Consider the following 49,927-nt stretch of genomic DNA (forward strand, 5'->3'; position numbering starts at 1 on the left):
TCGGAGACCTTGAATCAGCCCACCGCAGCCGTGGCAAGCCCCTTTATGGGTCCCAGCCCTAAGTTCGACCGGCTGCGCGATCTGCTTCAACGACCCGGCAGCGCCCTGGAACTGCGCGCCGACCCGGAAGCGCTGGCGCCGGAATGCCTGCTGGTCTTCAAGGTAAAGGGCGTCATCAGCGATTTCGCCAGAGCGGTGAACAGCATTCCAGGACTTGAACTCGTCGATGAGCAGGAACTGGAGGGTGAGGACGGCGAAACCCCGGTTGCCTACCTCATGGTTCCCGATCAGCGCGCACTTCAGAACATCCTGTCGCTCTGGCAACGCTGGCTCGGCGGTCAAGACCTGGGCGCAGGGAACGCACCCTGGCGTAACCTCTTCGGCTTGTTGACGGAAATTCGCCGCTGGGGGCCAGAGGATCGGGTCGACAAGGAGGATCGCGCCTTTCTTCTCCAGGAACTTCAGGATGCGGGAGCAGACGGAACCAGAATCCATCTTGAGGTTGAACTTGTGTACCGCCAGAGGCCGGGTGGGGCCGAGGAGATTGAAGGCCGTTTCCGGGAGTCACTGGCGGCCCGGAATATCCGGATCGTCGATGCCCCGGACCCGATCCGGGACATCGCCTACCATGCACTTCTGGTCGAGGCCCCGGCATCGGAGGTAAGAGCCCTTCTGGAACAGAGAGACGGCAGTCTCGTGCATGCTCTTGAGGTGATGCACATCCGGCCCCAGAGCTTGGGGGCGGCGATCCGGACGGAAGACATTGAAGCCGAGATCATAGCCGAGAGCCCACCGCCAGACCGCTCTCCGATTCTTGCCCTGATGGACGGAGCCACCGTGTCCGCCCATCCGCTTCTGAACGGCCGCACGCGCGTCGAGGATGTGCATGACCTGGACTCGACGGACAGAACGCCTGTTGAACGCCGGGAACACGGCACCGCCATGGCGTCCCTCATCATCCACGGCGATCTGAACTCTCCCGGGACGGCACCGCTTCCACGTCAGATCTGTACCGTGCCGGTCATGCAGTGGAATGGCGCCGAAGAAGAACTGCCGGCAGGCCGGTTGATCGTCGATCTGGTCTATCGTGCTGTCCTGCATCTCCGCAGCCTTACCGACGCCGACATCCTGATCGTGAACTTTTCTCTGGGGAACCTGCGCCGCCCTTTCCATGGCCGCGTGTCGCCCTGGGCGAGGCTGCTGGACTGGCTGGCCTGGGAACATGGCATCCTGTTCGTCGTGTCGGCGGGGAACGATGGCCGCTTCATTCCGGTCACCGGTTACACCACCGGCAATGCCCTGGAGGACGACACGACCGCTGAACGGCCCAAGGCGGTGCTGCGCGGAATCGATGCGGCCAAGGCGGACCGCCGGATCATCAGCCCGGCCGAGACTATCAACGGCATCACCGTCGGAGCGCTGAACCGTGATGCCGTTCCGGCAACAACTCCGAACACAGCGCGGCGGGCATTCCATCCATATGCAAGTCTGACCATGGCCAATCCCTCAAGCCGCCTGGGTCCGGGATTCGCCAATGCCGTAAAGCCAGACATCCTGGCCCCAGGGGGGCGGGAGCATCTGCGGGTCTCGACACCCGACGGAAGGATCGGGGCAGAGCCGATCAGGATGACCCGCGCCTTCGGCCTGAAAGTGGCGGCCCCTCCCAGGCTTGGCACCGATCTGAATGCCACCGGTGCCTCGGGCAACACCAGTGGCGCTACTGCCCTGGCATCCCGCACCGCCCACCGGATCCATGATGCGCTGGAGGAAGCCTATGGCGAGCGGTTCATGATGCTGCCTCGACGGCAGCGGGCGCTGATTCTGAAGGCGCTGCTCGTGCATCCCGCCCGCTGGAACCAAGCCGTGGAAGCGTTCATCAGAGAGGTGGTCGGTCCCGCCGACGGACGCCAGTACGTCAGGCGGAAGGACAACATCCGCCGCTATCTCGGCTATGGTGCTGTCGACGAAGATACCGCGGTTGCCTGCGCCGCCGACCGGGCGACATTCTGGGCGACCGGAACGATTGGCGCCGAACAGTCCATGAAGGTTGAGGTTCCGATCCCCGCCTGCATCGGCGGCGAAGCCAGGCCGCATTCACTTTCGGCAACAGTCGCGTGGTTCGCCCCGATCAGGCCGGGGAGCCAAAGGTATCGGGCGGTGCGGCTGAAGCTGTTGGAGCCCGAAGGGCGCACCGGGCTCCGGGTCGAGGCACGCAATCAAGCGCAACCCGACCAGAACCAGAGTCATCGGGGAACGGTAATCTCCCGCGTCTGGTCCGGTGACGAGGCCCCTGTCGTGACCGCGAACATGACCTGCCCCATCATCATCCAGCGGGAGCCGGACATGGCCGGGTTCGAGGACGAGGAAATTCCTTTCGGGCTTGCGGTCACTCTGGAGATGCAGGGCGTTGTTGAGATCTACGAGCAGGTCCGCCAGCGGCTAGGCCTGCGCCTTCCCGTCGGAACCTAGTCGAGCAACCCCATGCCCCAGCCCGCCAAACCCGTCGGTCGCCTGTCGCTGCACCTGTCCCACCACGGCACGCTGGGGCAGGGGGTGGACATCGCGCTCGCCCGCAACCTCTCCGTCCTGGACACCAGCGGTCCCTGCCTGTGGACGGCGTCGGACGAGACCTGCCAGATCGAGCGGTTGCGTCTGGACGCGGCGGGGGCCGGGAAGGGCGGCGGGGCCGGGGATCATACGGTCTTCCCGCTGACGGACTTCTTCGAGCTGCCGGCCGGCCCGGAGGGCGAGGCGGACATCGAGGGGATCAGCTATGCCGCGCCGTGGCTCTGGGTCACCGGCTCCATGAGCCTTGCCCGCAAGAAGCCGAAGGTCGGGGAGAAGGATGCCGAGGCGGCGCTGGAGCGGCTGACCGAGGTGAAGACCGACCCCAACCGCTGGCTGCTGGGCCGCATCCCCTGCCTGCCCGCGGCGGACGGCGGCTTCGAGCTGCGCCGCGAGGTGGTGCTGGCCGACGGCACGCACCTTGCCGCCGGCTGCCTGAAGATGACGGACCACGGCGGCAATCCGCTGACCAAGGCGCTGAAGGGCGACGAGCATCTGGCCCGCTTCCTGGAGATCCCCGCCAAGGAGAACGGTTTCGACGTGGAGGGCATCGCCGCGGCGACCGGGAGCGGCGGCGAGCGGGTGTTCCTGGGGCTGCGCGGGCCCGTGCTGCGCGGCTGGGCCGTGGTGCTGGAACTGCGGCTGGTGCCGGGCAAGGCGGGGCGGCTGAAGCTGGCCCCGATCGGGGAGCTGGAGGGCGACGAGGAAGCGCCAGACGCCGACGATCTCTACCGCAAGCATTTCCTGGACCTGGACGGCCTGGGCATCCGCGACATGAAGGTGGACGGCGACGACCTGCTGCTGCTGGCCGGCCCGACCATGGACCTGGACGGGCCGGTCGATCTGTGGCGCTGGCCCGGCGCCCTGCGGGCCCGGCAGGCCGACGTGATCCCGCGCCGGGAGCTGGTGCATGTGCTGCGCCTGCCGAACGGCCAGGGCTTCGACCATGCGGAAGGCGTGGCCCTGCTGCCCGGACCCGGCGGCGGCCGCCGCCTGCTGGTCGCCTATGACAATCCGGGCCGGGACCGGATGCACCCGGACGAGGCGTCGGTCGATCTCGACCTGTTCGATCTGCCCTGAGGATCGGCGGCCGGCCGGGCACGGCAGGACTTCTACCGCCGCCGGCCGTTTGCTAGACCTTGGAAGACCGTGACAGAGAGGGGCACCCGATGCCAGGACCGACCGATTCCCGTCCCGATGCCGCCTCCGTCCTGGAGGACCTGATCCGGCTGGCCCGGACGGCCGGGGCCGATGCCGCGGACGCCCTGCTGGTGGACAGCGCCGCGCTCTCCCTCAGCATGCGGCTGGGCCGGCCGGAGAGCCTGGAGCGGTCGGAGTCCGGCGACATCGGACTGCGCGTCTTCGTCGGCCGGCGGATGGCCGTCGTCTCCTCCACCGACCGCAGCCCGGCGATGCTGCGGGAACTGGCGGAGCGGGCCGTCGCCATGGCGCGGACGGTGCCGGAGGACCCCTTCTGCGGTCTGGCCGACCCCGATGCCGTGGCGCGCGACTGGCCCGACCTGGATCTCTGCGACGCCTACGAGCCGAGCGCGGAGGAGCTGATCGACGCCGCCCGCCGCGTGGAGGAGGCTGCCCTGGCGGTCGAGGGCGTCAGCAACTCCGACGGGGCGGACGGGAGCTGGTCGCGCTCCGCCGTGGCGCTGGCGGCCTCCAACGGCTTCTTCGGCGGCTATTCCGTCAGCCGCCGCTCGCTCTCCGTCTCCGTGCTGGCCGGCAGCGGCACCGGCATGGAGCGCGACTACGACTACCATTCGACCGTCTATGGCGCCGATCTGCGGGCGCCGGAGGAGATCGGCCGCCGCGCCGGGGAGCGCGCCGTGGCCCGGCTGAACCCGCGCAAGGTCCGCAGCCGGCAGGTGCCGGTGGTCTACGACCCGCGCGTCGCCGGCGGGCTGCTGGGGCATCTGGCCGGCGCCATCTCCGGCAGCGCCATCGCCCGTGGCACCAGCTTCCTGAAGGACCGGCTGAACCAGCCGGTCTTCGCCCCCGGCATCGAGGTGGTGGACGATCCCGGCGTGCGCCGCGGCCTGCGCTCCAAGCCGTTCGACGCGGAGGGGCTGCGGCCGCAGCGCCGCGCCATCATCGCGGACGGCGTGCTGACGACCTGGATCATGGATCTGCGCTCGTCCCGGCAGCTCGGCCTCGCCAGCACCGGCCACGCCTCGCGCGGGACCGGCGGGCCGCCCTCCCCCTCCCCGACCAACCTGTTCCTCAGCCCCGGCACGCTGAGCCCGGAGGTGCTGATGGCGGACATCGAGGAGGGGTTCTACATCACCTCCCTGATGGGTCAGGGGGTGAACGGGGTGACGGGCGACTATTCGCGCGGCGCCAGCGGCTTCTGGATCGAGGGGGGCCGCATCGCCTACCCGGTCAGCGAGGTGACCGTGGCCGGGAACCTGAAGGAGATGTTCCGCAACCTGACCCCGGCCAGCGACCTGGAGCTGCGCCACGGGATCGACGCGCCGACCGTGCGGATCGAGGGGATGACGGTGGCCGGCACCTGAGGCCGGCAACGGTCATGCCGTGACGTGGCGGAGGCAACGCGGCGGGTCAGTCGCCATCGGATCAGTCGCCGTCGCGGGCGGCCCGTTCGCGGGTATAGGTCATGAAACTGGTGTCGCTGCCGACCGGGCGGCGGTCCACCACCGTCTCCTCCCGGGGGCCCGCCTTGCTCCGGGCGGGGCCGCAGCCCTTCGCCGGGTCCAGGGCCTGTCCGGTCAGATCGCCCAGGGTGGAGCCCACGGCCGCCCCCAGCACCGCGGCCCCGACCTGTTGGTCGTCGTTGCCGGCATCCGCGGCCAGCAGGCCGACGGCGATGCCAGCGACCGTGCCCAGGCCCAGGCCGATCTTGGCGCCCGTGCTGCGCTGGCGCGGGCAGTCGGGCAGCACCGGCAGCGGCTCCGGCAACGGTTCACCCGGCGGGTCGAGGCGGCGGAAGGTGTTGACGCTGCCCGCAGGCACGGCAGGGCCGCTGCCTGCCACGGCGGGCTTTCCGGCAGCGGCGTCCGGGCCGGTCCCGCCGGCAGGCGCCGGGCCGGCGAGCAACAGGACCAGGGCGGCACAGAGGGTCCCCCGGGCCGCCGCGGCTGTCATCGGAAATTCCAGAACTCGACCGGCGCCCGCACGGAGGGCAGGCCGCCCGGCTGGGTCGGGGCCAGCGAGCGGACCCAGGCCTGATTGTACCAGAGCCCGCCGTTCAGCCGGTACGGATAGTAGGGCCGCTGAAGACCTTCCTCATAGGGCACCCAGTTGCTGCCCAGCAGGTCGTTGGTGCGGGTGGTGGAACTGCCGAAGCGCAGGGGCGAGCCGTAGGCGTGGAAGGTGACGGCGGCGTCACGGTCATCCGTCGCGCCCGTATCGCGCGGATCGGCCGCCACGCCCATCCGCCCGCTCTCGAACAGCGGCGGCGGCAGGCTGCCCGGCAGGGCGGCGCCGACCCGCTCACCCGGGAGGGGGGCGCGCCGGATCGGCTCGAAGCCGCGGACGGCGCCGGGCTCGTCGGCCAGCGCCGGGGCGGCGATGGCGGACAGAACCAGGAGGGCGAGAAGGGAACGCAGGCGGGCCATGGCCTCGGTCTCCAGCGGGATTCCGTACTCTTCGAAGATCGGCCCGCGCGGCCCCGCCGTCAAGGGCGGTGCGGCCGCGCGGGCCGGCTGTCGCTGCGGGGCAGGCGTCAGTTGACGATCTCCCAGGTGCCGTCGGGCTGGCGGCAGGCGGTGCCGGTCACCTCCTCCAGGCGGCTGCCGATGAAGGCGCGGCTCGTATATTCGCGGCAGTAGCGCCCGGACGTCCGCTCGTAGGCCTCCTCCGGCACGATCTCGTACCGGATGCCATCGTCCGGATTGTGCCAGGCGATGGCGCTGCCGCCGGGTGCGCGCTCCATCGCCTGGACGAAGCACCCCCGGTCCGCCGGCGCGTCCAGCGCGCCGCCCAGGGCCGCCCCCAGAAGGATGCCCCCGATGGTCGCCGCCACCTGACCGTCGCCGTCGCCGATCCGGGACCCGGCGAGTCCGCCGCCCACCGCTCCCAGCAGGGCGCCGAGATTGGCATCCACCAGACCACGGTCGCAACGGCCGCGCTCGACCCCGACGGGAAGCGCATAGAACTGCCCGTAGACCGGTGCCACCGGATAGGGGTGGACGACCACCCTGCCGTCATGGCGCCGGTGATGGTGCTTCCAGCCGCCGTGGCGGTGGTCATCGCGGTGCCAACGGTCGCGGTGGTCGTGACGCCAGGGGTCGCCCCGCCGGTGGTCGTGGTGCCAGCGGTCGTCGTGCCCGTGACCGTGATGCCCGTGACCGTCGTGGCGCCAGTCGCCGCGGTGCCGGTCGCCACGGTAGTCGTGGTCCCATCGGCGATCGTCGTGGCGCCCGTCGTGGCGATCATCGTGCCGGCCATCCGGATGCCCGTGGTGCTGCGGGTGGCCGGGTCCCCTGTCGCGGTGGTCGTGGGCGGGCGCCCAGGACGGCGGATCGGCCAGCGCCGGCCCCGCGCACAGGCTCCCCAGCAGGAGGACGGCCAGGACGGTCGGGCGAAGGCGGGCGGTCATCGGTGAGCCTCAATGGTGACGGGCTGTCTCCAGACTGAGGCTGCGGGCCGATCGCGGCCGGAGTTTGTCAGGTCGGGGGCGTTTCCGCGCAGTCTCCCCCGGGCCAAGTCGCGGATGGCTTGCCGGTTGCGCCGAAGGGGTGGTCGGGCGTAAATCCTGCGCCCATCCCGTAGCACCCGCACCGTCCCATGCTGGAAACCCTTTACCGTGGCCTGACCCATCTGGCCGGGCCCGCCGTGCGGCGGCTGCTCGACCGGCGTGCCGCCCGCGGCAAGGAGGACCCGGCCCGCCGGGCCGAGCGGCTGGGCGAGCCCACCCTGCCCCGGCCGGCCGGGCGGCTGGTCTGGCTGCACGCCGCCAGCGTCGGCGAGTCCCTGGCGATCCTGCCCCTGGTGGAGCGGCTGCTGGCCGCCGATACCGGGGCGCACGCGCTGGTCACCACCGGCACCGTCACCTCCGCCGCGCTGATGGCGAAGCGGCTGCCCCGGCGCGCCATGCACCAGTACGTGCCGGTGGACCTGCCCGGCGCCTGCCGCCAGTTCCTGGATCACTGGCGGCCCGATCTGGTGCTCTGGGTGGAGTCGGAGTTCTGGCCCAACCTGCTGGGCGAGGTGCGCCGCCGCCGGCTGCCCTGCGCCCTGGTCAACGCCCGGCTGAGCGAGGCCAGCTTCCGCGGCTGGCGCCGCTTCCCCGGGGCGGCGCGCCGGCTGCTGTCCGGCTTCCGGCTGGCGCTGGCGCAGACGGACGCCGAGGCGGCGCGGCTGCGCGCGCTGGGCATCGCCGATGTGCGCGCCGTCGGCAACCTGAAATACTCGGCCGAGCCCCTGCCGGCGGATGCGGGCGCGCTGGCGGCCCTGCGCGAGGCCGTGGGAGAACGGCCGGTCTGGGTCTTCGCCAGCAGCCATGCCGGGGAGGAGGAGGTCGCGGCCGAGGCGCACGCCCGGCTGGCCGGCATCCTGCCGGACCTGCTGACGCTGCTGGTGCCGCGCCACCCCGAGCGGGGACCGGAGATCGCGGCCCGGCTGGCCGGGCGCGGCCTTGCGGTGGCACGGCGCGCGGCGCAGCAGTCGATCACTCCGCAGATCCAGGTCTATGTCGCGGACACGCTGGGCGAGCTGGGCCTGTTCTTCCGGCTGGCGCCGGTGGCGGCGGTCGGGGGCTCCTTCGTCGGGATCGGCGGGCACAACCCGATCGAGCCGGCGCTGCTGGGCTCGGCCGTGCTGTACGGCCCCTGCATGACCAACTTCGCCGCCATCGCCGAGGAGCTGGAGGCGGAGGGTGGCGCCCTGCGGGTGGCCGACGCGGCCGCCCTGGCGCGGGAGGTCGGCCGCCTGCTGGCCGACGGGACCGCCCGCAACGCCAGGACGGCAGCGGCCGCAGCGGTGGCGGAGCGCAACCGGCGCGCCGTGGACCGGGTGCTGGCGGCGCTGGCGCCGCTGCTGGAAGAGGCCGGCTTCGCCCGGACGGCGGCATGAGGGCACCCGCCTTCTGGTACGCCCCGCCGGGCACGGCCGGGTCCATGCTGACCGCGGCCCTGCTGGCCCCGGCGTCCCTGGTCTGGACGGCGGCGACCCGCTGGCGCCTGTCCGGCGCCCGTCCCTGGCGCGCCCCGCTGCCGGTGGTCTGCGTCGGCAACCTGGTCGCCGGCGGCGCCGGTAAGACGCCCGTCGTCCTGGACCTGCTGGCCCGGCTGCGCCGCGACGGGCTGGACGCGCATGCCCTGAGCCGCGGCCATGGCGGGCGCCTGCCCGGCCCGCTGCGGGTCGATCCCGCCCGCCACACGGCGGCGGAGGTGGGGGACGAGCCGCTGCTGCTGGCCGCGTCCGCCCCGGCCTGGATCGCGCGGGACCGTGCGGCCGGGGCCCGCGCCGCGGCGGCGGCCGGGGCCGGCGCGCTGGTGCTGGATGACGGCTTCCAGAATCCCGGCCTCGCCAAGGACCTGTCGCTGCTGGTGGTGGACGGGGAGGCCGGGGTCGGCAACGGCCGCGTCATCCCCGCCGGCCCCTTGCGCGAGCCGGTGGCCGACGGGCTGGCGCGGGCGCAGGCGCTGCTCCTGCTGGGGGAGGACCGCCGCGGCATCGCCGACCTCTGCCGCGGCCGGCTGCCGGTGCTGCGCGGACGGCTGGTGCCCGAACCGCAGGCGGCCGCCGCCCTGGCCGGGCGGCGGGTGCTGGCCTTCGCCGGGATCGGCCGGCCGGAGAAGTTCTTCCGCACGCTGGAGGCGCTGGGGGCGGACATCGCGGCCCGCCTCCCCTTCCCCGACCATCATCCCTTCACCCCGGCGGAGCTGCGCGCCCTGCTGGACCGGGCGGCGGCGCTGGACGCCCTGGCCGTGACGACGGAGAAGGACATGGTGCGTCTCCCGGCGGCGCTGCGCGGCCGGGTCCGCGCCCTGCCCGTCGCCGTCACCTGGGAGGAGCCGGACGCGCTGGACCGGCTGCTCGCGCCCCTGTTGCCCGGAAAGGAAGACCATGGCCAAGCGCAGTGACGCCAGACGCCGCTGGGACCGGCTGGTCGGCTACCGGCTGGAGGCCGTCGGCCTCGCCCTGCTGTTCGGGCTGCTGCGGCTGCTGTCGCTGGACGCGGCCTCGGCCCTGGGCGGCCGGCTGGCCGGCAGGCTGGGACCGAAGCTGGGCGCCTCCCGCCGGATGCGGCGGGCCATCGCCCGCAGCTTCCCCGACATGCCGGAGACGGAGCGGGAGACGGTGCTGGCCGGCGCCTGGGAGAATTTCGGCCGCACCATGGCGGAATACGCCCACCTGGACACCCTGGCACGCGACTGGGACCGGCGGGTGGAGATGTCGGGCGGGGAGCATCTGTCCGCGCTGGCCGCGGACGGCCGCCCCGGCATCGCCATCACCGGGCATTTCGCCAACTGGGAACTGGCGGGCATGGCCTGTGCCCGCTACGGCGTCGCCCTGACCTTCGTCTTCCGCGAGCCGAACAACCCCTATGCCGCCCGCCGGCTGGCCCGGGCACGCGCGCCCCTGGGCGGCACCATGGTGCCGAAGGGCCGGGTGGCGGCAAAGGGGCTGATCTCCGCCATGCGCAGCGGCGGGCATGTCGGGCTGCTGGTGGACCAGAAACTGAACGAGGGCATCCCCGTCCCCTTCCTGGGCCGCGACGCCATGACCGGCACCGTGCTGGCCGACCTCGCCCTGCGCTTCGATGCGCCGGTGGTGCCGGTCCGGGTCACCCGGCTGGAGGGCGCCCGCTTCCGGGTGGAGGCGCTGCCGCCGCTCGTTTTCCAGCGCAGCGGCGACCAGACGGCGGACGTGGCCGCCGCCATGGCCCAGGTCAACGCCCTGATGGAAGACTGGGTGCGCGCGGCGCCCGGCCAGTGGCTCTGGCAGCACCGGCGCTGGCCGGACTGATCCGGTCCCTTGCCGCGACCGGCGGAAGCGGCGACAAAGGGCGGGTCGATCCCTTGCCGGAGGCCCGCCCCATGCCCGTCCCGCCCGTCGTGAGCTTCCAGGACCCGCTGCCGGAGGCCGAGAGCTACCGTCCCGACGCCGCCAAGGTGCTGGCCGGCGACCCGGTGCAGCGGGTGGCGAACGTCTTCAGCAGCGCCGATGGCCGCTTCAACTGCGGCGTCTGGTCGGGCGAGCCCGGTACGTGGCGGGTGAGCTTCAGCGAGAACGAGTTCTGCCGCCTGCTGGAGGGTGTGGTGGTCGTGACCGCCGACGACGGCCCCGCCCGCACCTTCCGCGCCGGCGACGCCTTCGTCATGCCCGCCGGCTTCGAGGGCACCTGGGAAGTGGTGGAGCGGGCGACCAAGCTCTACGCCGTCTACGAATAGGCGCCCGCTCCTTCACAGCCGCGTCACGCCCCGGCCGGGTAGAACTGGCCGTGGAAGCCGAAGGGGGCCGGGTGGGGCAGCCAGGCGCGGGCCAGCTCGTCCAGCGTTCCGGCCTCCAGCACCAGAAGGAAGGAGCGGCCGGTGCCGCCGTCCAGCACCAGGGACAGCAGGACGGCGCCGGTGCCGTCCGGGGCCGGCACGATCACCGGCTCCCCCGGCCAGGTGCCGGGCTCGTACCAGCGGGCGGTCGGGCGGCCGGCGTTCGGGTCGAACCGGATCAGGCTGTCCAGGAAGCCCGAATCGGCCATCGTCGCGCCGACGCCCCAGGCCACCGTGTAGTCGCGCCGCGCGTCACGGTCCTCGCGGATGCGGGGCAGTTCCAGCGCGCCGTCCCAGAGCGGCTCGCACACCGCCTCCTTGCCGTCCAGCGGCAGCCGGTAGCGGACCAGCCGGCCGGCGGCCAGCGGGTTGGCCGCGTGCGGGCCGCACAGCCGGCTGAGGGTCATCTCCCCGATCACCTCGGCATCGCGGTAGACGCAGAGGTCGATCACCACCTCGCCCGGCCGGTCGAAGGCGTTTATCTGATGGAAGGAGAAGGCCGGCGGTGCCTCCAGCGTGCGGACGCTGCCGTCGCGCCGGTCGATCAGGTGGAAGCGCATCGGCAGCCCCTGCCGCCAGCGGTAGTTGGCGATGAAGGGTTCGCCCGACAGCAGCAGGGTCAGCGGGCTGACGCGGAAGGGCGACTCGAACAGGATGACGAAGCGGTCGGTCAGCCCGAAGCTGTGCATGTAGGCGGGGGCATCGGTCTGCACCGTCGCCAGTTCGCGCCGTCCCGTCTGCGCGTCGCCCTGGGTCAGGATGCGGTAGCAGCAGCGGCGGCCGAAATGGATCAGGTAGTTGACCCACTCCCGCCGCTCCGGGTCCCAGAGCGGGTGCGCGGTCGTGACCTGGCCGGGGATGTCGTCGGCATAGGGCTCGGTGGCCAGCGTCTCCAGCGTCTCCGGATCGAAGCGCACGCGGTCCGGCGTCTCCGTCAGGGCGTAGGTGCCGGTCGCCGTGCGCTGGACATTCACGTTGGCATTGTTCGAGGCCGCGAGCCGCCGCATCAGCTCCTTGATCCGGCCCAGCGGGCCGTGGTCGGGCGGGGTGGCGAACTCGCCATGGACGATACGGCCCTCCCGCATGGCGTCGCAGTAGCCGCGGCTGCGCACCAGCCGGTTGCTGTAGCGCACGCGCCCGCCGGCGATGCCGAAGCGGTAGAGCATGCCCAGCCCGTCGAACCAGTGCCGGTAGGACTGCCCTTCCACCTCGAACAGGGCCGGGCCGGCGCGCAGCAGCACGCCCTCCAGCCAGTCGGGCAGGCGGCCTTCCACCGGTAGCGCGACGTCGGACAGTTCCTCACCCAGGCTCTGAAAGCCCAACCGGTAATCCCGCATCACCCTTCCCGTTTCCGGGGCCCCGCCCCGATCCAGAATGCACATCGGATGAACGTCGCCCCCCGGCCGAGGTTGCCGGCCGAGGATGCCTCCGCGTCAGAACAGGCTGCCCTGGTCCGCCTTTGCCTTGCCGGCCCGGATCCTCGCGGCCGGAGACGCCCCCGGAGCCGCGCCGTCCACCACCGCGCCGACGGTGCCGTCGGCGAAGCGCAGCGCCACCGGCTGGCCGGGGGCGGTGTCGGCGGCGCGGGTGAGGGGACGTCCCTCGGCATCGGCGACCAGGACGAAACCCCGCTCCAGCACGCCCTTGTAGCTGTAGCTCTCCAGGAGCTGCCCCAGCGCCGCCAGCCGCTGTCCCGCCTGATCCAGGCGCCGGGCATGGGCGTGGTCGAGCCGCGGCGGCAGAGCGTCCAGCCTGTCCCGGCCGGTCTCGATCTGCCGGCGCAACGGCAGCGGGGACAGCCGGTCGGCCACCCGGTGGAAGCGCCCCTGCTCGACGGTCAGCGCCCGGTCGAAGCCGGCGCGCAGGGCACGGCCGGCGGCATCGGCCCGGGCGGCAGCCAGCCCGATCACCTCACGCGGGTGGCGCAGCTTGATGCCGAGCTGCTGCACGGCCGCATGCCGCCGCTCCAGTCCCGTGCGCAGCGACAGCTCCAGACGCTCGGCCCGGTCGTCCAGGCGCTGCACGCAGCCCTCCAGCAGGGCGCGCGGATCGCCCAGGCCGCGGCCCAGCCCCTCCACATGGTTGCGGCGGATGTCGATCGCCCGCGACAGGCACTGGTGCAGCCGGCGGCCGTCGTCCAGCACCTGGGCCAGCAGCTCGGTCCGCACCGGCACCGCCATCTCCGCCGCGGCGGTGGGGGTCGGCGCGCGGCGGTCCGACGCGAAGTCGATCAGCGTGGTGTCCGTCTCGTGCCCGACGGCGGAGATCAGCGGGATGGCGCTGGCCGCGGCCGCGCGCACCACCGCCTCCTCGTTGAAGGGCATCAGGTCTTCCAGGCTGCCGCCGCCGCGCGCCACGATGATGAGGTCCGGCCGCGGCACCGGCCCGGCGGGGGCGATGGCGTTGAAACCGGCGATGGCGCGGGCGACCTGGTCCGCCGCCCCCTCCCCCTGCACCGCCACGGGCCAGAGCAGGACATGGCGGGGGAAGCGGTCGGCCAGCCGGTGCAGGATGTCCCGGATCACGGCCCCCGTGGGGCTGGTGACGACGCCGATCACCTCGGGCAGGAAGGGCAGCGGCTTCTTGCGCTCGGGCGCGAACAGCCCCTCCGCCGCCAGCCGGCGCTTGCGCTCCTCCAGCATCTTGAGAAGCGCGCCCTCCCCCGCCAGTTCCATCGTCTCGATCACGAGCTGGTACTGGCTGCGGCCGGGATAGGTGGTCAGGCGGCCGGTGCAGACCACCTCCATCCCCTCCTCGGGCCGGACCGACAGCCGGGCGGCCACGCCCTTCCAGCAGACGGCCTCCAGCACCGCCGTCTCGTCCTTCAGGCGCAGATAGACATGGCCGGAGCTGTGGCGCTTCGGCTGGCTGATCTCGCCGCGCACGCGGACATAGCCGTAGGCGTCCTCCACCGTGCGCTTCAGCGCGCGGGCGAGATCGCCCACGGACATCTCCGGCAGGTTGGAGCCGGTGCGGGGCGGCAGGTCGGCCGGATCGTGGCTCATGGGCGGGGGATCGGGGGTGACGGGCGGGAACGGGGGCGGGATCATAGCCGCGCCCGGGGGACCGGCGATACCCCGCCGCACGGGGGGGGCCCGGATGACGGGAACGGGGGGCGGGCACCCCGGAGGAACCGGGGCGGTCAGCCCAGATCGGACTCCGTCAGGGCAGCTCTGGCGATGATGATGACGGTCAGGTCGGAGATGCCATCGCCGGTGAGATCGATGTCCACGCTGTGGATGAGGCCCGGACGCGACGGCGACGCTGCCGTGGCCGTGTCGGTGGCCGTAGTCGTGCCGATGGTGTCGTCGGTCGCCACGCCGGCCCGCTCGCCGCTGGCGAACATTCCGGGCTGCTGCGACCGCCCCTCGACGTTGCCGTGCTCGTGCAGCACCCCGGCCAGCAGGTCGGCCACCGGCCCGGGCAGCGCGTCCAGCAGCTTCTGGTCGATCAGGCGGCCGCCACCGAAGTCCAGGCGGTCGCCCTCGTCACGGTCGAAATCCAGGATCACGGCAGCAGGTCGGGGCGCGTCCGGCGCCGCGTCCCAGCCCTCCGCCAGACGGAAGACGAAACGGTCGGCGCCCCGGCCGCCGGCGGCCACGGTGCCTTCGGTCACGATCAGGGTGTCGTCGCCGTCCCCGGCGAGCAGCAGATCAAGGCCCCCGCCGCCGTCCAGCGTGTCGTCCCCCGGGCCGCCCAGCAGGGTGTCGTTCCCGGCCCCGCCGTCCAGCACGTCGTTCCCGGCCCCGCCGAGCAGCAGGTCGTCCCCGTCGCCGCCGGACAGGCTGTCGTCGCCGTCCCCGCCGATCAGGGTGTCGTTGCCAGCGCCGCCCTCCAGCGTATCGTTTCCGTCTCCGCCGGTCAGGCTGTCGTCGCCATCCCCGCCGGTCAGGTGAAGGCCGGGCGCGTCGGCCCTGGCGTCCAGGGCATCCCCGACCGGGGGCGCGGCCGCGGCCGGCGGGTCCGATGCAGGAACCGGCACCGGGACGGTCGGCCGGTCCGCGGTCGGACCGAGCACGGCCAGGGAGGCGAGCGCGAAGCCGCGGCTGTCGTCGGCATCCCCGCCGCGCAGGGGAAGCGCGAGGGGCAGCAAGGTCGCCGCATCGACGGGGCGGTCGGCCGTGTCTTCTGCCGGAGGGGGGGTGAGCGGAAGGGCATCCGTTTCCGGCACCGGCAGGGGGGCGGCCTCGGCCGTCTCGCTGCGGACCAGGAAGTCCGCCACCAGGATCATCGCCATCAGGGCCGGGGTGACCAGCTTCCACGACACTTCGGCGTTGCGCCGCTGCTCCGGCATCAGCGTGCCGAAGACCCCGCGCAGAGCCTGACGGAGATCGGCATCTTCCGAGACCAGATCGGCGGAGACATGGTGGACGACGCAGCGCCCGCCGATGCGGGCGATGTGGACCAGCACCTCGCCCGTCTCCACCGACTTCACGATGAACCAGGGGTCGCCCTGGTCGCCGGCCCCCATCGCCGTCTCGAACGGCGACAGGCCGCTGCCCAGGCGGCTGGCCAGCAGGTACAGCTCGCCCTTCTCCTGTTCGGACCAGGAGCGGGTCTGCAAGGCGGACCGGATGAAGGGAACGATGTCGCCCACGGGAACCTACAGGCTGAACAACGCGTCAGGCCGCCGGGAGGACGGCGCGCTCAGGCGGCCGAGCCTCCGCCGGAAGCGGCACGGCTGGGAACCGGGACCGCCGCCTCCTCCGGAAAGAGCAGCCGGTGCATCTCGGGATCGTAATAGCGCAAGATCATCTTGGCGAAAATACGCGCGTCGAGCCCCACGGCCTGCGCCCAGCCCTCGTAATGCTCGGGAGGGATGCGTCCATGGCCTCCCTCCACCTGCGAGACGAAGGTGTAGTAGCGCAGGCCCAGACGTTCGGCCACGTCGGCCTGGGTCAGGCCCGCGGCTTCGCGCTGGGCCTTCAGCCAACGGCCCGCCTGCCTGCGCAGGTCGTCGCGGATCGCCGCCGCCCGTTCCGGTTCAGCCGGCATCACATCTCTCCCATCGCGCGCGCCGGCGACGGAACCCGTCCACCGGCGCAGACCTATCTATGCAAGCGGTGGCGGAGAAACAACAGAAACCCCGACAATACCGGGGTTTCTGTCCCGGCCACCGGCGCCGGTGGAGACCCGGACAGGCCCCTCCACCAAGACGCAGAGAAAACCCTATTGACATTGAACGGCAGTTTCAAGATTACTGTACACGGGTTTCGCGGTGGTGCCGCCCCTCCGCCGCAGAAACCCGGGTTGACCGGCCGCTCCGTCCCCAATCCCGCCCCTCACCGGGGTCGGCGTGGACCGGAAAGGCGGGCGGCCTGCACCACGGACCCCACTTCCGCGCAGGCCGCCCGCTCTTCTCCCCCCTGATTTCCACACGATGCCCGCCCCGCACGCCGCCGCTCCGGCGGCGCGGCAGAGCCGCGGCCGGTCAGGCCGGTCCGGCCCCGACTCCGGAGACTGGCTCCGGAAGCGGTGCGGAAGGGAAGCCGGCGGGACGGACCCGCCGGGCCGGCCTCAGGCCTTCTTCACGAATTCCGACTTCAGGTTCATGGCGCCGATGCCGTCGATCTTGCAGGCGATGTTGTGGCCGTCGGCCCCGTCGGTCAGGCGGATGTTCTTCACCTTGGTGCCACCCTTGACCACCAGGGACGAGCCCTTGACCTTCAGGTCCTTGATGACGGTGACGCTGTCCCCGTCGGCCAGCGCGTTGCCGTTGGCGTCGCGCACGGCCGGCGCCGTCTCCTCCGCCGCCCCGGCCGTTTCGGTCTGCGGGTTCCATTCATGGCCGCAGTCCGGGCAGTTCCAGAGGGTGCCGTCGCTGTAGGCGTGGCCGGAGGCGCAGTTGGGGCAGGTCGTGTCCATCATCATCCTCGATTGAAAGGGCGGCGATCCTAGGCCAGGAGCGCCCGCCGCGGGAAGCCCGGCCCGACGCGCCCGGTCGCCGGCCCCCTCGCCACAGGGACGCACCGCACGGATGACTGGCGCCGCCGGGCGTTCCGTGCCAGCAAGGGCCGTGCTCCCGACTCAGGTGCCCGCCATGACCGCCGACAGCCCCGCCGACCTGCGCGCCCGCTGCACCCGCTTCCTGCCCGGCCACGGCCCCGCGACGGCGCGGCGCTGGCTGGACTCGCTGGCGGCGTCGCCGCACCTGGACCTGCGCCTGGACGAATACAACGAAGGGCCGGCGATCACCCTGCTGGAGCGGCGCTGCGCCGAGCTGCTGGGCAAGCCGGCCGCCCTGTTCTTCCACAAGGGCGTGGTGGCGCAGCAGGCCGCCCTGCTGGTCCATGCCGCCCGGACCGGGCGGCAGACCGTGGCGCTGCATCCGAAGACGCACATCGCCTGCGACGAGTCCGACGCCATCGAGCGGCTGACGCCGCTGCGGCTCTGCCGCGTCGGGCCGGACCACCGCCCCTTCACGCCGGCGGAGCTGGCGGCGGTGACGGACCCGCTGGCCGCGGTCAGCCTGGAGCTGCCGCTGCGCCGCACCGCCTTCCAGGCCACCGGCTGGGAGGACCTGGAGACCATCGCCGGCTGGTGCCGCGACCGCGGCGTGCCGCTGCATCTGGACGGCGCCCGGCTGTGGGAGGTGCAGCCCTGGCTGGACCGGCCGCTGGCCGCCATCGCCGCCCTGGCGGACACGGTCTATGTCTCCTTCTACAAGGGGCTGGGCGGGCTGGGCGGCTGCGTCCTGGCCGGTCCGGAGGACGTGATCGCCGCGACGAGGGTCTGGCGTTCGCGCTTCGGCGGCAACCTGTTCACCGCCTGGCCGCTGGTGCTGAGCGCGCTGGACGGGCTGGACCGGCACCTGCCGCGCATGGGGCTCTACCACCGGCACGCCCGCGCCATCGCCGACGCCCTGGCAACGGTGCCGGGCCTGCGGGTCAATCCCGGCACGCCCCACTGCAACAGCTTCCAGATCCTGTGGGACGCGCCGCCGGCGGGGCTGGAACAGGCGCTGACCGGCCTCGCCCGCGACGAGGGCATCTGGGCCGGGGTGCGCGTCGGCGGAACGACCGTGCCGGGCTGGAGCTTCACCGAACTGGCGGTGGGTGAGGCCACCCTGGCCTGGACCCCGGCGGAGGTTGCGAAGCTCTGCGCCCGGGTGCTAGAGCGGGTGCCGCGCTGATCCGGGCGGCAGGTCCGGCGCGGCGAAAACGGATTTTCTCAGGCGGGAGGCGGCGATGAAGGTTCTGGTGGTGGGCAGCGGCGGGCGCGAGCATGCGCTGTGCTGGGCCATCGCGGCCTCTCCCCTGTGCGACAAGCTCTGGTGCGCGCCCGGCAATGCCGGCATCGCGCAGGCGGCGGAGTGCGTACCCCTCGCCGCCGACGACGTGGCCGGGCTGGTCGCCTTCGCCCAGGCGAACGCGGTGGACTTCGTCGTCGTCGGGCCGGAGCAGCCGCTGGTGGCGGGTCTGGTGGACCGGCTGGCGGAGGCCGGGATCAAGGCGTTCGGCCCGTCGCAGGCGGCCGCCGAGATCGAGGGCTCCAAGGGCTTCATGAAGGATCTCTGCGCCCGGCACGGCATCCCGACGGCCGCCTACGGCCGCTTCCGCGATGCCGACGCCGCCAAGGCGTTCGTGCGCCGCACCGGCGCCCCCATCGTGGTGAAGGCCGACGGGCTGGCCGCCGGCAAGGGGGTGGTGATCTGCCAGACGGTGGCGGAGGCCGAGGCCGCGGTGGACGATCTGCTGGTCGGCGGCCGGTTCGGTGCCGCCGGGGCCGAGCTGGTGATCGAGGAGTTCCTGGACGGCGAGGAGGCCAGCTTCTTCGCGCTCTGCGACGGCACCACCGCCCTGCCGCTGGCGGGCGCACAGGACCACAAGCGCGCCTTCGACGGCGACCGCGGGCCGAACACCGGCGGCATGGGTGCCTATTCCCCCGCCCCGGTGCTGACGCCCGAGCTGGAGCGCCGCATCATGGCGGAGATCGTGGAGCCCGCCGTGCGCGGCATGGCGGCGGAGGGCCGGCCCTTCACCGGCGTGCTGTTCGCCGGGATCATGGTGGTGCCCGGCCCCGACGGGCAGCCCGTGCCGAAGCTGCTGGAGTTCAACGCCCGCTTCGGCGACCCGGAATGCCAGGTGATCTGCCGCCGCCTGACCTCGGACCTGCTGTCGGCCCTGGTCGCCGCGGCCGACGGACAGCTCGACCACGTCTCCCTGCGCTGGCGGGAGGAGGTGGCGCTGTGCGTCGTCATGGCGGCCGAAGGCTACCCCGGCGACTATGTGAAGGGCACGGAAATCCGCGGCCTGGACCGGGCGGCGGAGATCGAGGACGCGGTGGTCTTCCACGCCGGCACGACGCGGGCCGCGGACGGCCGCGTGCTGGCGACCGGCGGCCGCGTCCTGGGCGTGACCGCCAGCGCCCGCACCATCATCGACGCCCAGCGTCAGGCCTATGCCGCCGTGGACCTGATCGACTGGCCCGAGGGCTTCTGCCGCCGCGACATCGGCTGGCGGGCGCTGGAGCGGGGCTAGGCCCGGCGGCCTCCCCGACGTCAGGTTCCCGGTACGCGAAGTCGGGGGCTTGTCCCGTCCAGCCCGTCGAAAGCGAATGGATTGAGGAACTGGCGTCCCCAGAACAGGCGGCGGTCGGCAACGGTCAGCTCGGCTTCGTCACAGACTGCCTGCCAGTTGTCGCCGATGGTCGTCACCTGTCCTTCGACGATGTGGAGCGCGTCGGCCTTTGACAGATGGAAGATCGGGGCCGCGGCGAGACAGGTCGCAATGCGGCTGGAACGGTCGCTGCCGGCGATCAGCATCGCCTGCCCCGCCTCCCGGCCGGTCCGGGCCTGGGGACAGATGTCATAGGCCGGCGTCAGCGTGAGCATTGTGCCATCCCAGAAGGCGGCATGATTGCGGGCGTGATCGTCGGTGTTGCCCACCAGGATGTTGAAGACGATCCGACCGAAGAGTTCCCGCAGCGTCGCCTTCGGCTGGTGGAAGCGGTGCCGGACGATTTCGGCCAGCAGGTCGTAGCTGGCGTAGCGCGCCTCCATCTCGTCCAGCCCCTGGAGCGTGAGCGCGGACACCAGGGCCGTGCGTGTCCAGCCTCCAGCGCTGCGGACACGGTCGAAGCGTTCGACCAGCAGCACGTCCCGATGGACCGCCCGCACCATCCGGACCGGTGCGACATGCAGGCCGGCAAGGGCCGCAAGTCGCATGGCGATGAATTCCGCCTTCACCACGCTGTAGGTGTCGTTGCTGGCGGAGAACTTGGCGATCCACTTGCGATCCGCCTGATCGATCAGCGCCTTCGGCCGGGCGCCGCCGATGGAGGTGCCGTGATAGAGCGCGCGGTCCAGGTCAGGGTTCAGCGGAAGACCCTGTTCGACACGGTTCGCCGCCTCCAGCAGTTCCTCCAGAGAGGCGTTCGCTGCCGAGCGTGGCACATACGCTGTGGGCGAGGCCTGGAAATCCAGCGCGCCGATGCGGTCGGACCCCGACTCCAGCAGGAAGGTCAGTTCTCCAGGTTCGACGGCCTCGGCCGCAGCGCCCGTCTGTCCCATCAAGCGGTTGATGATGACCCGCCGGCCCCAGGCGTCGGGGGATGCATCCCGGATGCAGCTCGGCAGGCTCAGCGTTCCGAGAGGTTCCTGTTCCCCGCGCCGAAGGGGCAGCTCCGGCGTATAGATCGGGATGGCGTCCGGCCGGTCGAGATAGCTCCGGCCGTAGATGAAGCTCAGCCGGCCGGCGCGGTCGATCAAACGGCCGCAGACGACCGGCTCCGTCTGTCCGGGCAGCCAGATCCAGACATAGGCGTCGCGCTCAGAACTCATCGCTCACCGGTCGGGGTCTGCGTATCCGTTTCGGGAGCAGGGCCAGCCTGTCCGCGATGTGGCGGCTGTGGAGCGCCTGCGCGTCGGTATCGTCCGCCCCCAGGAGCGGGATGCCCAGGATGGTGCAGGCCTCGAAGGCGATGCCGAGGGTTACGCTGGGATCGCCCTTCTCGATCTTCTGGAGGGTGGCCCTGGACACACCGATGCGCTCGGCCAGATCTGCCTCACTCCAGCGCCTCTCCCTGCGGGCCACGCGCACCTGCTCGCCAAGAAGCCTCGCAGCGACGTTCGTTCCGCGGGAGTAGGAGCGGGGTTCACTCACCGTAACGCCTGCTTTTCTGATCGTTAAACCATTTAATGACTGCTATTTTAGCCAATAGGGTCGGAAAGGCCAAGGTCAGAATGGATCGGGCAGACCAACCTTCAAATCCGAAGAAGCAGATATTTCCGCGCCCGGATGAATCTTCCTTGACCTGCGCGCCGGATCGCCCAACTGTGGGGCCCTGGCGAAACCAGCAGAAAGGAGGTGATCCGATGTCTCGTACCCCTTCGCGGACCCGCACGGATCTCTCCGTCCCGGCGGTGCGCGCGCACTGACGACGGCGGGGTCCGCTGGCGGATCACCTCCGCAAGCGGCTACGTCTACGGCTACCGTAGAAGGCGGGGCCGGTCGGGACCATCCCGGCCGGCCCCGTTCCTTTTCCGCCCTCGTTTCTTTCCGCCCCATCGCTTTCCCCGGTTCCACCCTTCTCCCGCGCGAGGGCCTACCCGCCGCGGCGGACGGCTGCTAAGAAGGCGCACCGTCCTTCCCGCAGCGACAGCCGACCGATGACCCGCCAGCCCCCGTCCCCCGCCCGTCCCGCTGGCCCGAACCGCCAGGAGCGGCGCCGCCGCATCGCGGCCATCCAGAAGGCGCCCGACATCGCCCAGCGCTTCGCCGCCGACATGAAGGTGGCGACGGGCCTGCACAAGCAGGGCCGGGTGCGGGAGGCGGCGGATCTCTACCGCCGCATCACCAAGGCCTATGCCGACCATCCGGAGGTGCGCATCGCCTGGTCCAACCTGGGCGCCGCCCTCCAGGGGCTGGGCCGGCTGGACGATGCCGTGCATGCGCTGAAGAAGGCGCGCGCCCTGCGGCCGGACCAGCCGGCACCGCACCACAATCTGGGGATGGCGCTGCTGAACCGCGGCGATCTGTCGGAAGCCGCGGAGTCGCTGGAGCGGGCGGCGACCCTGGACCCCGGCTTCGCCGACGCCTGGGTCGGGCTGGGTCTGGTGCACCAGCGCACCGGCAACCTGCCCGGCGCGGAGGAGGCGTGGGAGCGCGCCCTGGCCGCCCGGCCGGATCTGGTGGAACCGCGCTTCAATCTGGCGACGCTCTACGCCCGGAGCGGCCGGCGCGAGGCGGCGCTGGCGGCCTTCCGTGCCTGCCTGGAGCGCCAGCCCCGTTTCCCGGAGGCGACCTACGCCATCGGCCGCCTGCTGGAGGAGTCGGGCGACTTCGCCGGGGCGGCGGGACAGTATCTGGAGGCGCTGCGGCTGGTGCCGGGGGTGGAGGCCATCCACGACCAGCTTGGCCTCGCCCTCCGGGCCCTGGCCCGCAGCGATGCCGGCAAGGCCAGCGCCCTGGCGGAAGCGTGGCGGACCGCGTTCCCGCAGAACGCCACCGCAGCCCGCATGGCCGCCGCCCTGGCGGACGGGGTGTCGGCACCGGCCGAGGGCGCACCGGCCGACGGGGGGCCGGCCGCACCGGAGACCGGTGCCCGGGCGATCCCCGCTCCGACCGTCGATGCGGCACCGGAAGCGACGGAGAGCCGCGTGCCGGAGCTGCTGAAGGAAGCGGTGTCCGCCGCCCTGCCCCCGGCCGCGGGCGCCCTGTCCGTGCTGGACGCCGGCTGCGGCGACGGTCTGCTGGCGCCCTGGCTGAAGCCCTATGCCACGACGCTGGTGGGGGTGGACACGTCCCCCGCCCGGATCGCCGGCGCCGGCGACCGCGGCCTGTATGACAGGCTGGAGGCGCGCGCCCCGGCGGAGCATCTGGCCGACGCGCCCGCCGCCTACGATCTGGTGGTGGCGGGTGATCTGCTGCCCGCCCTCGGCGACGTGGGTCCCCTGTTCGCGGCCGTGGCCGGGGCGCTGGAGACGGGCGGCGTGTTCGCCGCGGCCACCGAGGCCCTGGCCGGACCGACCGGCGTGGAGCTTCTGCCCAGCGGCCGCTACGCCCATTCCGAGGCGCATCTGCGCACCGCGGCGGAGGCCGCCGGGCTGGCGGTCAGCGATCTGGCGCGGGAGACGCTACGGCTGGACGGCGGCGTGCCGGTGGACGGCTTCGTGCTGGTGGCGCGGAAGCGGCCGCGGTAGTCCCCCGCCAGGGCGGGGCGGCGGGGAGACAGAATCCCCAGCGGACACAATCCCTTGCGTGCCGCCCTGGAAAGCGGCGCCCCCGGCTGCTAAATGTTGGGGATGCCGACGCTTCGCCGCCTGCCCGAGACCCTGGTCAACCGCATCGCCGCCGGCGAGGTGGTGGAGCGGCCCGCCGCCGCCGTCAAGGAGCTGGTGGAGAACGCGCTCGACGCCGGCGCCGGCCGCATCGAGGTGGTGCTGCGCGACGGCGGCAAGGCCCTGATCGGCGTCGCCGACGATGGCTGCGGCATGGCACCGGAAGAGCTTGAGCTGGCGGTGGAGCGGCACGCCACCTCCAAGCTGCCGGACGACGACCTGACCCACATCCGCACCCTGGGCTTCCGCGGCGAGGCGCTGCCCAGCATCGGCGCGGTCAGCCGGCTGACCCTCACCTCCCGCCCGCGCGGCGCCGACAGCGCCCACACCATCCTGGTGGAGGGCGGGGCCAGGGGCCCGGTGATGCCGGCGGCCGGCGGCTTCGGCACCCGGATCGAGGTGCGCGACCTGTTCTATGCCACGCCGGCCCGGCTGAAGTTCCTGAAGGGCAACCGCACCGAAGGCGAGCATGCGCGCGATGCGGTGGCGCGGCTGGCCATGGCCCATCCCCATGTCACCTTCCTGCTGACCGACGACGGCCGCACGCCGCTGCGCCTGCCCGCCGCCACGGGCGACCTGATGGAGGCGCGGCTGGAACGGCTGGGTGCCGTGCTGGGCCGGGAGTTCCAGGAGAACGCCCTGCCGGTGGACGCCGCCCGCGGTCCGGTGCGGCTGGTCGGGCATATCGGCCTGCCCACCCTGAACCGGCCCACCGCCGCCGGGCAGTACCTGTTCGTCAACGGCCGCCCGGTGAAGGACCGGCTGCTGGTGGGGGCCGTGCGCGGCGCCTATGCCGACTTCCTGGCGCGCGAGCGGCATCCGATGCTGGCGCTGTTCCTGGAACTGCCGCCGGAGGAGGTGGACGTCAATGTCCACCCGGCCAAGACGGAGGTGCGCTTCCGCGACCAGGCGCTGGTGCGCGGGCTGATCGTGGGCGCGCTGAAGCATGCGCTGGCCCAGGCCGGGCACCGCGCCAGCACGGGCGTCGCCGCGGCGACGCTGGCCAGCTTCGCCCCGCACGACGCGCCGCCGCCGACCATGCAGCCCGCCCTGCCCTGGCAGCGCCCGGCCGGCGGGTTCGCCTCCGCCGCCGTGCCGCGCGGGCTGGCGGAGATGGCGCTGGCCTTCAACGCACCGTTGCCGGGACCGCCGGTCCCGGCCCCCCCGGACGGCCTGCACCCCGCCGCCCCGGTGGAGGCGGCGCCCGGCGCGGAGCCGGCGCGGGCCTTCCCGCTGGGCGCGGCGCGGGCGCAGCTCCACACCACCTACATCGTGGCCCAGACGGAGGACGGCATCGTCATCGTGGACCAGCACGCCGCGCACGAGCGGCTGGTCTATGAGCGGATGAAGCACGACCTGCTGGCCGGCGGCGTGAAGCGTCAGGGTCTGCTGATCCCCGAGGTGGTGGAGCTGGACCCGGCCGACGCGGAGCGGCTGGGCGAGCGGACGGCGGAGCTGGCCGAGCTGGGGCTGGTGCTGGAGCCGTTCGGCACCGGCTGCGTCGTCGTGCGCGAGGTGCCGGCCCTGCTGGGCGCCCGCGCCGACGTGCGGGGGCTGGTGCGCGATCTGGCGGACGAGCTGGCCGAACTGGGCGACGCGCTGGCCCTGAAGGAACGGCTGGAAGCCGTCTGCTCCCGCATGGCCTGCCACGGCTCCGTCCGCGCCGGCCGGCCGATGAACGCGGACGAGATGAACGCCCTGCTCCGCCAGATGGAGGCCACCCCCCATTCCGGCCAGTGCAACCACGGCCGCCCGACCTACGTGGAACTGAAACTCGCCGACATCGAACGCCTGTTCGGCCGGCGGTGAGGGCCTGTCAGGGCGTGGCGGCCTTCCTGCGGGGGCGGCCGCCCTTGGCACCGTTGAGGCGGGCCGCCTGCTGCTTCGCGGCCGTGGTCGCCTGTCCGCCCCGGCTGGCGGTGACAGCGGCGGCCAGCGGCACCGGTATGAAGGGCCGGACCAGCGCCAGCACGTCGAGCTGGATGTCGCGGCTGTCCAGATAGAGGGCCATGCCGCCGGTCCCGAGTTCGAGCCCCGCCAGATCCGCCAGCGGCACGCCGCGGAAGGCGTCAACGGCGGCCAGCGGAATACCCAGGACCGCACCCGAGGACAAGGTCAGCAGCAACCGCCCCCCCGCCGCATCGACCGCGACATCCGCGGCCCAGGCGGACGAGGACCGGCGCGCAGCACCGGCGACGATCGCCCGTTCCACGTCCTGTCCGGTGATCGGTCCATCGATGTCCATGTTCCCCTCCTCACGGCCCGACCAGACGGTCGGAGCCATCGCTGAACGTGCAGCGAACGGTTCCCGTCCCGGGATCGTAGGCCGCCCGGACCACCTGAACCACGCCCGGCCCCGGCTGCCGCCGGTCCAGAACCGCGATGCCCCCGCCGGCAAGGTCTACCCAGCGGTTCTCCAGGCAGGTGCCGAGCCGGGGCAGGCTGCCCCACCAAGCATCCCTGGCCCGCTTCAGGTTCGCCGCGATGATGGCACGGACGGACTCCAGGACCGCCGCGGTCGGCCGCTTCCTGACCGGAACGATGTCCCAGAGGGCGATCCGGTCGCTGACGAAGGAGAAGGTGAAGCGCGCCACCCAGCCCTCCCCAGGGCAGTCGACATGAACGTGCGGCGGGCAATGCTCCCCGTTCGTCAGGACGTCGATCCGGAATCCGGGTCCCTTGGCAATGTTGGGCACAGCATGAACCCAGGCGCTTGGGTTTGCAACCATCGCAGACCCGCAGGCCGGAGCATACCCCGGAATCGCCGTGACGTCGCCTCGGCGCCCCCTCACCCCGCCCGCAGGAACAGCAGCCGGGCGTGGCTGTAGGTGCGTTCGTCCAGGGGTTCGAAACCGGCGGGCGGGGTGAAGGGGTCGCGGTCGCCGACCTCGACGCAGGCCAGCGCCCCCGGCCGGACCCAGCCGGCCCCGGCCAGGGCCGCGAGCGCCCGCGGGGCGAGGTCCTGGCCGTAGGGCGGGTCGAGGAAGAGGATGTCGGCCGGTGCGGACGCCGGCGGCGGCTTCAGCGCATCCGCCAGCAGGAAGCGGCAGGCCACCGCCTCCCCCAACTGCCCGGCATTGCTCCGGGCGAGGTCCAGGGAGGCGCGGTTGCGGTCCAGCAGCACGGCCTGCGCCGCACCGCGCGACAGCGCCTCCAGCCCCAGCGCGCCGGTGCCGCAGAAGGCGTCGAGCACGACCGCGTCCACCAGCGGGGAGGCGCCGCCCGCCCCCCAGCCGCCATGGGCCAGGATGTTGAACAGGCTCTCCCGCGTGCGGTCGGAGGTCGGGCGGACATCGCGGCCCACGGGCGGCGCGATGCGCCGGCCGCGGTGCCTACCGCCGACGATCCGCACCCTTGCCTCCCGGCCCGCCCGGACGCGGCCTGCCTGGCCGGTCCCCGCCCGGCCTGTCCCCACCTGGCCTGTCACGGCCGGACCTGTCGCCCCTCGGACGGTCGCCCCCCGGACGATCACCCCTGGCCCGGTCATCGCCGAAGCCCCGCGGCCCCCGGTCGGGACCGCCCCGGGATGCGCCGCCCGGGCCGCGCTCGCGGCGCTGCTCCTGGAAGTCGCCGCGCCCGCCCCGCCCCTCGGAGCGTTCGGTGAAGCGGCGTTCGTCCGGACCGCGCGGCGCCCGGTCGGGGCCGGCCTGGGTCCGGTCCTGCTGGCGGCGCTCGGCCTCGCGCTCGCGCCGCTCCGTCTCGTAGCCGGGGCGGGTGCGGCGGGTGGAGCGCAGGCGGATGCCGGCGCCGGGCTGGCGCGCCTCCTCCCCGCCCGGAGCCGCCTCCGGCCGGTCGCGGAACCCGCCGGGCCGGCGCGGGCCGCGCGGCGCGGCACTCCGCCGGGACTCCCCGTCCTGCCGGGTATCGTCCTGCCGCCGGAAGTCCCGGTCGCGCCCCTCGCTCCGCCCTTCGGCGCGCAGGGCCGCGCGCTCCTCCGGCCGGGGACGGCCGGCGGGTCTTTCCCGCTCGGGTGGACGGCTGCCGCCCAGGATCCGCTGCACGGACTCGCGGGCGGCGCGGGCGCTGGGCTTCGCGCGCGGGTCCCGGCGGGATTCCTCCCGCCCACCGGCATCCCGTTCGGGCCCGCGGCCGCCCTTGGTGGCGGACGGCGGGGCCGCGTCGCGGGCGGCGCGCGGCAGACGGTCGTAGCGCATCCGCACCGGCCCGGCCGCGGGGCGACCGTCGGCGGCAGCGGCGTCATCGGCGGTGAAGAATCCCGGAAGCTGGTCGCGCAGGACGCGGCGTGGCACCTCCTCCACCTGGCCGGGCTCCAGCTTGCCGAGCTGGAACGGGCCGTAGGCGACGCGGATCAGGCGGGAGACGGGCAGCCCCAGATGCTCCATCACCCGGCGGACCTCGCGGTTGCGGCCCTCACGCAGGCTGACGGTCAGCCAGGTGTTGGCGCCGACGCTGCGGTCCACGACGGTCTCGATCGGGCCGTACTCGACGCCCTCCACGATGATGCCCTGCGCCAGCTTGGCGATCTGCGCCTCGTCGGGCGCGCCATGGACGCGGACCCGGTAGCGCCGCAGCCAGCCGGTGGCCGGCAACTCCAGGTGGCGGGCCAGCGCGCCGTCGTTGGTCAGCAGCAGCAGCCCTTCGGAGGTCAGGTCCAGGCGGCCGACGGAGACGACGCGCGGCAGCTCCGGCGGCAGGTTGTCGAACACCGTCGGCCGGCCCTTCTCGTCGCGCGCCGTCGTCACCAGCCCGTCGGGCTTGTGGTAGCGCCAGACGCGGGTCGGCTCCGGCTCGGGCACGGGCTGGCCGTCCACGACGATGCGGTCGCCGGGGCGGACGGTGACGGCCGGCGTGTCCAGCACGCGGCCGTTGACGCTGACCCGCCCTTCGGCGATCCAGCGTTCGGCGTCACGGCGCGAGCACAGACCGGCGCGGGAGAGGCGCTTGGAGATGCGCTCCCCGCCCTGGTCGTCGGGGGCGGAAGCGGTGGCGTCCGGGCCATCCTCGGGATGGTCCGGATCGGGCAGGTCGGCAGGGTCCTGGGACATGGCGCGGGACAATACGCGTCGGCCGACCGCCCCGCAAGCGCCGCCCGCGGCTGGCCCGCAAGCGCCGCCGCGGCTCCGGCGCGGGATCAGGCGGGCCGCCCGCCCGCCGGGGTGCTGCCGCCCTGGAAATCCAGCCTGGCGGTGTCGCCGGGGTGCGGCGACCTGCCGGTCAGGGCCGCCTTGGCGTAGCCGTAGAGGTGGACCATCGTGCTGGACGGGCTGTCCCAGTACTCCGCCGCCGCCACCTCCACCGTCAGCAAGGCCAGATCCGGGTCGTCGGGGCCCTGCGGAAACCAGGTCCGCATCGGCTCCGCCCAGAAACGCCGGATCAGGTCCCCGTCGCGGCCGAGGCGGGCCGTGCCGGAAACGCTGACATAGCTCTGGGACGTCGGATCGGCATAGCTCAGCGCCACCTCGTGGTCGCGCCCGATCTCTGCCGCCTTGGCGGAGGAGGCACGGGTGAAGAAGTGCAGCCGCCCGTCGAACCCCTGGCTCTGCAAGGTCCACATCGGGCGGGAGCGCAGCAGCCCCCCGTCATGCGTGGTCATCATGGCGACGTCCACGTCCTTGATCATGTGCCAGAGCTTCTCCGCCCGGTCGTCCCCCGGCTGCGCGGTCTGTGCCTGCTGGGCCATGGCCGGCTCCTCCTCCGTTTCGGTCCGCCCCGCCAACAGGAGCCGGGGGCCCGGCGTTCCCCGCCGGCGTTCCAGGTCCGGCGTTCCAGGTCCGGCGGGCTTGACGCCGGCAACCGGGATGCGCAGCCTGCCGCGCCATGAGCCCCGGCGACATCCCCTTTTCCGCTCCGACCCCCGCCATGCGGCGGGCCCTGGCCGAGGCCGAGGCCGCCGGCCGGCGGGGCGAGGTGCCCGTGGGCGCCGTGATCGTGGACCCGGCCAGCGGGGCCGTCGTCGCCGCGGCCGGCAACCGGACGGAGGAACTGGCCGATCCCACGGCGCATGCGGAGGTGCTGGCGATCCGCGCCGCCTGCACCGCCCTGGGGGCGCCGCGGCTGCCGGGCTTCGACCTCTACGTCACGCTGGAGCCCTGCGCGATGTGCGCCGCGGCGATCAGCTTCGCGCGGCTGCGCCGGGTCTATTTCGGCGCCTACGACCCCAAGGGCGGCGGCGTGGACCACGGCCCGCGCTTCTTCGCCCAGGCGACCTGCCACCATGCGCCCGACGTCTATGGCGGCATCGCGGAGAGGGAGGCGGCGGACCTGCTGCGCCGCTTCTTCCGGGAGCGGCGGTAGCGCGCCCCGCGCGGGTTCAGGCGACGCCCGGCGGCAGGCCGGTCGCCCCTTCCAGGATCGCGCCGGCAAGCTGGGTCCGGTCCAGCTTCGCCCCGGTCAGCACGGCGCGGCCGAGATCGGCCCCCCGCAGATCGGCCTGGGAGAGATCGGCGAAGGAGAGATCGGCGCCGACCAGCTTCGCCCTGGTCAGGCGCGCGCCCGTCAGGTCCGCATAACGCATCCGGATCCCCGACAGGTCGCTGGGGACGTGGCGCTTCTCGTCGATCTGGAGAACATCCAGGTTGGCGCCGCGCAGGTCGGCATTGTTCAGCTTCGCGTTGCGCAGATTGATGCCGCGCAGATCGGCCGCCGCGAGGTCGGCGCCACGCAGGTCGGCATCCTGGAGCTGCCCCACCTGGATCTGCGCGCCGGACAGGTCCACGCCGTAGAAGATGGCTCCGCAGGCGACCAGACGGGTCAGGCACTGGCGCGACAGCGATCCGGCCCCGCGCACGTCGATGCCCGAGAGGTCCAGCGGCATGCCCTCCTGCCCGGCGCTGCCGACCCAGAGGGCGTGCAGCTTCAGCAGGTCCGCTAGTGGGCGGGCCAGCGTGTCCAGCGCCTTGCCCGCCGGCCTGTCGGTCAGCGCCCCGCTGAGGTCGGCCCCCGCCAGTTCCGTCAGCGTCATGGTGGCGCCGGTCAGCACGGCCCCGCGCAGGCTGGCCCCACGCGCGTCGGCCCCGGACAGGTCCGCCCCCTCCAGGATGGCGCCGTTCAGGGTGGCGTTGCGCAGATTGGCCCGGATCAGACGGGTTCCGCGCATGACGGCATCGCTGAAGTCCGTGTGCAGTGCCACCGCCCCGGAGAGGCGGGCGTTGGTCAGGTTGGCGTTGGAGAGATTGGCCCCTTGCAGGTCGGACGGCCGCTTCTCGATCGCCAGCACGACGGTCCCGCCGTCCTTCTGCTTCGAGGCCAGCGACCCGTCCTGGAGGTCGGCGTCGAACAGGTTGGCGCCGGTCAGGTCGGCGCCCCGCAGGCTGGCCCCGCGCAGATCGGCCTTCACCAGCGAGGCGCCGGTCAGGTCCGCCTGCCGCAGGTCACAGGCATAGAGGGTGGCGCAGTCCAGCACCGTGCCGGCCAGATCGGCGGCATGCAGCGCGGCAGCGGTGAAGTCGGCATGGGCAAGATCGCGGCCGGCGAGCGACAGGCCCGAGAGATCGGAATGCGACAGCACGGCGCGCGCCCCGCCCGTGCGGGCGTTGCGGAACATCTCGTGCCGTTCGATCACCTGGTCGAGCTGGTCCTGGGTGATGCGGACGAGCTGGCGTTTCTCCATCATGGTGCGCGCCACGGTGCCCCGGCCGGCGGGCCGCCGACCTCCCCGGAAGAGAGCATGCCGGAAGCGCGACGGCCTTTGCAACGGCCGTACTCTGCAACCGGCGCGCCGGAAAAGACGAGGCCGTGTCTCAGCCCTGCGCCGCCTTGATCGCGGCGATCAGCCCCGCGGTGCTGGCATCGTGCGGCCGGGCGGGACCGCCCTCTAGCTCCGGCAGGATGGCCTTGGCAAGCTGCTTGCCCAGTTCCACCCCCCACTGGTCGAAGCTGTTGATGTTCCAGACGATGCCCTGGACGAAGACCTTGTGCTCGTAGAGCGCGATCAGCATGCCCAGCGCGTGCGGGTCCAACCGCTTCAGCAGGATCGTGTTGGTCGGCCGGTTGCCGGGGAACAGCTTGTGCGGCAGCAGCGACTCCAGGTCCGTGCCGCTGCGCCCTTCCGCCGCCAGTTCGGCCCGCGCCTCCGCCGCCGTCCTGCCGCGCATCAGCGCCTCGGTCTGCGCCAGCGCGTTGGACAGCAGGATCGGGTGGTGCCGGCCGATCGGGTTCAGCGTCTCCGCCGTGGCGATGAAATCGCAGGGGATCAGCCGCGTCCCCTGGTGAATGAGCTGGTAGAAGGCGTGCTGCCCGTTGGTGCCCGGCTCGCCGAAGATGACCGGGCCGGTGTCGTAGTCCACGGGATTGCCGTTACGGTCCACGCCCTTGCCGTTGCTCTCCATGTCGAGCTGCTGGAGATAGGCCGGAAAGCGCGCGAGGTACTGGTCGTAGGGCAGCACGGCATGGGCCGACGCCCCCCAGAAGTTGACGTACCAGACGCCCAGCATGCCCAGCAGCACCGGCATGTTCCGCTCCAGGGGCGCGGTCCGGAAATGCTCGTCCATGGCGTGGCCGCCGGCCAGGAACTCCGTGAAAGCATCCGGTCCGATCATCAGCATCAGCGGCAGGCCGATGGCCGACCACAGGCTGTAGCGGCCGCCGACCCAGTCCCAGAAGCCGAACATGTTATCCGGGTCGATGCCGAACTTCCGCACCTCCGCCTCGTTGGTGGAGACGGCGACGAAATGCCGGGCGATGTCGTCCTCCGCCGCGCCGGAGCCCAGGAACCAGTCCCGCGCGCTGTGCGCGTTGGTCAGGGTCTCCTGCGTCGTGAAGGTCTTGGAGGCGACGATGAACAGCGTCGTCTCCGGGTCCACCCGCTTCAGCACCTCGGCGATGTGGGTGCCGTCCACGTTGGAGACGAAGTGCGCCGTCAGCCGCGGATGGTGCCAGGGCGTCAGCGCCAGCGTCGCCATCGCCGGCCCCAGGTCGGAGCCGCCGATGCCGATGTTCACGATGTCGGTGATGGGACGGCCGGTGCGGCCGGTCCAGGCGCCGCTGCGGACGCGGTCGGCAAAGCCGGCCATGCGGTCGAGCACGGCGCGCACCTCCGGCATCACGTCATGCCCGTCCACCCGGACCGGCCGGTCGGAGCGGTTGCGCAGGGCGGTGTGCAGCACCGCCCGGTCCTCGGTGGTGTTGATCCGCTCGCCCGCGAACATGCGGTCGCGCCAGCCCTCCAGATCCTGGGCACGGGCCAGGTCCATCAGCAGCGCGAGCGTCCGGTCGGTGGTGCGGTTCTTCGCGTAGTCCAGCAGCATGTCGCCCAGCCGCAGGGTGAACCGCCCGGCCCGTTGCGGATCGTCCGCGAACAGCGCCCGCATCGGCGTTGCTTGCAGTGCGGCACGGTGTTCCGCCAGGGCGATCCAGGCGGGCGAACGGGTCAGGGCGTCGGCGACCATGGCGGTTCCTTCACTGCGGATCGGCAGGTCAGTGATAACACGCCCACAGGGCCGCTCAAACCGGACGGCGGCCCTGGGCGGAAGGGCCGCGCCCGACCGGCGGACGGATTTCGCGCCGGCGCTTGTGCAGCGGGGCCGGCGGGTGCGCAGACTTGCGGCCCCATAAGCAGAAACGACCAGGGAGGATCATCATGGTGCGGATGCGCGAGATCGCGTCGGGACTGGCGTTCCCGGAGGGGCCGGTGGCCCTGGCAGACGGCAGCCTGCTGGTGGTGGAGATCGCCCGCGGCACCCTGACCCGCATCGCCCCGGACGGCGCCCTGTCCGTGGTGGCGGATCTGGGCGGCGGTCCCAACGGTGCCGCCATCGGGCCGGACGGGCGGGCCTATGTCTGCAACAACGGCGGCTTCTCCTGGCACCGGATGGAAGGGCTGCTGTTCCCGGGCGAGCAGCCGCCCGACTATGCCGGCGGCAGCCTCCAGCGGGTGGACCTGCTGACCGGTGCTGTCGAGACGCTGTTCACCCACGCGGCAGGCGCGGACGGGGTGGAGCGGCCGCTGAACGGGCCCAACGACATCGTCTTCGACCGGACCGGCGGCTTCTGGTTCAGCGACCTGGGCAAGCACCGGGCGCGGGAGCGCGACCGCTCGGGTGTGTATTATTGCAATGCCGATGGCAAAGCAGTCCGCGAGGTTACCTGGGGGCTGGACAGCGCGAACGGCATCGGCCTGTCGCCGGACGGGGGCACGCTCTACGTGGCGGAAACTTATACCCGGCAACTCTGGGCCTTCGATCTGGAGGCACCCGGCAGAATCCGCCCGGCCCCCGGCTTCTTCCCCGATGGCGGCCGCTTCCTGGCCGGGGCGGAGGGGTTCCGCTTCTTCGACAGTCTGGCCGTCGATGCCGAAGGGCATGTCTGCGTCGCCACCCCCGGGGAGGGCGGCATCAGCGTCTACGCCCCGGACGGCAGGCTGGCGGAGTTCCTGCCCACGGGCGATCCCTACACCACCAATCTCTGCTTCGGCGGCCCGGACCTGCGCACGGCCTTCGTCACCCTGTCCGCGACCGGCCGCGTGGTGGCCGTGGACTGGCCGCGCCCCGGACTGCCGCTGGCGTTCACCGCCTGAGCCGCCCGCATCAGGGATGGTGGCGCGGCGGCACCAGCAGGCGGAGCTTGCCGGACGCCGGAGCCTGCGGCCTGTCCGGGGCGGAGGTGGCGGGCCGGGCGCGGCCAGCGGCGACCAGGGTCTCATGCTCGCGCACGAGGCTCTGCAAGGTGGTCCAGTGGTGCCGGATCGCGGCCTCGACATCGTGCAGGCGCTGGTCCGCATCCCGGCGGTCGCCCGCCAGCGCCGCGACCAGCGACCCGAGCCGGAGATCGTCCAGACGATCGGGACGGCTGTCGGACAGGTGCCCGGACACGCGCTGCGACGGGTCGGCGGCGGCCTCCGGCCGCGGTCGGATCAAGCGGGACATGGCGGGGGGCTGCCTCTTGCCGGGAAACTGATCCCAGCGAAGAAGCAACCCCCGTGCCAGAAGTCCGTCAGCTCCGGTCGCCGCTGACCGTCGCCGTCGGCCTGATGCCGTCGGGCTGGCCGACCAGCACGATGGCGAGGCGTGCGGGATCGAGCAGGCGGCCGGCGACCCGCCGCACATCCTCCAGCGTCACCGCCTCGATCAGGGCATTGCGGCGGTTCAGGTAGTCGATGCCCAGCCCGTCCCGCTGCACCGACAGGAGGATGCCGGCGATCGCCCGGTTGGAGGTGAACTGGAGCGGGAAGGAACCGGTCAGGTAGGTCTTGGCGTCCTTCAGCTCCGCCTCGGTGACGCCGGCCTTGCCGACATCGGCCAGGATCTGCCGGATCAGGTCGATGGCCTGCGCCGCCTTGTCGTTGGAGGTGGAGCCGCTGACCATCACCAGCCCGGCATGGTCCAGCGCCTGGAGACCGGAGGAGACGCCGTAGGTCAGGCCGCGCTTCTCCCGCACCTCCTCCATCAGCCGGGAGGAGAAACCGCCGCCGCCCAGCACGTAGTTCAGCAGCGTCGCGGCGAACCAGTCGGGATCGTCGCGCTTGATGCCGGGCAGCCCCATGAGCATCAGGGTCTGCGGGATCGGGCGCGGGGCGGCGATGACGGCGCCGGCCCCCTTCGGCACGATGTCCGGCACCTGGAACGGCGCCGCCTTGGCCGGCAGGCCGCCGAACACCCGGTCCAGCACCTTGCCCAGTTCGGCCGCGGTGATGTCGCCGGCGACGGCGATCTTCAGCCGGTCCCGGCCCAGCCTGGCGGCGACGAAGCCCTTCAGGTCGTCGCGGGTGATGGCGGCCAGCGTCTCCAGCGTGCCGCTGGCCGGCTTGGCGTAGGGATGGTCGCCGAACACCGTCTCGGCGAAGGTGAGCTGGCCGATATAGCCGGGATCGGACAGGCTGCGCTTCAGGCCGGCGGTGAGCTGGCTGCGCATCCGTTCCACCGCGTCGGCGTCGAAGCGGGGCCGGGTCAGGGCCAGCCGCAGCAGGTCGAAGGCGGTTTCGCGGGTCTCCGTCAGCGTCGTCACGCTGCCGAAGAACCCGTCCCGGCCGGCGCTGAAGCCCAGCGAGATGGAGTTGTCCTCCAGCCGCTTCTGGAAGGCCTGGCTGTCCAGGTCGCCGGCACCCTCGTCCAGCAGGGAGGCGGCCATGGTCGCCAGCCCGTACCGGCCGGCGGGGTCCAGCTCCGTGCCGCCGTCGAAGGCGAACTGGAGGGAGATGATCGGGTTCTTCTCGTCCCGGACCAGCCAGGCCTCGATGCCGCCGGGGCTGACGACGCGCTCGATGTCGATGGCGGCCTGGGCCGGCAGGGCCATAAGGCCGAGCAGCAGCAGGGCGAAACCGCTGCGGAGGACGCGGGCGAAGGCGCTCATCGGGTGTGGCTCCCGGCGGTGGTCGGGGGAACGGCGGTCGGGGGAACGGCAGTCGGGGCGGCGGCCGGCGTGGCGCCGGCGGATGCGGCGGACTCCGGCAGCAGCACCCCGGTGACATGGTCGTCGCGGCCCAGCACGGCGCGGGCGGCGGCGTTCACCTGCTCGGGCGTCACCGCCGCGATGCGGTCGGGCCACGCCTCCACATCCTCCACGGTCTGGCCCGTCGTCAGCGCCATGCCGAAGGCGTAGGCCGGGCCTTGCAGGCTGTCGCGGGCGAAGGTGGCCTCGCGCACCATGCGGGTCTTCGCCGTCGCCACCTCCTCGGCCGTCACGCCGTCCTTCAGGACGGATGCCAGCACGGCCTCGACCGCCGTCTCCAGGGTTGCGACCTCGCTGCCCGGCATCGGCGTGGCCGAAATGCCGAGCGTGCCGAGATCGAGGCTGGTCGGCGAATAGGACATGGAGACACCGGCCGCCACCTTCTGCTCCACCACCAGGGTGCGGTACAGCCGGCTGGTGGCACCGCCGCCCAGGACGGTTTCGAGCACCTGCAAGGCGTAGGCGTGCTCCTTGGCGCCGGTCGTGTAGGACGGCGCCTTCCAGACGCGCGACCAGCTCGGCTGCCGGACCTGTCCGTCATGCAGGGTGATGCGGCGCTCGCCCTCCGTCGGCGGCTCCTCCGTGCGCTGGCGCGGCGGCACCGGACGGGCCGCGACGGCGCCGTAGTACTTCTCCGCCAACGGCTTCAGCTCCGCCGCGGTGATATCGCCCGAGACCACCAGCACCGCGTTGTTCGGCGCGTACCAGGTCCGGTAGAAGGCGAAGGCGTCGTCCCGGCCCAGCTTGGCGATCTCATGCATCCAGCCGATGATCGGCACGCCATAGGGATGGTGGACGAACAGCATGCTCTGCTGCTGTTCCCACAGGCGGGAGGCGGGATCGTTCTCCGTGCGCTGACGGCGTTCCTCCATCACCACGGCCAGTTCCGGCCTGGCGACCTCCTCGGTGAAGCTGAGGTCGGCCATGCGGTCCGCCTCCATCTTCATCACCAAGTCCAGCCGGTCGCGGGCGATGTTCTGGAAATAGGCCGTGTAGTCGTAGGAGGTGAAGGCGTTGTCGCGCCCGCCGTTGCGGGCGATGATCTTGGAGAACTCGCCTGACGGGATCTCGTCCGTGCCCTTGAACATCAGATGTTCAAGGTAGTGCGCGATGCCCGACCTGCCCGGCGGCTCGTCGGCGGCGCCGACCTTGTACCAGAGCATGTGGCTGACCACCGGCGCCCGGCGGTTGGTCACCACCACCACCTGCATACCGTTGGACAGGGTGAAGGTCTCGGGATCGAAGACCTTGGCGACGGCCGGCGGGGAGAGGGCGACCAGCGCCAGCAACGCGGCGCCGGCCGCTGCCGCCCGCAGGCGGGGCATCGGACGGGAAGCGGGGAACCGGGTCAAGCGGACCTCCGGAGCGGTGCGGGTTGGCGATGCTGCCACCGGCTTCCGGAACGGTCACGGGGCCCCGGCGATCGGCGGCAGGCGGCGGCGCCGGTGGCCGGCCTCCGCGGATCGCGGGTGCCGACCGTCAGGACGGACCGCCGGGGCGGGGCATCGTTCCGGATGCCTGCCCGGTACGCCCGGCCGGCGGCCGCCCGCGGACGGGCGGCGCGGACCCGGACGGGAAAGGCGTTACCGGCCCGTGCCCGGCAGGGTGAGCGGCAGGCCCTGCGGCGCTTCCGTGCCGGGGGCGGGCTGCGCCGTGGGCTCGGCCGGGGCATTGGCCTGGGTGCTGCCGGTCCGGGTGATGGTCGGCGGGGCGCCCTGGTGGACGGTCTGCGCCGGCGGCTGGTCGTCCTTCCAGAACATCAGCCGGTCCAGCAGCGAGCGGTCGCCGACGACGACGCCCGGATTTTCCCGGTCCACGATCGCACGGATCTCCGGATCGGCCTGATCGGCGCCGGCCTGGCTCAGCAGCGCCGCCTCGCCCTGGGTCTGCTGCGCGCTGGTGCGCGGATCGAACAGGCCGCCCTGGCTGGCGGCACCGAACATGCTGGACGCCGTGCGGGTGTCGCGCTCCAGTTCCTGGGGGCGCGGGCTGCCGGGCTGCGGCGGGCGCAAATTGTAGTCCGGCGGCATCTCCAGCGGAGCGCGCGAGACGACCCGGAACTCGTCCGGGCTGGCGCGATCCAGACCGAGGAAGCTGCCCAGGCCGCACCCGGAGAGCAGCCCCGCGGCCGCCGTCAGCAGCACGGCCGCCCGAATTCCCTTGACCCTCTCGACCATGATCCGATCCATGACCTTTCGCATTAACTCTCCGGGTTCGCCCGGGGCTGTCCGGGCGCGCCACACCCTAGCGCGTCGCGGGCCGCGGGAACAGCCCGTCCGCAACGATCAGCGCGACCCCCACGACGATGGCGCTGTCGGCCACGTTGAAGGCCGGCCAGTGCCATCCCGACACATGGAAATCCAGGAAGTCCGCCACGGCGCCGAAGCGCAGCCGGTCGATCACGTTGCCCAGGGCCCCGCCGATGACAAGGCCGATGCTGACCGCCTGGAAGGCGCGGTCGGTGCGGCGCAGCCAGAGGACCAGAACGGTGCTGATCGCCAGCGCCACGGCGATCAGGACATAGGGCATGAACTCCGCCTCGTGCGCGAACAGACCGAAGCTGACACCCCGGTTCCAGGCCATGACGAGGTTGAAGAAGGACGTGACCTCGATGGGCGGCGCCTGCACCGCGCACCAGGGACCCGGCGGACCGCTGAGGCACGGCAGGGCGGAGGCGAGCACCCACCACTTGCTGAGCTGGTCCGCCAGCATCACCACGGCGGCGAGGGCGAAGCCCAGCCCCAGCATGCGCCGGCGGATGTCCGCCGGCGCCACGGTCTCCCCGATCATGTAGCCGCTCCCGCCGTGGTGGCATCCAGATGGTCCACCGCGTCGGCGCAGCGGGTGCAGAGGGTGGGGTGTTCCGCCACCGACCCGACCTCCGGCAGCACCTTCCAGCAGCGGTCGCAGCGATCCCCCGGCGCATGGCCGAAGACGACGCCCACGTCGGGCACGTCGGGCAGGGTGAAGGCGCCGGCCGGAACCGGACCTTCCAGCACGATGAGGCCGGAGGTGATGCAGACCTCCGTCAGGTCGGTGTCGCCCACCCCTTCGACCCAGGCGCCGCCGAGATACAGCGTCGGCGCGGCCTGGAGCGACGAGCCGATCGTCTTGTCGGCACGCTTGACCTCCAGAGCGCCGGTGACGACGCGGCGGACGGCCCGCACCTTCTGCCACTTCGCGGCCAGGGCGTCGTCGCGCCAGTCGGCCGGGATCTCCGGGAAGAGGCGCAGATGCACGCTCTCCGGACCCGTCGCACCGCCCTGCTTCAGCCACTCCAGCCACGCCTCCTCCGCCGTGAAGCAGAGGACGGGCGCCAGCCAGGCGGTCAGGCACTCGAACAGGTGGACCATCACCGTGCGCGTCGCCCGGCGCCGCACCGAATCCGGCCGGTCGCAGTAGAGGCTGTCCTTGCGCACGTCGAAATAGAAGGCGGAGAGATCGACGGCGCAGAAATTGTGCAGCTCCGTCGCCAGCCGGTGCAGATCGTAGCCGGCGATGGACTGGCGCACGGCATCGTCCATCTCCACCAGCCGATGCAGCACCCAGCGCTCCAGCTCCGGCATCTCGGCCGCCGGCAGGCGCTCGGCCTCCGTCCAGTCGGCGAGCGCCCCCAGCAGGTAGCGCAGCGTGTTGCGCAGGCGGCGGTACAGGTCGGCCTGGGCCTGAAGGATCTTCGGCCCGATCCGCTGGTCCTCCGTGAAGTCGGTGCTGACGACCCAGAGGCGCAGGATGTCGGCGCCGAAGTCCTTGATGACGTCCTGGGGGGCAACGGTGTTGCCCTTGGACTTCGACATCTTCTCGCCGTTCTGGTCCAGCGTGAAGCCGTGCGTCAGCACCGCCTCATACGGCGCGCGGCCGCGCGTGCCGCAGGATTCCAGCAGCGAGGAATGGAACCAGCCGCGGTGCTGGTCCGAGCCTTCCAGGTAGAGGTCGGCCGGCCGCTTCAGCTCCGGCCGGTCCTCCAGCACGAAGGCGTGGGTCGATCCGCTCTCGAACCAGACATCCACGATGTCGAAGACCTGTTCGAACTCGTCCGGATCGTAGCCGTCGCCGAGGAAGTCCGCCGGCGGGCGGGAATACCAGGAGTCCGACCCCTCCGCCTCGAAGATGGCGCCGATGCGCTCCAGCACGGCCGGGTCCTTCAGCGGCTGGCCGTCGGACTTGCGCACGAAGAGAGCGATCGGCACGCCCCAGGCGCGCTGGCGGCTGATGCACCAGTCGGGCCGGCTTCCGACCATGCTGTGGATGCGGTTGCGGCCCTGCGGCGGCACCCAGGTGGTCTGGTCGATGGCGGCCAGCGCCGTCTGCCGCAGCCCGTTCGTCTCCATGGAGATGAACCACTGCGGCGTCGTCCGGAAGATCAGCGGCGCCTTGGAGCGCCAGCTGTGCGGATAGCTGTGCTTCAGGCGGCCGTGGGCCAGCAGGGCGCCCGCGCCCTTCAGCGCGTCCAGCACCCGCGGGTTGGCGTCGCCGTGCTTGCCGTCGGGCCTGTAGACCCAGGCACCGGCGAACAGCGGCACATGGTCGTAGAAACGCCCGTCGGGGCCGACGGTCTGCGGCACCTCCAGCCCGAAGCGGCGGCCGACATCGAAGTCCTCCTCGCCATGGCCGGGGGCGGTGTGGACGAAGCCCGTGCCGGCATCGTCGGTGACATGGTCGCCGGGCAGCAGCGGCACGTCGAAATCGTAGCCCTGGCCGCGCAGCGGGTGGGCGCAGACGGTGCCGGCCAGCGCCGTCCCCTCCAGTTCCTGCACCAGCGACAGGGTGGCCTTGGCCCCGGCGGCGACCGATTCCGCCAAGGCGCGGGCCAGCACCAGCCGCTCGCCGACGCGGGCGAGGCTGCCCTCCTCCGCCGCGGTCACCTCATAGAGGCCGTAGCCGATCTCCTCCCCGTAGGCCACGGCGCGGTTGCCCGGCATGGTCCAGGGCGTGGTGGTCCAGATCACCACCGCGGCTCCCGCCAGTGCCGGCAGGGCGGCGGTGACGACGGGGAAGCGGACCCAGATGGTGGTGCTGGTCAGGTCCTGGTACTCGACCTCCGCCTCGGCCAGGGCCGTCTTCTCCACCACCGACCAGAGCACCGGCTTGGCGCCCTTGTAGAGGCCGCCGTTCAGCAGGAACCTGTGGATCTCGCGCACGATCCGGGACTCGGCCCGGTTGGTCATGGTGGTGTAGGGGTTGTCCCAGTCACCCTCCACGCCCAGGCGGCGGAACTCCCCGGCCTGCACGCGGACCCAGTCGGCGGCGAACTTGCGGCACTCGTCGCGGAACTGGACGATCGGCACCTCGTCCTTGTCCTTGCCGGCGGCGCGGTACTTCTCCTCGATCTTCCACTCGATGGGCAGACCATGGCAGTCCCAGCCGGGGACGTAGGGCGCGTTGCGGCCCAGCATCTGCTGGGAGCGGTTGACCACGTCCTTGAGGATCTTGTTCAGCGCATGGCCGATGTGGATGTTGCCGTTCGCGTAGGGCGGGCCGTCGTGCAGGACATAGAGCGGACGCTCCCTGGCCTCTTCCCGCAGCCGCCTGTAGAGCCCCATCTCGTCCCAGCGCTGCAACAGCCCGGGCTCCTTCTGGGGCAGGCCGGCGCGCATCGGGAACTCGGTGCGCGGCAGGAAGACGGTGGTCTTGTAGTCTCGGGCCGGAGCGGCCTTCTCGGGAGTATCGGTCATGATCGCCTGTCGAACGGGGCCGGCACGGACTTCGGCCGCGGGCCATCTATCATCGCCTGCGTGGCAAACTCAAGGCGGGAGGCCGCACCGCCCGGTCACGGCCGGGCGCGCACCCTCCCCTGTCCCGGCCCCCCTCAGAGGACCGGGCCGGTAATTCGCGGGGTGCGGGCGGCCGTCAGGCGCAGGATCGGCGACATGGGGTGGAGGATAGCAGCGGTCGCGCGGCGGTCAAGGCGGCGCGTCGGCGGTTCCCTGCCAGGGATTGGCCAGGGTCACCCCGGTCGCCTCGAAATCACGGACGTTGCGCGTCGCCAGCACCAGCCCGTGCCGCCGCGCGGTGGCGGCGATGAGGAGGTCGGCATAGCTGACCGTCAGTCCGGCCAGCTTCAACCGGTCGATGATCTGCCGCGCCTCGACCAGGACGGGGATGTCGATTTCCATGATGCGGCCTGCGAAGGCGGCCAGCACGTCCTGCCTGTACCATCGGTCCAGGGACAGCCTGCGCTCCGACTCTCCCAGACGGTCGATCCCGTAGCGCAGCTCGGCCAGGGTCACGACACTGACCCGGAAGCAATCGTCGCCACGGCCACCCAGCCAAGCCAGCACGTCGGGCGACGGTCGGGGGCGAACGAGCTCTGACAGGACGTTGGTGTCCAGAAGGAAGATCATGCCCGTTCCGGCCCCGCCCTCAGAAATGCAGCGGCTCCGGTGGAACGGCGGGGAAAGGGTTGTCCTCACCGAAGACGAACTCCGGGTCGGGACAGGCGGCCATCGCCGCCACGATACCAGGGCGCACGGCTTCCGTTCCGGCGCTTGCCGGGGCGATCAGGCGCAGTTCCAGCCTTTCCCCTTCAGGCCCCAGGATCTGCTGCGGTCCATCGACGAGCGCGCGCCCGATCAACTCCCCGGGGAAGGCCCGCGCCTGATCCATCGTCCAGCCGTTGTCGCCCGATGCCGGCCGGGCGGTGGCGCGGGGGGCCTGCCCCCTGTGGAACGGGCCGATCGACTCATGGCGGTCCATGGCGGGTCTCCTCCTCCGGAAACCCGTCCAGGATATCATCGGCACCCGGGGTCAGGCACCCGGAAACGCTCCCTCACCCCTCCGCTGCCAGCAGGCCGCGGGCGGCCAGGGCGTCGGCGGCGATCTGGGCCTTCAGCGCGTCAAGACCGTCGAACTTCAGCTCCGGGCGCAGGAAGTGCAGGAGCTGCACCCGCAGGTGCCGGCCGTAGAGGTCGCCGTCGAAGTCGAACAGATGGACCTCCAGCCGTTCGACATGGCCGCCCACGGTCGGGCGGCGGCCCAGGTTGGCGACGCCCTTGTGCCAGACGGTGCCGCCGCCCTGGTCGATGCCGGCCAGCACGGCGTAGACCCCGAAGCGGGGGCGGAGATATTCGCCCAGCTCCACGTTGGCGGTGGGGAAGCCGATGGTGCGACCGCGCTTGTCGCCGTGCTCCACCCGCCCCTCCAGCTCGAAGGGGTGGCCCAGGATGCCGGACGCGGCCTGCGGCTCGCCGGCCTGCAACAGCTCCCGCACGCGGGTGGAGGAGAAGACGGTCCCGCCCGCGTCGGCCACGGGGCGGACCTCCGTCACACCGAAGCCCCGCTCCTCCCCCATCCGGCGCAGCAGCGCCATGTCGCCGGCCCGCTTGTTGCCGAAGACGAAGTCGTAGCCGGCCACGACATGGGCGGCGCCCAGCTCCTGGATCAGCACATGCTCGACGAACTCCTCCGCCGTGCGGCGGGAGAATGCCTCGTCAAAATGGATGACGAACAGGGCATCCACGCCCAGCGCCTCGATCAACCGCGCCTTGATGCGGAAGGGAGTCAGGCGGAAGGGCGGATCGCCGGGGCGGAACAGGCTGCGCGGGTGCGGCTCGAAGGTCAGCACCACGGTGGCCCCGCCGAGCGCCGCCGCCTTCTCCTGTGTCGCCGCGATCACGGCCCGGTGGCCGCGGTGAACGCCGTCGAAGTTGCCCAGGGCGACGGCGCAGCCGCGCAGCTCCGGGGCGAGGTCGGTGGTGTGGCGGTACAGCTTCATGCGGCCCGGGGTCCGGATCGGTACGTCGGACTTCGGGGTATAGTCGGCCCGCGCCCCGCGGTCCAGCCCGGGCGCAGGATCAGACGGAAACCGGCGGCGGCTCGCGCGTGGGCACCATGACCAGCGCATCGCCTTCGATCACCACCTTGCCGGCGACGGTGCAGTTGGTGGACAGCGCCACCCGCCGCTTCTCCGGCATGATCTCCGTCACCGTCACCGTGGTGGTCACGGTCTCGCCGATCCGCACCGGGGCGCGGAACTTCAGATTCTGCGAGAGATAGATGCAGCCCGGCCCCGGCATGCGCGTGCCCAGCACCGTGGTGATGAAGCAGGCCGACAGCATGCCGTGGGCGATGCGGCCCTTGAAGGGCGTCAGCCGGGCGTACTCCTCGTTCAGGTGCATCGGGTTGGTGTCGCCGGAGATGCCGGCGAACATGACGATGTCCGTCTCCGTGATGGTCCGGGCATAGACCCCCTTCAGGCCGACATGCATGTCCTCCAGGTAGAAGCCCGTGAGGTCGGCGGGGTCTAGGCCGGTGCGGCGCGTGATCGTGTCCATGGAACCCGGATGTCCTTTGCGGCGGTGCGGCAAAGGCCGCGTGCAGCGCACACAGTACGCCCGGGGGCGGACCCGGTCAAAGCCGGGGACAGTCCGGGGCGCGGGACCTATGCCGAAGACAGCCGCTCCCTTGAAGCCCCGCGGGCAGGAGCTTAGCCTGCGGGGGGCGGCATCGGCGGAGGGCGGGCGCATGGACGGTGAAGGCGGGAACGGCCAAGGCGGGGTCGGCCATGACAGGACGGACGGCACGGAGCGCTGGCGCTTCCAGCGCCTGCCCACGGCGGACGGCGGCCGTCTCCGGCTGGGGTTCTGGCCGGCCCCGGCGACGCCGCGCGGCAGCGTGCTGCTGCTGCCCGGACGCTGCGAGACGCTGGAGAAGTATGCCGAGCAGGCGGCGGACTGGACCCGGCGCGGCTTCGCCGCCGTCGGGCTGGACTGGCGCGGCCAGGGCGGCTCCTCCCGCTTCCTGGCCAACGCCCACAAGGGCCATGTCACCGACTTCGACCTCTATCTGGACGATCTGGCGACCGCCCTGCCCGTGCTGCTGCCGGCGGACTCGCCGGGCCCGGCCGTCGCCTTCGGGCACAGCATGGGCGGGCATATCCTGCTGCGCTTCCTGGCGGAGCGGCCGCACCCCTTCGCTGCCGCCGTCGCCTGTGCGCCCATGCTGGGCATCCGCACCGCCCCCCTGCCCGAGCCGCTGGCCCGCATGGTCGCCGCCGCCATGGTGCGCCGCGGGCTGGGCGAGCACTACGCCCTCGGCCAGACCGACTGGCTGCCGGCGGACCCGCCCTTCGCCGGCAATCCCCTGACCTCCGACCCGGCGCGCTTCCTGGTCGGGCACGTCGCCTACCGCGACGACCCGGAACTGGCCCTGGGCGGCGTGACCTGGGGCTGGCTGGACGCGGCCTTCCGTTCGATGCGGCGGCTCTGGCGCGACGCCCGCGTGGCCGCGCTCACGGTCCCGGTGCTGGTGCTGTCCGCCGGCGGCGACCGCATCGTGCTGTCCGCCCGGCAGCAGGCCTTCGCCACCCGGCTGCCGCAGGGCCGGGTCAGGGTCTATCCCCGGGCGCAGCACGAACTGATGATGGAGGTGGACAGCATCCGCGACCGCGTCTGGGCGGACATCGACGCCTTCCTGGCGGAAGCGCTGCCCACCCCCGCCGGAGCCCCGGCACCGGCCGCCGCCTGAGGCCCCGGCCTACAGCGTGGGACCCCGGTCGGCCGTCTGCGGATCGCCGGGGCTGACCAGCGGCTGCAACGCCGGCGCCAGGATCTTCAGGAGCTGCGACGGCAGGGCGGAGGTGAAGCGGTACTTCGCGGCGTCGGGCCCGTGGACATGGGCCGTGATGACCCCGAAGAAGCGGTCCCCGATGTAGAAGACGAAGGTCGCGGTCCGGTTCACGACGCGGCTTTCCAGCACCACACCGCCGGCGCCGTAGCGTTCGAAGCGGTGGTCGCCGGTGCCGGTCTTGCCGCCGATGGGGAGCGGCGCGCCGTCGACGGTCGTGAAGGCGCCCCGGACCCGGCGGGCGGTGCCGTTCTCCACGATGTCCGTCAGGTGGCGGCGCAGGGTGGCGGCCACCTCGGGCTGCATCACCTGCTCGGCCTCCTCCCGGTCCGTCAGCGCGAACCGCGTCTCATAGGGTGTGCCGGCGGCGAAGTGCAGCCCGGTGATGCGAGCCGTGGGCAGGCGCACGCCGTCGTTCAGGATGATGCCCATCAGTTCCGCCAGGGCGCCGGGGCGGTCGGCGGAACTGCCGATCGAGGTGGCGTAGCTGGCGATCAGGCTTTCGAAGGGATAGCCCAGCCGGCGCCATTCCGCATGGATGCGGTCGAAGGCCTCCTCCTCCAGCACGATGCCGATGCGGCTGTCCTGGGCGCTCTTGTGCCGGGTCTTGAACAACCACTCGTAGCTCTCCTGCCGGGAGGAGGAGCTTTCCTTCAGCATCTGCCGGCGCGGCGCCTGCGGCGTGTCCTGGAGATAGGCGACGAGCCACAGCTCCAGCGGATGCACCCTGGCGATGTAGCCGCGGTCGTTCAGCGACCAGGCCGCCGGATCGTACTTCTGGAACAGCGCCTCCACCTGCGCCTGGGGCGGGGCGCCGCCGGGCAGCCGCTTGCCCAGGAAGGCCGCCAGGTCGCGCGGACCGGCATTGGGCCGGACCGAGCGGAAGGCGGCGGCCAGACGGTCGGGCTGGGCCGCGATGCGGCCGGCCAGACGGTCCAGCGCCTGATCGGGCGTCATGTCCTTGTAGTCGGACCAGAACCGGTTGAGGAACTCGGTCCCCTCCTGGTCGGCGAAGCGGGCCAGATAGGTCTGCCGCACCGGATGGCGCGGATCGTCCAGCAGGTCGTCCTTGCGGGCCGGTCCCTCCGCGATGAAGTGGTTCACGATGTCCCGCATCATCCGGATGAAGACCAGATTGACGGAGTGGCGGAACGCCTCCGCCACGGTCATGACGCGGCCGTTGTCCTTGTCGTCGAAGTTCCCGAAGGTGTGCAGCCCGCCGCCGGTGAAGAACCGTTCGGCCGGGCTGGCCGAATACTGCCGCTCCATGGCGAGGTCGAGCATTGCCTGGAGACCGGCGGCCTGTCCCTGGGCACGGAGCTGCGCCATCGTCCGGGCGACCCACTGGGTCATCCGGTCCGGCGCGTCGGCCGCCACGGCCTCCAGCTCGTGCGGGGAGAGGTCGCGGAAGCGGCCGTGCAGCTTGGCGACGATCTCCAGATAGGTCGCCAGCGTGCGCAGCTTGGCGGTTGAGCCCAGGTCGAGCTTGGCGCCCTCGTTGAGATCCAGCGGCTGCTCCAGCGTATCGACCTGCACCCGCACGAGGTTCGCCGTCGGCGTGCGCTCATAGAGGGTCACGCTGTAGACGACCTTCGACGGGTCGGCCTGATTCAGCAGGCGGTCGCCGACCAGCCCCAGCTCCGCCGCCGCGGCCGGGTCGCGCAGCCGTTGCAGCACCTGTGTCACCCGCTCCTGCGAGGGCTGGTCCAGCGTCGTCTCCACCGCCAGATCCAGCCGGTCCAGCTCGTAGAGGCTGCGCACGCCCAGCAACGACAGCAGCCGGCTGCGGATGGCGTTGGTCGCCTTCTGCTCCACGAAGGACGGTTCCGGCAGGGCCGGCGGCTCCGGATGGAAGCGCAGATGGAAGTTCTGCGCGGCGTCCGCCAGCGCCGGGTCGATCACCCCGGCGCGGTCCAGCACGCGCAGATGCTCGTTCGCCAGCCGCTCCAGCGCGCCGCGGTCCTGCGCCAGGTAGTAGCTGGGCCGGCGCTGGGCCAGCAGCAGGCTGAGCACCTGCTTGTAGACCACCGCCTGGACGGCCAGCTCCGTCTCGGTCCGGGCCGGGGTGGAGAGGATGCGGTTGGCGACGGCGAAGTCGGTGCCGAACCACGCCCAGAGCCCGTCGCCCAGCCCGTTCACCTCACCGATGCCGGGGCGGGCGGAGAGCGGCGTGGAGTTCAGATAGTCCACGACGATGCGGTGGCGCACGGTGCTGGTTTCCGGCCCGTCCAGATAGGCGCGGACGGACGCCGACATCATCTGCCGCAGCTTCTCCACGCCCGTGGCGGTGCGCCCCTCGGGCGAGTGGCGGTACTTCTCGATCTGCGTCGCCAGGGTGGAGCCGCCGGCCCGCGGATTGTCCGGGTCGATGAACTTCAGCGGGATGTTGGCCAGCGCCAGGGCGAAGCGGTCCCATTCCACCGCGGGGTTGCGCATCGGGTTGGCGGTATCCAGCAGCTCCCGGTTCTCGATGTAGAGCAGGGTGCGGACGACCAGCGGCGGCACCTCGGCGAAGCCGGCATAGGTGCGCTCGGGAAAGCGCACGCCGTGGAGCTGGCCGCCCGTGCGGTCGGCGATGCGCAGGCCCGCACTCGTCTTCTCCCGGTAAGGGGCGAAGCCGCCGAACTCGACATAGTCGCGGAACTGCGGCGTCGGCCGCGCCTGCGCCTCGACCCGGTAGGAGCCCGCGGTCAGCCGCTCGATGAAGTCCGGCAGCCGGGTGTAGCCCAGGCGCACGTCATAGGGGCCGAAGCCGGGAAACCGGATGTCGGGATTGGGGCCGGGTTCCACCCGGTAGGTCAGGTCGCGCCCGATCCGGGACAGGACGGCGGATTGCAGGACGGAGGTCCGCATCTCGTACCAGCCCGCGGCACCCGCTGCCCCGGCCAGCACGAGCGCAACACCCCAGGCAAGTCCCCGGACCCACCGCGCTCCAGCCATGACCCGCCGTTCCCCCGCCCCCGAAGAGAAGTCCGCCCGGGCAACCATGGGATATCCTGGTTAAGAAGCGCTTTCGGTTCGAAGGATGCATCGCATCGGGGCGCAGTATCGACCGACCGGACGGGCGCTTTCAATGCCCATCCGGACGGAACGACGCAGGTCTCGGAAGTGTGACAGGAAGTCCACGATTCCGGGCGCCCCCGCGACAGAAGCCGTGACAGAAAAGGGACCGGCCTCAGCCCGTGCGGGTGCGCAGCCAGTCCGCCAGACCGGCCCGTGGCACGGCGGCCTGCTCGCCGCTCACCATGTCCTTCACGGTGACCTCCCCCTTCGCCTTCTCGTCCGGCCCCATGATGACGGCGAAGCGGATGCCGGCCTTGTCGGCGTAGGCGAACTGCTTCTTCGGCTTGGCCGGTTCGAGCTGGATCTCGGTGTTGATCCCGGCCGCCCGCAGGTCCGCCCCGATGGCGAGGTAGTCGGTCAGCAGCGCGGGATCGAACTGGGTCACCAACGCCTGCACGGTGCTGGGGCCGTCCTTGACGATCCCGGCCTGCTCCAGCGCGTAGAACAGGCGGGTCAGCCCGATGGAGATGCCGACGCCGGGCAGCTTGGATTTCGTGTAGAGCCCCGCGAGGTTCTCGTACCGCCCGCCGGAGCAGACGCTGCCGAGACCGGGATGCTCGGTCAGGAAGGTCTCGTAGACCGTGCCGGTGTAGTAGTCGAGGCCGCGGGCGATGGCGAGGTTCACGCGCCAGTGCGTCTCCGGCACGCCGAACGCCTTCAGTGCCGCCACGACCTCCGACAGTTCGGCAAGGCCCGTGCGGAAGGTGGCGTTGTCCACGCCCAGCCGCTCCAGATGCGCCAGCGTGTCCGCGGCGGGGCCGGCGAACCCGATCATGTCCAGCACGCGGCCCGCGGTGGCGGCGTCCAGCCCGATCCCGTCGCCCTGCAACAGCCCGACCACCTCGTCGCGGGACAGCTTGTCCAGCTTGTCCACCTGCCGCAGCACCAGCGCCCGCGTCTCCGGCTCGTTGATGCCCAGGCTCTCGAACAGGCCCAGCAGGATCTTGCGGTTGTTGAAGTTGATCCGGAACGGCCCGACGTCCAGCTCGCTGAAGATCGTGTAGATGACGGCCGGCATCTCCGCGTCGAAGACAACGGGCAGGCTGTCTTTGCCGATCACGTCGATGTCGCACTGGTAGAATTCGCGGTAGCGCCCCTTCTGCGCCCGCTCGCCGCGATAGACGCGCTGCATCTGGTAGCGGCGGAAGGGGAAGGCGAGATCGCGCTCATGCTCCGCCACATAGCGGGCGAGCGGCACCGTCAGGTCGAAGCGCAGCGCCAGATCGGGCCGGTGGCCCTGCTCGATGGCGCCGGTGGACTGCACGAAATAGACCTGCTTCTCCGTCTCCCCGCCGGACTTCGACAGCAGCACGTCCGCCACCTCGAACACCGGCGTCTCCACCGGCAGGAAGCCGAAGCGCTCATAGCCGCGGCGGATCGTGTCCAGCATGCGCTGGAAGGCGATCTGGCGGCGCGGCAGCAGTTCCATGGTGCCGGGGGGCGTGCGGGGGGTGATCAGGGACATCGCGGGGGCTGCTCGTTCGGAAACCTCAGGCGGGACTGTTTAGCCCCTCGGGGCGGCGCGCGCCAGTACCCCCTGCCCCGCCGCCCGCTCGCCGCTCGCACTGCCGGGCGCGCGCCCACGGGAATCGCATTAGGAAAAGTTCTGTAGCGCGGCGGGGGGAAATGGATTCTGTATGTC

Annotated in this window: 44 protein-coding genes; 15 read left to right on the forward strand and 29 right to left on the reverse strand. The window is 72.2% G+C overall.

Features of this window, described 5'->3' with window-relative positions; translation table 11 throughout:
- The 3 genes from ACFQPS_RS18340 to ACFQPS_RS18350 all read left to right on the forward strand — a co-directional run.
- A partial coding sequence (locus tag ACFQPS_RS18340; protein ID WP_377360671.1) for a S8 family peptidase occupies nucleotides 1–2,469 on the forward strand: 2,469 nt, incomplete at its 5' end.
- A 12-nt stretch (nucleotides 2,470–2,481) separates the two neighbouring features.
- Nucleotides 2,482–3,645 (forward strand): DUF3616 domain-containing protein, encoded by a 1,164-nt coding sequence (locus ACFQPS_RS18345; protein WP_377360672.1) that lies wholly within the window; start codon nucleotides 2,482–2,484, stop codon nucleotides 3,643–3,645.
- A gap of 89 nt (nucleotides 3,646–3,734) precedes the next feature.
- Nucleotides 3,735–5,090: a TldD/PmbA family protein gene (locus tag ACFQPS_RS18350; protein ID WP_377360673.1), complete on the forward strand. Its 1,356-nt coding sequence runs from the start codon at nucleotides 3,735–3,737 to the stop codon at nucleotides 5,088–5,090.
- A 61-nt stretch (nucleotides 5,091–5,151) separates the two neighbouring features.
- Here the strand turns inward: ACFQPS_RS18350 and ACFQPS_RS18355 are convergent, their stop codons facing one another.
- From ACFQPS_RS18355 to ACFQPS_RS18365, 3 genes are all read right to left on the reverse strand, one after another.
- Nucleotides 5,152–5,568 (reverse strand): hypothetical protein, encoded by a 417-nt coding sequence (locus ACFQPS_RS18355; RefSeq protein ID WP_377360674.1) that lies wholly within the window; start codon nucleotides 5,566–5,568, stop codon nucleotides 5,152–5,154.
- Between the two features lie 107 nt (nucleotides 5,569–5,675).
- Complete coding sequence (locus tag ACFQPS_RS18360; RefSeq protein WP_377360675.1) at nucleotides 5,676–6,152, reverse strand: hypothetical protein; 477 nt, start codon at nucleotides 6,150–6,152, stop codon at nucleotides 5,676–5,678.
- A gap of 107 nt (nucleotides 6,153–6,259) precedes the next feature.
- Nucleotides 6,260–6,733 (reverse strand): RT0821/Lpp0805 family surface protein, encoded by a 474-nt coding sequence (locus tag ACFQPS_RS18365; protein ID WP_377360676.1) that lies wholly within the window; start codon nucleotides 6,731–6,733, stop codon nucleotides 6,260–6,262.
- Between ACFQPS_RS18365 and ACFQPS_RS18370 the strand changes: the two genes are divergently transcribed.
- The 5 genes from ACFQPS_RS18370 to ACFQPS_RS18390 all read left to right on the forward strand — a co-directional run bounded on the left by ACFQPS_RS18370 (nucleotide 6,722) and on the right by ACFQPS_RS18390 (nucleotide 10,934).
- Nucleotides 6,722–7,141 (forward strand): hypothetical protein, encoded by a 420-nt coding sequence (locus ACFQPS_RS18370; protein WP_377360677.1) that lies wholly within the window; start codon nucleotides 6,722–6,724, stop codon nucleotides 7,139–7,141. The genes ACFQPS_RS18365 and ACFQPS_RS18370 overlap by 12 nt on opposite strands.
- A gap of 182 nt (nucleotides 7,142–7,323) precedes the next feature.
- Entirely contained in the window at nucleotides 7,324–8,610 is a 1,287-nt protein-coding gene (locus ACFQPS_RS18375; protein ID WP_377360678.1) for a 3-deoxy-D-manno-octulosonic acid transferase, read from the forward strand.
- The gene (gene lpxK, locus ACFQPS_RS18380) at nucleotides 8,607–9,623 is read left to right on the forward strand and encodes a tetraacyldisaccharide 4'-kinase (protein ID WP_377360679.1); all 1,017 of its coding nucleotides are present in this window, start codon (nucleotides 8,607–8,609) and stop codon (nucleotides 9,621–9,623) included. Before ACFQPS_RS18375 ends, lpxK begins: the two co-directional genes overlap by 4 nt.
- Nucleotides 9,607–10,509 (forward strand): LpxL/LpxP family acyltransferase, encoded by a 903-nt coding sequence (locus ACFQPS_RS18385; protein ID WP_377360680.1) that lies wholly within the window; start codon nucleotides 9,607–9,609, stop codon nucleotides 10,507–10,509. The genes lpxK and ACFQPS_RS18385 overlap by 17 nt, the downstream gene beginning before the upstream one ends.
- Nucleotides 10,510–10,580: 71 nt before the next feature.
- A complete protein-coding gene (locus ACFQPS_RS18390) occupies nucleotides 10,581–10,934 on the forward strand; it encodes a cupin domain-containing protein (RefSeq protein WP_377360681.1) in 354 nt (117 codons plus the stop codon).
- Between the two features lie 23 nt (nucleotides 10,935–10,957).
- Here ACFQPS_RS18390 and ACFQPS_RS18395 read toward each other — a convergent pair whose 3' ends face one another.
- The 5 genes from ACFQPS_RS18395 to ACFQPS_RS18415 all read right to left on the reverse strand — a co-directional run bounded on the left by ACFQPS_RS18395 (nucleotide 10,958) and on the right by ACFQPS_RS18415 (nucleotide 16,904).
- Nucleotides 10,958–12,355, reverse strand: a complete 1,398-nt coding sequence (locus tag ACFQPS_RS18395) for a carotenoid oxygenase family protein (protein ID WP_377360682.1) — start codon at nucleotides 12,353–12,355, stop codon at nucleotides 10,958–10,960.
- Between the two features lie 111 nt (nucleotides 12,356–12,466).
- Nucleotides 12,467–14,038 (reverse strand): exodeoxyribonuclease VII large subunit, encoded by a 1,572-nt coding sequence (gene xseA / locus ACFQPS_RS18400; RefSeq protein ID WP_377360683.1) that lies wholly within the window; start codon nucleotides 14,036–14,038, stop codon nucleotides 12,467–12,469.
- 137 nt (nucleotides 14,039–14,175) lie between these two features.
- Nucleotides 14,176–15,630 carry a calcium-binding protein gene (locus ACFQPS_RS18405; protein WP_377360684.1) on the reverse strand — a complete coding sequence of 485 codons (1,455 nt, stop codon included), beginning with the start codon at nucleotides 15,628–15,630 and terminating at the stop codon, nucleotides 14,176–14,178.
- A 50-nt stretch (nucleotides 15,631–15,680) separates the two neighbouring features.
- Nucleotides 15,681–16,028, reverse strand: a complete 348-nt coding sequence (locus ACFQPS_RS18410; RefSeq protein ID WP_377360685.1) for a helix-turn-helix domain-containing protein — start codon at nucleotides 16,026–16,028, stop codon at nucleotides 15,681–15,683.
- Nucleotides 16,029–16,550: 522 nt separating this feature from the next.
- Nucleotides 16,551–16,904 (reverse strand): zinc ribbon domain-containing protein YjdM, encoded by a 354-nt coding sequence (locus tag ACFQPS_RS18415; RefSeq protein WP_377360686.1) that lies wholly within the window; start codon nucleotides 16,902–16,904, stop codon nucleotides 16,551–16,553.
- A gap of 169 nt (nucleotides 16,905–17,073) precedes the next feature.
- Between ACFQPS_RS18415 and ACFQPS_RS18420 the strand changes: the two genes are divergently transcribed.
- Nucleotides 17,074–18,165 carry a threonine aldolase family protein gene (locus ACFQPS_RS18420; protein WP_377360687.1) on the forward strand — a complete coding sequence of 364 codons (1,092 nt, stop codon included), beginning with the start codon at nucleotides 17,074–17,076 and terminating at the stop codon, nucleotides 18,163–18,165.
- A 55-nt stretch (nucleotides 18,166–18,220) separates the two neighbouring features.
- Nucleotides 18,221–19,513, forward strand: a complete 1,293-nt coding sequence (gene purD, locus ACFQPS_RS18425; protein ID WP_377360688.1) for a phosphoribosylamine--glycine ligase — start codon at nucleotides 18,221–18,223, stop codon at nucleotides 19,511–19,513.
- Between the two features lie 20 nt (nucleotides 19,514–19,533).
- Here purD and ACFQPS_RS18430 read toward each other — a convergent pair whose 3' ends face one another.
- Together ACFQPS_RS18430 and ACFQPS_RS18435 are read right to left on the reverse strand one after the other, a co-directional pair.
- Nucleotides 19,534–20,814: a type II toxin-antitoxin system HipA family toxin gene (locus ACFQPS_RS18430; RefSeq protein WP_377360689.1), complete on the reverse strand. Its 1,281-nt coding sequence runs from the start codon at nucleotides 20,812–20,814 to the stop codon at nucleotides 19,534–19,536.
- The gene (locus ACFQPS_RS18435) at nucleotides 20,804–21,136 is read right to left on the reverse strand and encodes a helix-turn-helix transcriptional regulator (RefSeq protein ID WP_377360690.1); all 333 of its coding nucleotides are present in this window, start codon (nucleotides 21,134–21,136) and stop codon (nucleotides 20,804–20,806) included. Before ACFQPS_RS18435 ends, ACFQPS_RS18430 begins: the two co-directional genes overlap by 11 nt.
- Nucleotides 21,137–21,642: 506 nt before the next feature.
- Here ACFQPS_RS18435 and ACFQPS_RS18440 point away from each other — a divergent pair.
- On the forward strand, nucleotides 21,643–23,175 hold the full coding sequence (locus ACFQPS_RS18440) for a tetratricopeptide repeat protein (protein ID WP_377360691.1): 1,533 nt from the start codon (nucleotides 21,643–21,645) through the stop codon (nucleotides 23,173–23,175).
- Between the two features lie 102 nt (nucleotides 23,176–23,277).
- On the forward strand, nucleotides 23,278–25,122 hold the full coding sequence (mutL, locus tag ACFQPS_RS18445; protein ID WP_377360692.1) for a DNA mismatch repair endonuclease MutL: 1,845 nt from the start codon (nucleotides 23,278–23,280) through the stop codon (nucleotides 25,120–25,122).
- Between the two features lie 7 nt (nucleotides 25,123–25,129).
- On the opposite strand, the gene ACFQPS_RS18450 is transcribed toward mutL, so the two are convergent.
- The 5 genes from ACFQPS_RS18450 to ACFQPS_RS18470 form a co-directional block, all read right to left on the reverse strand.
- The gene (locus ACFQPS_RS18450) at nucleotides 25,130–25,558 is read right to left on the reverse strand and encodes a DUF2442 domain-containing protein (protein ID WP_377360693.1); all 429 of its coding nucleotides are present in this window, start codon (nucleotides 25,556–25,558) and stop codon (nucleotides 25,130–25,132) included.
- Between the two features lie 10 nt (nucleotides 25,559–25,568).
- A complete protein-coding gene (locus ACFQPS_RS18455) occupies nucleotides 25,569–25,907 on the reverse strand; it encodes a hypothetical protein (RefSeq protein WP_377360694.1) in 339 nt (112 codons plus the stop codon).
- Nucleotides 25,908–26,101: 194 nt separating this feature from the next.
- On the reverse strand, nucleotides 26,102–26,665 hold the full coding sequence (locus ACFQPS_RS18460) for an RsmD family RNA methyltransferase (protein ID WP_377360695.1): 564 nt from the start codon (nucleotides 26,663–26,665) through the stop codon (nucleotides 26,102–26,104).
- Nucleotides 26,646–28,319: a pseudouridine synthase gene (locus ACFQPS_RS18465; RefSeq protein ID WP_377360696.1), complete on the reverse strand. Its 1,674-nt coding sequence runs from the start codon at nucleotides 28,317–28,319 to the stop codon at nucleotides 26,646–26,648. The genes ACFQPS_RS18460 and ACFQPS_RS18465 overlap by 20 nt, the downstream gene beginning before the upstream one ends.
- A gap of 86 nt (nucleotides 28,320–28,405) precedes the next feature.
- The gene (locus ACFQPS_RS18470; RefSeq protein WP_377360697.1) at nucleotides 28,406–28,954 is read right to left on the reverse strand and encodes a pyridoxamine 5'-phosphate oxidase family protein; all 549 of its coding nucleotides are present in this window, start codon (nucleotides 28,952–28,954) and stop codon (nucleotides 28,406–28,408) included.
- A gap of 137 nt (nucleotides 28,955–29,091) precedes the next feature.
- On the opposite strand from ACFQPS_RS18470, the gene ACFQPS_RS18475 reads away from it, so the two are divergent.
- Nucleotides 29,092–29,568, forward strand: coding sequence for a nucleoside deaminase (locus ACFQPS_RS18475; protein ID WP_417715222.1), 477 nt, complete (start codon nucleotides 29,092–29,094; stop codon nucleotides 29,566–29,568).
- 16 nt (nucleotides 29,569–29,584) lie between these two features.
- Here the strand turns inward: ACFQPS_RS18475 and ACFQPS_RS18480 are convergent, their stop codons facing one another.
- Nucleotides 29,585–30,886 carry a pentapeptide repeat-containing protein gene (locus tag ACFQPS_RS18480; protein WP_377360698.1) on the reverse strand — a complete coding sequence of 434 codons (1,302 nt, stop codon included), beginning with the start codon at nucleotides 30,884–30,886 and terminating at the stop codon, nucleotides 29,585–29,587.
- Between the two features lie 127 nt (nucleotides 30,887–31,013).
- Complete coding sequence (gene pgi / locus ACFQPS_RS18485; RefSeq protein WP_377360699.1) at nucleotides 31,014–32,660, reverse strand: glucose-6-phosphate isomerase; 1,647 nt, start codon at nucleotides 32,658–32,660, stop codon at nucleotides 31,014–31,016.
- Between the two features lie 191 nt (nucleotides 32,661–32,851).
- Here pgi and ACFQPS_RS18490 point away from each other — a divergent pair, with 191 nt between their 5' ends.
- Entirely contained in the window at nucleotides 32,852–33,787 is a 936-nt protein-coding gene (locus tag ACFQPS_RS18490; RefSeq protein WP_377360700.1) for an SMP-30/gluconolactonase/LRE family protein, read from the forward strand.
- A 10-nt stretch (nucleotides 33,788–33,797) separates the two neighbouring features.
- Here the strand turns inward: ACFQPS_RS18490 and ACFQPS_RS18495 are convergent, their stop codons facing one another.
- From ACFQPS_RS18495 to ACFQPS_RS18540, 10 genes are all read right to left on the reverse strand, one after another.
- On the reverse strand, nucleotides 33,798–34,136 hold the full coding sequence (locus ACFQPS_RS18495; protein WP_377360701.1) for a hypothetical protein: 339 nt from the start codon (nucleotides 34,134–34,136) through the stop codon (nucleotides 33,798–33,800).
- Between the two features lie 67 nt (nucleotides 34,137–34,203).
- Complete coding sequence (locus ACFQPS_RS18500; RefSeq protein WP_377360702.1) at nucleotides 34,204–35,559, reverse strand: M16 family metallopeptidase; 1,356 nt, start codon at nucleotides 35,557–35,559, stop codon at nucleotides 34,204–34,206.
- The gene (locus ACFQPS_RS18505) at nucleotides 35,556–37,010 is read right to left on the reverse strand and encodes a M16 family metallopeptidase (RefSeq protein ID WP_377360703.1); all 1,455 of its coding nucleotides are present in this window, start codon (nucleotides 37,008–37,010) and stop codon (nucleotides 35,556–35,558) included. The genes ACFQPS_RS18500 and ACFQPS_RS18505 overlap by 4 nt, the downstream gene beginning before the upstream one ends.
- 231 nt (nucleotides 37,011–37,241) lie before the next feature.
- The gene (locus ACFQPS_RS18510) at nucleotides 37,242–37,859 is read right to left on the reverse strand and encodes a DUF3035 domain-containing protein (RefSeq protein ID WP_377360704.1); all 618 of its coding nucleotides are present in this window, start codon (nucleotides 37,857–37,859) and stop codon (nucleotides 37,242–37,244) included.
- Between the two features lie 43 nt (nucleotides 37,860–37,902).
- Nucleotides 37,903–38,448, reverse strand: coding sequence for a signal peptidase II (lspA, locus tag ACFQPS_RS18515; RefSeq protein ID WP_377360705.1), 546 nt, complete (start codon nucleotides 38,446–38,448; stop codon nucleotides 37,903–37,905).
- Entirely contained in the window at nucleotides 38,445–41,333 is a 2,889-nt protein-coding gene (ileS, locus tag ACFQPS_RS18520; RefSeq protein WP_377360706.1) for an isoleucine--tRNA ligase, read from the reverse strand. Before ileS ends, lspA begins: the two co-directional genes overlap by 4 nt.
- Before the next feature lie 228 nt (nucleotides 41,334–41,561).
- Nucleotides 41,562–42,002, reverse strand: coding sequence for a type II toxin-antitoxin system VapC family toxin (locus ACFQPS_RS18525; RefSeq protein ID WP_377360707.1), 441 nt, complete (start codon nucleotides 42,000–42,002; stop codon nucleotides 41,562–41,564).
- A gap of 19 nt (nucleotides 42,003–42,021) precedes the next feature.
- The gene (locus tag ACFQPS_RS18530) at nucleotides 42,022–42,354 is read right to left on the reverse strand and encodes a hypothetical protein (protein ID WP_377360708.1); all 333 of its coding nucleotides are present in this window, start codon (nucleotides 42,352–42,354) and stop codon (nucleotides 42,022–42,024) included.
- A gap of 73 nt (nucleotides 42,355–42,427) precedes the next feature.
- Nucleotides 42,428–43,372: a bifunctional riboflavin kinase/FAD synthetase gene (locus tag ACFQPS_RS18535; protein ID WP_377360709.1), complete on the reverse strand. Its 945-nt coding sequence runs from the start codon at nucleotides 43,370–43,372 to the stop codon at nucleotides 42,428–42,430.
- A 79-nt stretch (nucleotides 43,373–43,451) separates the two neighbouring features.
- Entirely contained in the window at nucleotides 43,452–43,931 is a 480-nt protein-coding gene (locus tag ACFQPS_RS18540; RefSeq protein ID WP_377360710.1) for a MaoC family dehydratase, read from the reverse strand.
- Nucleotides 43,932–44,121: 190 nt separating this feature from the next.
- On the opposite strand from ACFQPS_RS18540, the gene ACFQPS_RS18545 reads away from it, so the two are divergent.
- On the forward strand, nucleotides 44,122–45,123 hold the full coding sequence (locus ACFQPS_RS18545; protein WP_377360711.1) for an alpha/beta fold hydrolase: 1,002 nt from the start codon (nucleotides 44,122–44,124) through the stop codon (nucleotides 45,121–45,123).
- A 9-nt stretch (nucleotides 45,124–45,132) separates the two neighbouring features.
- Here the strand turns inward: ACFQPS_RS18545 and ACFQPS_RS18550 are convergent, their stop codons facing one another.
- Nucleotides 45,133–48,162: a transglycosylase domain-containing protein gene (locus ACFQPS_RS18550; protein WP_377360712.1), complete on the reverse strand. Its 3,030-nt coding sequence runs from the start codon at nucleotides 48,160–48,162 to the stop codon at nucleotides 45,133–45,135.
- 235 nt (nucleotides 48,163–48,397) lie between these two features.
- A complete protein-coding gene (gene hisS, locus ACFQPS_RS18555) occupies nucleotides 48,398–49,750 on the reverse strand; it encodes a histidine--tRNA ligase (protein ID WP_377360713.1) in 1,353 nt (450 codons plus the stop codon).
- Between the last annotated feature and the right edge of the window lie 177 nt (nucleotides 49,751–49,927).

It is taken from the genome of Rhodocista pekingensis, from assembly GCF_042665545.1.
GTDB classification, from domain to species: domain Bacteria; phylum Pseudomonadota; class Alphaproteobacteria; order Azospirillales; family Azospirillaceae; genus Rhodocista; species Rhodocista pekingensis.

Excerpts from the sequence above, each read along its gene's own strand:
- ACFQPS_RS18345 (WP_377360672.1), top strand. The coding sequence starts at position 2,482 with ATGCCCCAGCCCGCCAAACCCGTCGGTCGCCTGTCGCTGCACCTGTCC.
- ACFQPS_RS18350 (WP_377360673.1), top strand. The coding sequence starts at position 3,735 with ATGCCAGGACCGACCGATTCCCGTCCCGATGCCGCCTCCGTCCTGGAG.
- ACFQPS_RS18360 (WP_377360675.1), bottom strand. The coding sequence starts at position 6,152 with ATGGCCCGCCTGCGTTCCCTTCTCGCCCTCCTGGTTCTGTCCGCCATC.
- ACFQPS_RS18375 (WP_377360678.1), top strand. The coding sequence starts at position 7,324 with ATGCTGGAAACCCTTTACCGTGGCCTGACCCATCTGGCCGGGCCCGCC.
- lpxK (WP_377360679.1), top strand. The coding sequence starts at position 8,607 with ATGAGGGCACCCGCCTTCTGGTACGCCCCGCCGGGCACGGCCGGGTCC.
- ACFQPS_RS18385 (WP_377360680.1), top strand. The coding sequence starts at position 9,607 with ATGGCCAAGCGCAGTGACGCCAGACGCCGCTGGGACCGGCTGGTCGGC.
- ACFQPS_RS18390 (WP_377360681.1), top strand. The coding sequence starts at position 10,581 with ATGCCCGTCCCGCCCGTCGTGAGCTTCCAGGACCCGCTGCCGGAGGCC.
- xseA (WP_377360683.1), bottom strand. The coding sequence starts at position 14,038 with ATGAGCCACGATCCGGCCGACCTGCCGCCCCGCACCGGCTCCAACCTG.
- ACFQPS_RS18410 (WP_377360685.1), bottom strand. The coding sequence starts at position 16,028 with ATGCCGGCTGAACCGGAACGGGCGGCGGCGATCCGCGACGACCTGCGC.
- ACFQPS_RS18415 (WP_377360686.1), bottom strand. The coding sequence starts at position 16,904 with ATGATGATGGACACGACCTGCCCCAACTGCGCCTCCGGCCACGCCTAC.
- ACFQPS_RS18420 (WP_377360687.1), top strand. The coding sequence starts at position 17,074 with ATGACCGCCGACAGCCCCGCCGACCTGCGCGCCCGCTGCACCCGCTTC.
- purD (WP_377360688.1), top strand. The coding sequence starts at position 18,221 with ATGAAGGTTCTGGTGGTGGGCAGCGGCGGGCGCGAGCATGCGCTGTGC.
- ACFQPS_RS18430 (WP_377360689.1), bottom strand. The coding sequence starts at position 20,814 with ATGAGTTCTGAGCGCGACGCCTATGTCTGGATCTGGCTGCCCGGACAG.
- ACFQPS_RS18440 (WP_377360691.1), top strand. The coding sequence starts at position 21,643 with ATGACCCGCCAGCCCCCGTCCCCCGCCCGTCCCGCTGGCCCGAACCGC.
- mutL (WP_377360692.1), top strand. The coding sequence starts at position 23,278 with ATGCCGACGCTTCGCCGCCTGCCCGAGACCCTGGTCAACCGCATCGCC.
- ACFQPS_RS18450 (WP_377360693.1), bottom strand. The coding sequence starts at position 25,558 with ATGGACATCGATGGACCGATCACCGGACAGGACGTGGAACGGGCGATC.
- ACFQPS_RS18465 (WP_377360696.1), bottom strand. The coding sequence starts at position 28,319 with ATGTCCCAGGACCCTGCCGACCTGCCCGATCCGGACCATCCCGAGGAT.
- ACFQPS_RS18470 (WP_377360697.1), bottom strand. The coding sequence starts at position 28,954 with ATGGCCCAGCAGGCACAGACCGCGCAGCCGGGGGACGACCGGGCGGAG.
- ACFQPS_RS18475 (WP_417715222.1), top strand. The coding sequence starts at position 29,092 with ATGAGCCCCGGCGACATCCCCTTTTCCGCTCCGACCCCCGCCATGCGG.
- ACFQPS_RS18480 (WP_377360698.1), bottom strand. The coding sequence starts at position 30,886 with ATGATGGAGAAACGCCAGCTCGTCCGCATCACCCAGGACCAGCTCGAC.
- pgi (WP_377360699.1), bottom strand. The coding sequence starts at position 32,660 with ATGGTCGCCGACGCCCTGACCCGTTCGCCCGCCTGGATCGCCCTGGCG.
- ACFQPS_RS18490 (WP_377360700.1), top strand. The coding sequence starts at position 32,852 with ATGGTGCGGATGCGCGAGATCGCGTCGGGACTGGCGTTCCCGGAGGGG.
- ACFQPS_RS18495 (WP_377360701.1), bottom strand. The coding sequence starts at position 34,136 with ATGTCCCGCTTGATCCGACCGCGGCCGGAGGCCGCCGCCGACCCGTCG.
- ACFQPS_RS18500 (WP_377360702.1), bottom strand. The coding sequence starts at position 35,559 with ATGAGCGCCTTCGCCCGCGTCCTCCGCAGCGGTTTCGCCCTGCTGCTG.
- ACFQPS_RS18510 (WP_377360704.1), bottom strand. The coding sequence starts at position 37,859 with ATGCGAAAGGTCATGGATCGGATCATGGTCGAGAGGGTCAAGGGAATT.
- lspA (WP_377360705.1), bottom strand. The coding sequence starts at position 38,448 with ATGATCGGGGAGACCGTGGCGCCGGCGGACATCCGCCGGCGCATGCTG.
- ileS (WP_377360706.1), bottom strand. The coding sequence starts at position 41,333 with ATGACCGATACTCCCGAGAAGGCCGCTCCGGCCCGAGACTACAAGACC.
- ACFQPS_RS18525 (WP_377360707.1), bottom strand. The coding sequence starts at position 42,002 with ATGATCTTCCTTCTGGACACCAACGTCCTGTCAGAGCTCGTTCGCCCC.
- ACFQPS_RS18530 (WP_377360708.1), bottom strand. The coding sequence starts at position 42,354 with ATGGACCGCCATGAGTCGATCGGCCCGTTCCACAGGGGGCAGGCCCCC.
- ACFQPS_RS18535 (WP_377360709.1), bottom strand. The coding sequence starts at position 43,372 with ATGAAGCTGTACCGCCACACCACCGACCTCGCCCCGGAGCTGCGCGGC.
- ACFQPS_RS18540 (WP_377360710.1), bottom strand. The coding sequence starts at position 43,931 with ATGGACACGATCACGCGCCGCACCGGCCTAGACCCCGCCGACCTCACG.
- ACFQPS_RS18545 (WP_377360711.1), top strand. The coding sequence starts at position 44,122 with ATGGACGGTGAAGGCGGGAACGGCCAAGGCGGGGTCGGCCATGACAGG.
- ACFQPS_RS18550 (WP_377360712.1), bottom strand. The coding sequence starts at position 48,162 with ATGGCTGGAGCGCGGTGGGTCCGGGGACTTGCCTGGGGTGTTGCGCTC.
- hisS (WP_377360713.1), bottom strand. The coding sequence starts at position 49,750 with ATGTCCCTGATCACCCCCCGCACGCCCCCCGGCACCATGGAACTGCTG.